General features: G+C 69.0%; 49 protein-coding genes, 2 tRNA genes and 1 pseudogene (1 of these 52 running past the window's edge). 22 read left to right on the top strand and 30 right to left on the bottom strand.

Annotated features, from left to right (window positions below):
• Positions 1 to 98: 98 nt before the first annotated feature.
• Both JCR33_RS07460 and JCR33_RS24865 read left to right on the top strand, forming a co-directional pair.
• Positions 99 to 965 (top strand): MBL fold metallo-hydrolase, encoded by an 867-nt coding sequence (locus JCR33_RS07460; RefSeq protein ID WP_332461135.1) that lies wholly within the window; start codon positions 99 to 101, stop codon positions 963 to 965.
• Positions 966 to 972: 7 nt separating this feature from the next.
• Positions 973 to 1,212, top strand: a complete 240-nt coding sequence (locus JCR33_RS24865) for a DUF1413 domain-containing protein (RefSeq protein WP_198881405.1) — start codon at positions 973 to 975, stop codon at positions 1,210 to 1,212.
• 43 nt (positions 1,213 to 1,255) lie between these two features.
• Here JCR33_RS24865 and JCR33_RS07450 read toward each other — a convergent pair whose 3' ends face one another.
• The 3 genes from JCR33_RS07450 to JCR33_RS07440 form a co-directional block, all read right to left on the bottom strand.
• Positions 1,256 to 2,176 (bottom strand): sensor domain-containing diguanylate cyclase, encoded by a 921-nt coding sequence (locus tag JCR33_RS07450; RefSeq protein WP_198881404.1) that lies wholly within the window; start codon positions 2,174 to 2,176, stop codon positions 1,256 to 1,258.
• A gap of 259 nt (positions 2,177 to 2,435) precedes the next feature.
• Positions 2,436 to 4,004, bottom strand: coding sequence for a GMC family oxidoreductase (locus JCR33_RS07445; RefSeq protein WP_198881403.1), 1,569 nt, complete (start codon positions 4,002 to 4,004; stop codon positions 2,436 to 2,438).
• A gap of 21 nt (positions 4,005 to 4,025) precedes the next feature.
• A complete protein-coding gene (locus JCR33_RS07440; RefSeq protein WP_198881402.1) occupies positions 4,026 to 4,514 on the bottom strand; it encodes a hypothetical protein in 489 nt (162 codons plus the stop codon).
• 274 nt (positions 4,515 to 4,788) lie between these two features.
• Between JCR33_RS07440 and JCR33_RS07435 the strand changes: the two genes are divergently transcribed.
• The 7 genes from JCR33_RS07435 to JCR33_RS07405 all read left to right on the top strand — a co-directional run bounded on the left by JCR33_RS07435 (position 4,789) and on the right by JCR33_RS07405 (position 10,141).
• Complete coding sequence (locus JCR33_RS07435; RefSeq protein WP_198881401.1) at positions 4,789 to 5,523, top strand: sulfotransferase family 2 domain-containing protein; 735 nt, start codon at positions 4,789 to 4,791, stop codon at positions 5,521 to 5,523.
• Positions 5,524 to 5,696: 173 nt separating this feature from the next.
• Positions 5,697 to 6,002 carry a co-chaperone GroES gene (gene groES / locus JCR33_RS07430; protein WP_198881400.1) on the top strand — a complete coding sequence of 102 codons (306 nt, stop codon included), beginning with the start codon at positions 5,697 to 5,699 and terminating at the stop codon, positions 6,000 to 6,002.
• 45 nt (positions 6,003 to 6,047) lie between these two features.
• Positions 6,048 to 7,691 carry a chaperonin GroEL gene (gene groL, locus JCR33_RS07425; RefSeq protein WP_198881399.1) on the top strand — a complete coding sequence of 548 codons (1,644 nt, stop codon included), beginning with the start codon at positions 6,048 to 6,050 and terminating at the stop codon, positions 7,689 to 7,691.
• Positions 7,692 to 7,883: 192 nt separating this feature from the next.
• Positions 7,884 to 8,039 (top strand): DUF5993 family protein, encoded by a 156-nt coding sequence (locus JCR33_RS07420; RefSeq protein ID WP_198881398.1) that lies wholly within the window; start codon positions 7,884 to 7,886, stop codon positions 8,037 to 8,039.
• An 8-nt stretch (positions 8,040 to 8,047) separates the two neighbouring features.
• Positions 8,048 to 8,614 carry a disulfide bond formation protein B gene (locus JCR33_RS07415; RefSeq protein WP_198881397.1) on the top strand — a complete coding sequence of 189 codons (567 nt, stop codon included), beginning with the start codon at positions 8,048 to 8,050 and terminating at the stop codon, positions 8,612 to 8,614.
• A 27-nt stretch (positions 8,615 to 8,641) separates the two neighbouring features.
• Positions 8,642 to 9,133 (top strand): anthrone oxygenase family protein, encoded by a 492-nt coding sequence (locus JCR33_RS07410; RefSeq protein WP_198881396.1) that lies wholly within the window; start codon positions 8,642 to 8,644, stop codon positions 9,131 to 9,133.
• Positions 9,134 to 9,208: 75 nt separating this feature from the next.
• A complete protein-coding gene (locus JCR33_RS07405; RefSeq protein WP_198881395.1) occupies positions 9,209 to 10,141 on the top strand; it encodes a 50S ribosomal protein L11 methyltransferase in 933 nt (310 codons plus the stop codon).
• Between the two features lie 10 nt (positions 10,142 to 10,151).
• On the opposite strand, the gene JCR33_RS07400 is transcribed toward JCR33_RS07405, so the two are convergent.
• The gene (locus JCR33_RS07400; RefSeq protein WP_198881538.1) at positions 10,152 to 10,373 is read right to left on the bottom strand and encodes a hypothetical protein; all 222 of its coding nucleotides are present in this window, start codon (positions 10,371 to 10,373) and stop codon (positions 10,152 to 10,154) included.
• Positions 10,374 to 10,609: 236 nt separating this feature from the next.
• On the opposite strand from JCR33_RS07400, the gene JCR33_RS07395 reads away from it, so the two are divergent.
• Complete coding sequence (locus JCR33_RS07395) at positions 10,610 to 12,403, top strand: aminopeptidase P family protein (protein ID WP_198881394.1); 1,794 nt, start codon at positions 10,610 to 10,612, stop codon at positions 12,401 to 12,403.
• 6 nt (positions 12,404 to 12,409) lie between these two features.
• Complete coding sequence (locus JCR33_RS07390; RefSeq protein WP_198881393.1) at positions 12,410 to 13,642, top strand: cation:proton antiporter; 1,233 nt, start codon at positions 12,410 to 12,412, stop codon at positions 13,640 to 13,642.
• Between the two features lie 4 nt (positions 13,643 to 13,646).
• Here JCR33_RS07390 and JCR33_RS07385 read toward each other — a convergent pair whose 3' ends face one another.
• The 5 genes from JCR33_RS07385 to JCR33_RS07365 form a co-directional block, all read right to left on the bottom strand.
• Positions 13,647 to 15,440 carry a chloride channel protein gene (locus JCR33_RS07385; protein ID WP_232372410.1) on the bottom strand — a complete coding sequence of 598 codons (1,794 nt, stop codon included), beginning with the start codon at positions 15,438 to 15,440 and terminating at the stop codon, positions 13,647 to 13,649.
• Positions 15,440 to 15,946, bottom strand: a complete 507-nt coding sequence (locus JCR33_RS07380) for a thioesterase family protein (RefSeq protein WP_198881392.1) — start codon at positions 15,944 to 15,946, stop codon at positions 15,440 to 15,442. Before JCR33_RS07380 ends, JCR33_RS07385 begins: the two co-directional genes overlap by 1 nt.
• Positions 15,947 to 16,111: 165 nt before the next feature.
• Positions 16,112 to 19,063 (bottom strand): diguanylate cyclase, encoded by a 2,952-nt coding sequence (locus JCR33_RS07375; protein ID WP_198881391.1) that lies wholly within the window; start codon positions 19,061 to 19,063, stop codon positions 16,112 to 16,114.
• A gap of 364 nt (positions 19,064 to 19,427) precedes the next feature.
• Entirely contained in the window at positions 19,428 to 20,447 is a 1,020-nt protein-coding gene (cydB, locus tag JCR33_RS07370) for a cytochrome d ubiquinol oxidase subunit II (protein WP_198881390.1), read from the bottom strand.
• Positions 20,448 to 20,453: 6 nt separating this feature from the next.
• Positions 20,454 to 21,863: a cytochrome ubiquinol oxidase subunit I gene (locus JCR33_RS07365; RefSeq protein WP_198881389.1), complete on the bottom strand. Its 1,410-nt coding sequence runs from the start codon at positions 21,861 to 21,863 to the stop codon at positions 20,454 to 20,456.
• 256 nt (positions 21,864 to 22,119) lie between these two features.
• Between JCR33_RS07365 and JCR33_RS07360 the strand changes: the two genes are divergently transcribed.
• On the top strand, positions 22,120 to 23,286 hold the full coding sequence (locus tag JCR33_RS07360) for a mandelate racemase/muconate lactonizing enzyme family protein (protein WP_198881388.1): 1,167 nt from the start codon (positions 22,120 to 22,122) through the stop codon (positions 23,284 to 23,286).
• Positions 23,287 to 23,288: 2 nt separating this feature from the next.
• Here the strand turns inward: JCR33_RS07360 and JCR33_RS07355 are convergent, their stop codons facing one another.
• The 3 genes from JCR33_RS07355 to JCR33_RS07345 form a co-directional block, all read right to left on the bottom strand.
• Positions 23,289 to 24,803, bottom strand: a complete 1,515-nt coding sequence (locus JCR33_RS07355) for a right-handed parallel beta-helix repeat-containing protein (RefSeq protein WP_211110134.1) — start codon at positions 24,801 to 24,803, stop codon at positions 23,289 to 23,291.
• Positions 24,804 to 24,895: 92 nt separating this feature from the next.
• Positions 24,896 to 26,209 (bottom strand): hypothetical protein, encoded by a 1,314-nt coding sequence (locus JCR33_RS07350; protein ID WP_198881386.1) that lies wholly within the window; start codon positions 26,207 to 26,209, stop codon positions 24,896 to 24,898.
• 222 nt (positions 26,210 to 26,431) lie between these two features.
• Positions 26,432 to 26,516 (bottom strand) — tRNA-Tyr (locus JCR33_RS07345).
• A 68-nt stretch (positions 26,517 to 26,584) separates the two neighbouring features.
• Between JCR33_RS07345 and rlmB the strand changes: the two genes are divergently transcribed.
• Entirely contained in the window at positions 26,585 to 27,310 is a 726-nt protein-coding gene (gene rlmB, locus JCR33_RS07340; protein ID WP_198881385.1) for a 23S rRNA (guanosine(2251)-2'-O)-methyltransferase RlmB, read from the top strand.
• On the opposite strand, the gene JCR33_RS07335 is transcribed toward rlmB, so the two are convergent.
• Positions 27,294 to 27,659, bottom strand: coding sequence for a BA14K family protein (locus tag JCR33_RS07335; RefSeq protein WP_332461143.1), 366 nt, complete (start codon positions 27,657 to 27,659; stop codon positions 27,294 to 27,296). The genes rlmB and JCR33_RS07335 overlap by 17 nt on opposite strands.
• A gap of 114 nt (positions 27,660 to 27,773) precedes the next feature.
• Here JCR33_RS07335 and JCR33_RS07330 point away from each other — a divergent pair.
• Positions 27,774 to 27,849: transfer RNA gene (locus tag JCR33_RS07330), tRNA-Thr, on the top strand.
• Positions 27,850 to 28,172: 323 nt separating this feature from the next.
• On the opposite strand, the gene atzF is transcribed toward JCR33_RS07330, so the two are convergent.
• The 9 genes and pseudogenes from atzF to JCR33_RS07285 form a co-directional block, all read right to left on the bottom strand.
• Positions 28,173 to 29,987, bottom strand: a complete 1,815-nt coding sequence (gene atzF, locus JCR33_RS07325) for an allophanate hydrolase (protein ID WP_198881383.1) — start codon at positions 29,985 to 29,987, stop codon at positions 28,173 to 28,175.
• A complete protein-coding gene (locus JCR33_RS07320) occupies positions 29,980 to 30,315 on the bottom strand; it encodes a cupin domain-containing protein (protein WP_198881382.1) in 336 nt (111 codons plus the stop codon). Before JCR33_RS07320 ends, atzF begins: the two co-directional genes overlap by 8 nt.
• Positions 30,315 to 30,977 (bottom strand): cysteine hydrolase family protein, encoded by a 663-nt coding sequence (locus JCR33_RS07315; protein WP_198881381.1) that lies wholly within the window; start codon positions 30,975 to 30,977, stop codon positions 30,315 to 30,317. Before JCR33_RS07315 ends, JCR33_RS07320 begins: the two co-directional genes overlap by 1 nt.
• Positions 30,978 to 30,991: 14 nt before the next feature.
• A complete protein-coding gene (locus JCR33_RS07310) occupies positions 30,992 to 32,470 on the bottom strand; it encodes an ABC transporter ATP-binding protein (RefSeq protein ID WP_198881525.1) in 1,479 nt (492 codons plus the stop codon).
• A gap of 50 nt (positions 32,471 to 32,520) precedes the next feature.
• Positions 32,521 to 33,198 (bottom strand): biuret amidohydrolase, encoded by a 678-nt coding sequence (gene biuH, locus JCR33_RS07305; protein ID WP_198881380.1) that lies wholly within the window; start codon positions 33,196 to 33,198, stop codon positions 32,521 to 32,523.
• A complete protein-coding gene (locus JCR33_RS07300) occupies positions 33,195 to 34,211 on the bottom strand; it encodes a formamidase (protein WP_198881379.1) in 1,017 nt (338 codons plus the stop codon). Before JCR33_RS07300 ends, biuH begins: the two co-directional genes overlap by 4 nt.
• Positions 34,212 to 34,220: 9 nt before the next feature.
• Positions 34,221 to 35,141 (bottom strand): ABC transporter permease, encoded by a 921-nt coding sequence (locus tag JCR33_RS07295; RefSeq protein WP_198881378.1) that lies wholly within the window; start codon positions 35,139 to 35,141, stop codon positions 34,221 to 34,223.
• Positions 35,138 to 36,239: pseudogene (locus tag JCR33_RS07290) on the bottom strand (ABC transporter permease). Before JCR33_RS07290 ends, JCR33_RS07295 begins: the two are co-directional and overlap by 4 nt.
• A gap of 12 nt (positions 36,240 to 36,251) precedes the next feature.
• Entirely contained in the window at positions 36,252 to 37,367 is a 1,116-nt protein-coding gene (locus JCR33_RS07285; protein WP_198881377.1) for a BMP family ABC transporter substrate-binding protein, read from the bottom strand.
• 133 nt (positions 37,368 to 37,500) lie between these two features.
• Here JCR33_RS07285 and JCR33_RS07280 point away from each other — a divergent pair, with 133 nt between their 5' ends.
• Positions 37,501 to 38,406 carry a LysR family transcriptional regulator gene (locus tag JCR33_RS07280; protein WP_198881376.1) on the top strand — a complete coding sequence of 302 codons (906 nt, stop codon included), beginning with the start codon at positions 37,501 to 37,503 and terminating at the stop codon, positions 38,404 to 38,406.
• A 10-nt stretch (positions 38,407 to 38,416) separates the two neighbouring features.
• Here the strand turns inward: JCR33_RS07280 and JCR33_RS07275 are convergent, their stop codons facing one another.
• From JCR33_RS07275 to JCR33_RS07265, 3 genes are all read right to left on the bottom strand, one after another.
• Positions 38,417 to 40,456, bottom strand: a complete 2,040-nt coding sequence (locus JCR33_RS07275; protein ID WP_198881524.1) for an oxidoreductase — start codon at positions 40,454 to 40,456, stop codon at positions 38,417 to 38,419.
• 69 nt (positions 40,457 to 40,525) lie between these two features.
• Positions 40,526 to 41,584, bottom strand: coding sequence for a hybrid-cluster NAD(P)-dependent oxidoreductase (locus JCR33_RS07270; protein WP_198881375.1), 1,059 nt, complete (start codon positions 41,582 to 41,584; stop codon positions 40,526 to 40,528).
• On the bottom strand, positions 41,584 to 42,870 hold the full coding sequence (locus JCR33_RS07265) for an aromatic ring-hydroxylating oxygenase subunit alpha (protein ID WP_198881374.1): 1,287 nt from the start codon (positions 42,868 to 42,870) through the stop codon (positions 41,584 to 41,586). The genes JCR33_RS07270 and JCR33_RS07265 overlap by 1 nt, the downstream gene beginning before the upstream one ends.
• Positions 42,871 to 43,275: 405 nt before the next feature.
• Between JCR33_RS07265 and JCR33_RS07260 the strand changes: the two genes are divergently transcribed.
• Complete coding sequence (locus JCR33_RS07260; RefSeq protein WP_198881373.1) at positions 43,276 to 44,187, top strand: LysR substrate-binding domain-containing protein; 912 nt, start codon at positions 43,276 to 43,278, stop codon at positions 44,185 to 44,187.
• Between the two features lie 23 nt (positions 44,188 to 44,210).
• Here JCR33_RS07260 and JCR33_RS07255 read toward each other — a convergent pair whose 3' ends face one another.
• Positions 44,211 to 45,305: a GlxA family transcriptional regulator gene (locus JCR33_RS07255; RefSeq protein WP_198881372.1), complete on the bottom strand. Its 1,095-nt coding sequence runs from the start codon at positions 45,303 to 45,305 to the stop codon at positions 44,211 to 44,213.
• A gap of 124 nt (positions 45,306 to 45,429) precedes the next feature.
• Here JCR33_RS07255 and JCR33_RS07250 point away from each other — a divergent pair, with 124 nt between their 5' ends.
• The 5 genes from JCR33_RS07250 (at position 45,430) to JCR33_RS07230 (ending at position 50,902) form a co-directional block, all read left to right on the top strand.
• Positions 45,430 to 46,683, top strand: a complete 1,254-nt coding sequence (locus JCR33_RS07250) for a sarcosine oxidase subunit beta family protein (protein WP_198881371.1) — start codon at positions 45,430 to 45,432, stop codon at positions 46,681 to 46,683.
• A 108-nt stretch (positions 46,684 to 46,791) separates the two neighbouring features.
• Positions 46,792 to 47,094 (top strand): sarcosine oxidase subunit delta, encoded by a 303-nt coding sequence (locus JCR33_RS07245; protein WP_198881370.1) that lies wholly within the window; start codon positions 46,792 to 46,794, stop codon positions 47,092 to 47,094.
• A complete protein-coding gene (locus JCR33_RS07240) occupies positions 47,091 to 50,105 on the top strand; it encodes a sarcosine oxidase subunit alpha family protein (protein WP_198881369.1) in 3,015 nt (1,004 codons plus the stop codon). The genes JCR33_RS07245 and JCR33_RS07240 overlap by 4 nt, the downstream gene beginning before the upstream one ends.
• Complete coding sequence (locus JCR33_RS07235) at positions 50,102 to 50,605, top strand: sarcosine oxidase subunit gamma family protein (protein ID WP_198881368.1); 504 nt, start codon at positions 50,102 to 50,104, stop codon at positions 50,603 to 50,605. Before JCR33_RS07240 ends, JCR33_RS07235 begins: the two co-directional genes overlap by 4 nt.
• 111 nt (positions 50,606 to 50,716) lie before the next feature.
• Positions 50,717 to 50,902, top strand: coding sequence for a transposase (locus JCR33_RS07230; protein ID WP_332461142.1), 186 nt, complete (start codon positions 50,717 to 50,719; stop codon positions 50,900 to 50,902).
• A 286-nt stretch (positions 50,903 to 51,188) separates the two neighbouring features.
• Here JCR33_RS07230 and JCR33_RS07225 read toward each other — a convergent pair whose 3' ends face one another.
• From JCR33_RS07225 to JCR33_RS07215, 3 genes are all read right to left on the bottom strand, one after another.
• Positions 51,189 to 51,374 carry an IS66 family transposase zinc-finger binding domain-containing protein gene (locus JCR33_RS07225; RefSeq protein ID WP_198881366.1) on the bottom strand — a complete coding sequence of 62 codons (186 nt, stop codon included), beginning with the start codon at positions 51,372 to 51,374 and terminating at the stop codon, positions 51,189 to 51,191.
• A 93-nt stretch (positions 51,375 to 51,467) separates the two neighbouring features.
• Positions 51,468 to 52,037 (bottom strand): RNA polymerase sigma factor, encoded by a 570-nt coding sequence (locus JCR33_RS07220; protein WP_198881365.1) that lies wholly within the window; start codon positions 52,035 to 52,037, stop codon positions 51,468 to 51,470.
• A 111-nt stretch (positions 52,038 to 52,148) separates the two neighbouring features.
• Entirely contained in the window at positions 52,149 to 52,763 is a 615-nt protein-coding gene (locus JCR33_RS07215; protein ID WP_198881364.1) for a hypothetical protein, read from the bottom strand.
• 431 nt (positions 52,764 to 53,194) lie between these two features.
• Here JCR33_RS07215 and JCR33_RS25260 point away from each other — a divergent pair, with 431 nt between their 5' ends.
• Complete coding sequence (locus JCR33_RS25260) at positions 53,195 to 54,427, top strand: S8 family serine peptidase (RefSeq protein ID WP_198881363.1); 1,233 nt, start codon at positions 53,195 to 53,197, stop codon at positions 54,425 to 54,427.
• Between the two features lie 93 nt (positions 54,428 to 54,520).
• Here the strand turns inward: JCR33_RS25260 and JCR33_RS07205 are convergent, their stop codons facing one another.
• Positions 54,521 to 57,069: the 3' portion of a calcium-binding protein gene (locus JCR33_RS07205; RefSeq protein WP_198881362.1), read on the bottom strand. Its footprint extends 2,809 nt past the window's final position; 2,549 of the gene's 5,358 nt are visible here — the last part of the coding sequence; its start codon lies off the right edge, out of view; the stop codon is at positions 54,521 to 54,523.

Below are 57,069 nucleotides of genomic sequence, written 5' to 3'. Positions count from 1 at the left end.
TCGGCTGAGACAAAGCGTCCCTCCGCGCTTTGTGAGACGACACGCGAGCCGCCGTTGCTATCCTTGTCGGACGGTGACTGCGATCCAAGGAGGCGCGCGTGACGATCCCCCTTCGCAATTGCATGGGCGGCTGGGCCGCCCGTCTCGGGCGGCGAACCCTCGCCGTCCTCGCCCTCGCGGCCTTCGCCGGCACGCTCGCCTCGCCCGCCGCGGCTCAGATGGTCTCCAACTGCCAGGCGATCGCGCAGCGTCTGTCGCCCGACGCGCGCTTCATCCGCGTCGCCACCGGAAGCGCCGCCGACGCCTACACGGTGGAGATCTCCTACGTCGGCCACTCCACCTTCCGCATCACCGCCCCCGACCGGACGGTGATCGCCACCGACTTCAACGGCATCGCCGGGAACGGCCCGCTGCCCGACGTCGTCACCATGAACCACGCCCATTCGAGCCACTACACGCCCTTCCCCGATCCCGAGATCCGCTACGTGCTGCGGGGCTGGAATCCGGAAGGGGGGCGGGCCGAGCACTTCCTCGAGGTGGGCGAGGTGCTGATCCGCAACGTGCCGACCGACATCCGCAGCTATCGTGGGGTGGAGGAGTCCGGCAACTCCATCTTCATCTTCGAGATCGCCGGCCTCTGCCTCGGCCATCTCGGCCACCTGCATCAGATGCTGAGCGACGCCCAGATCGCCGAGATCGGCCGGCTCGACATCATGTTCGTGCCCATCGACGGCACCTACACCATGAACCAGGCGGCGATGATGACGGTGGTGGAGCGGCTGCGCACCCAGGTCGTCATCCCGATGCACTGGTTCGGCGACTATACGCTCTCCCAGTTCATCGCCGGAATGCGCGAGGACGGCCTCACCATCGCGATGCACCCAGAGCAAGTCTACCGCGTCTCGCTCAACACTCTGCCACGCGAGCGGACGCTTCTCGTCCTCAGCCGCGAGATCGGCTTCTGACAGTCCGGTGAAGCGCCTCGACGATCACGCCGTCGGCCGCCTTGTCCGACGCCTCGCGGAACGCCCGCCCGGCGAGTTCCACTTCCCCGAGATCTACGGCGCGGGCTGGGACGACCTCTATGTGGGCGACAAGGTGCGGCTCGGCCGCGACTTCCTGACGATGGTGCGCGCGGGACGCCTGCCGGGCGTGGAGGACACCGGCCGCAAGCGCGCCGGCGGCCGGATCTATCGCTGGCGCGGCCGCTGAGGCGATGTGACAGCCGAGGGACGGCGGGCCGCGACGGATGGCGTCAGGGCTCGTACCATTTCCAGCGGCCACGCCCCCTGCTCTTGATCTGGTAGAGCGCCTCGTCCGCGCGAAGCAGGAGCTCGCGGAAATCCGCAGCCGCCGCCGGGTAGAGGCACGCGCCGATGCTGGCGCCGACTTGGACGCTGGTGCCATCCTCGATGGTGATCGGCAGGTGCAGCGACGCGATGAGGCGGTCGCACAGCGCATCCACATCGCCGAGTGTCTCGGGCGCCGGCAAGAGGATGCCGAACTCGTCGCCACCCAGCCGGCAGACGAGATCGCTGCCTCTCACCTCGTCCTTCAACCGGCCGCCGATGGTGTTCAGCACCACATCGCCGGCAGCGTGGCCGTAGGTGTCGTTGATCTGCTTGAAGCGGTCCAGATCGACCATGAGGAAGACGATGTCGCGATTGCGCCGGGCGAGTTCCTCCTGCCACCGCTCGTCCAGCCTGCGGCGGTTGGCGAGGCCCGTCAGCGGATCGCGATAGGCCTGCTCGTTGAGGAGGATGTGAAGCCGCTTCTGCTCGGTGATGTCCTCGAAGATGGCGATGCCCACCTTCATGTCGTGCAGGATCACGCCGCGATGGCGCACCACGCGCATCTGACCGTCGGCGCGGCGTATCTCGAACTCGAGATCGGGAATCTCCGTCACGCCCTTGCCCTTCGTCAGGGCGAAGTCCTCCCAGTGCCTGAGCACCAGCGCGCGCTCGGCCTCGTGAACGTAGACGGTCTCGATGAAGTGCTCGCCCGTGGCGAAGAAGCCGTGCGGATAGCCGAAGAGCTTCTCAAACGCCTGGTTCGTGAATTGGATGATCGCGCCCGGCATCAACGCCCAGCTGACGGCCACCGGCAGCGCGGCGAAGATCCCCTGGAGCGTCGCGGACGGCGCCGAGGAGGACTCGTGTAATGGTTCTTCAGCCATATCGAAACCAAAGCCAATCCCTGTAGCGGACCCCGGTTCGTCTATATTCCAGCATCGGCATCTTCGATATCCCCGCCTCGATGTTTGGCGGGGATGAATCGACCGGTCCGTGGAGAACGGGTGCGGCGGCGACCCCCATAGCGCCGCTGGGCCTACCGAGGCTGACGGCGCGCTCCGCTCGGTCGCCCGCCAGGGCCTCCGATGCCCGTTTACGACGCGGGGTGAGGACGCCGCCGGGCAGCTTCAGGCAAGGCGGCCGCTATAGGGCGCCGCCGGCCATCTCCTTGGCGATGAAGTCGGCCTGGCGGATCGCGAGCGCCACGATGGTGAGCGTCGGGTTGCAGGCCCCGCCGGTCGCGAACTGGCTGCCGTCGCACACGAAGAGGTTCGCCACCTCGTGAGCGCGGCCGTGACCGTCGAGAACCCCGTCCTCGGCCCGCGCGCTCATGCGGTTGGAGCCGAGATTGTGGGACGCCGGATAGGCCGGCGCCTCGATCGACCGCTTCGCTCCGGCGGCCTTGTGGATGCCGCTCAGCGTCTTGTAGCCGTGGCTGCGCATCTTCAGGTCGTTGTCGTGCTCGTCGTAGTGGATGTTCGCCACCGGCACGCCGTAGGTGTCGACATCGTCGGTGAGGGTGATGCGGTTGTCGGGCTGCGGCATGTCCTCGCCCGACATGAAGATGCCGGCCATGTTGGCATACTGCTCCATCACCGAGGCGAAGTCGCGTCCCCACCAGCCGGGATCGAGGAAGGCGGCCGTCGTCGGCAGCCCCATCGAATTGAGCTCCACATAGTAGCCGCCGGCGAAGCCCCGCGAGGGGTCGTGGTGGGCGAACTCGTCGAGCATGCCGATCATGATCTCGCCCCGGTGCATGTTCACCGGCTTGTCGAAGATCGACCAGACCGTCTGGATGATGTGGCGCAGATAGTGGCGGCCCACATGGCCCCAGCCGTTGGCGAGGCCGTTGGGGAACAGGGCGCTGGTGGAATAGAGGAGCAGGCGGGAGGATTCCACGCAGTTGCCCGCGAGCACCACCGCCCGCGCCTTCTGCCGCCGCGTCATTCCCCCGGCATCGACGTAGACGACGGCGGAAGCCTTACCGGCCGCGTCGTGCTCGATCTGCACGGCGCAGCATTCGGCGCGCAGCTCCAGCTTGCCCGTCGCGAGCCCGCGCGGGATCTCCACGTTGAGCGTCGACCAGCGCGAGCCGACCTTGTCGCCGGTGATCGTGAAGCCGTCTTCGATGGTGGCGGGGCGCCCGTCATAGGGGACGGAGTTGATGGCGTGGCGGCCCGTCGACACGCTGTCGTAGCCGAGCGCCTTGGCCCCGGCATACATGACCTTGAAGTTGTTGTTGGGCGGCAGTGCCGGCAGGCCGTGGGTGCGGGTGACGCCCATCTTCGCCTCGGCCTTGTCGTAGTAGGGCTCGAGGTCGGCGAGGGTGATCGGCCAGTCGATGAGGCTCGCCCCCGGGACGTCGCCGTAGACGGTGCGGGCACGCATCTCGTCCTCGATCAGCCGGTAGCAGCAGGCCGACCAGTGCACGGTGGTGCCGCCCACCACCTTGCAGCTCCAGCTCGGTGCCGTCGGATGATCCTTGGCCACCCGCCAGTTGCCGCTCGAGGTGCGCTTGTCGAGCCACGACAGCATCTCGTAGCCGCCCCACTCGTCGTTGACGAAGTCGTCGGCGGTGAGGTGCGGGCCGGCCTCGAGAAGAACGACGTCGATGCCCTTCTGCGCGAGCTCGTTGGCGAGCGTGCCGCCCCCCGCGCCAGAGCCGATGATGACGACGACGCCATCGTCGTCCAGCTGGTAGTGTGCCGTCATGATCCGTCCGATGTGAGAGGGTCAGTCGCCACTGGGCGGGTTGGGAAGCCAGTCGAGATCGTCGAAGCCGCGATGAATGTAGCCGCCGAGGTGGACGGAGGCACCCTCGTAACCGAACGCCTCCCACACCTCGACATCGTCATAGAGGAAACGCACGGTCGAGCGCTGCAAGAATATGAAGGCCGGCTCATTCTCCAGCGTCTTCAGGATATTGACGCGATAGCTTTCGGAGAGTTCGGCGAAGGGGAGCGGCATCCGGCTGTCGAGAAGGGCGCAGAAGTCCCGCACCGTGACGCCGAGCGCCTGGGTCTCGGCGGCGATGCGGTCCTGCGCTCTCACCACGCGCCGATAGCAGCGCTCGGGCAGACTGTCGTGGGGGCAGAGGGTGCGGGCGAGCACCGCCAGCGTCTCGCCGACCGAGGCGAAGGGGCCGAGCTCCTCGATCCACTCCGGCCCCTCCGGTATCGGCTCGGGTGGCGGCAGCTTCGGGTCCTTGTGGGCGATCGCCATAGGATCCTCGTCCCTCTATCTCGCAGTTAAGCCGGCTGCGCCCCAGTTCGGCGAGGCGCAGCCGGCCGCTACAGGCCGGGCATTGTCGAGCCTGCGGGAATGCGGGGGAGCTGGCCCACCACCCGGCCGACAGGAGAAGAAATATGATGCCGGCGCGGCGGGCATCAGGAAAATAGGATTACCTTTCCATCGTTATAGGCAGAACTGATGAATCCCGAGTTGTCGGACGGATTGCCTGTAGTCACAATGACTTAGAGGCTCGTTTGGAGATGTCATGGACGAAGTTCTGGTGCATCTGCACGTTCCGAAGTGCGCGGGAACGAGCATCCGGAACGCGCTGCTGCGCACCTTCGGCGACGAGCGGACCGTCCGCGGACACGAGCGCGAGATCGTCGAGCGGCTCGCGGTGATGTCTCCAGCGGAGCGCAGCGAGGTGCGCGTCGTGTCGGGGCACGTCACCGTCAAGATTCTGAGGTTCTTCGCGAACCGCCCCGCCATCTGCGTGGCCGCCGTGCGCGACCCGATCGAGCGGATTTGCAGCTTCTTCAACTTCGTCCACACGCAGCGCCGACACCCGATGCACTCCATCTTCGAAGCGCAGCTGCCGAGCCCCGACGCCCTCACCGACGAGATCATGGAGAGCCGCCCCTTCTTCACGACGGCGTGGAGCAACCCGTTCTGCCGCATCCTCGCGGGCGTCCCGACCACCACCGACGCCGACTATGGCCGCGTTGAGCGCGACGTACGGCAACGCGTGCGCGCGGGCGAATTGCATGTCGGCAACGTCGCCGAAGTGGAAGCCTATCTCCGCCGCGGCGGCTTCGTGGCCGAAACCCTGCCCCGCGCCAACGTGTTCGTCGGTGGCGACGGGCACGAACCGTTTCAAACTGCAACGCCCAGTCGCCTGTCGGCTGCCACCCTTCGCCGCCTCAGGGACTGGAATCGCTATGATCTGCAGCTGTTTCGTGCCATGGGATGGCCCCTGAGCCGTCCGATCGAGCTCACATAGGGCTCGCAGGCCAGCGTTTCGGACGAGGCGCGTCGCCGCCGAGGCAAAAATTTCCGCCCGCGCCGCCCCGCTCTCTGTTGACACTGTTTCGCGTCCCCCTTATCTGCCCGGCAAGCCGTTGGCACTCACTCGGAGAGAGTGCCAACAGCATCCCATGATCCGTGAGGGCAGACATGAAATTCCGTCCGCTGCATGACCGCGTTGTCGTGCGTCGTATCGAGTCCGAGGCCAAGACCGCCGGTGGCATCATCATCCCCGATACCGCCAAGGAAAAGCCGCAGGAAGGCGAAGTCGTCGCGGTGGGTCCGGGCGCGCGCAACGAGCAGGGCGCCGTCACCCCGCTCGACGTCAAGGCTGGTGATCGCGTGCTGTTCGGCAAGTGGTCGGGCACCGAGGTGAAGCTCGATGGTGAGGATCTCCTCATCATGAAGGAGAGCGACATCATGGGTGTGGTCGAGTCCGCGACCGTCTCCGCCTGATCTCGCCCCAGTCCCATAAGAATAGCACGAGTTTAGGAGCCGAACATGGCCGCTAAGGAAGTCAAATTCTCGACCGATGCGCGCGACAAGATGCTGCGCGGCGTCGACATCCTCGCCAATGCCGTGAAGGTGACGCTCGGCCCGAAGGGCCGCAACGTCGTCATCGAGAAGTCCTTCGGCGCCCCGCGCATCACGAAGGACGGCGTGACGGTCGCCAAGGAAATCGAGCTTGAGGACAAGTTCGAGAACATGGGCGCCCAGATGGTCCGCGAGGTCGCCTCGAAGACCAACGATCTCGCCGGCGACGGCACCACCACCGCCACGGTTCTCGCCCAGGCGATCGTACGCGAAGGCGCCAAGGCCGTCGCCGCCGGCATGAACCCGATGGACCTGAAGCGCGGCATCGACATGGCCGTCGCCGAGGCCATCAAGGACCTCACCGCCCGCTCGCGCACCATCAACACCTCCGACGAGGTGGCGCAGGTCGGCACCATCTCTGCCAATGGCGACAAGGAAGTCGGCGACATGATCGCCCACGCCATGCAGAAGGTCGGCAACGAGGGCGTCATCACCGTCGAAGAGGCGAAGTCGCTCGAGACCGAGCTCGAAGTCGTCGAGGGCATGCAGTTCGACCGCGGCTACATCTCGCCGTACTTCGTGACCAACGCCGAGAAGATGACCGTCGAGCTCGACGATCCCTACATCCTCATCTTCGAGAAGAAGCTCTCCAACCTGCAGGCGATGCTGCCGATCCTGGAAGCCGTCGTGCAGTCCGGCCGTCCGCTCCTCATCATCGCCGAGGACGTGGAAGGCGAGGCGCTCGCCACGCTCGTGGTCAACAAGCTCCGTGGCGGCCTGAAGGTCGCGGCCGTGAAGGCGCCGGGCTTCGGCGACCGCCGCAAGGCCATGCTGCAGGACATCGCCATCCTGACCGCCGGCCAGGTCGTGTCCGAAGACCTCGGCATCAAGCTCGAGTCGGTCACCGTCGAGATGCTCGGCCGCGCCAAGAAGGTCACGATCAACAAGGACGAGACCACCATCGTCGACGGCGCCGGTGAGGCCGAGGACATCAAGGGTCGCGTCGCGCAGATCAAGCAGCAGATCGAAGAGACCACCTCCGACTACGACAAGGAAAAGCTCCAGGAGCGCCTGGCGAAGCTCGCGGGCGGCGTCGCGGTGATCCGCGTCGGCGGCGCGACCGAAGTCGAGGTGAAGGAGAAGAAGGACCGCGTCGACGACGCCCTCAACGCGACCCGCGCGGCCGTCGAGGAAGGCATCGTCCCGGGCGGCGGTGTGGCCCTCCTGCGCGCCAAGGCGGCCGTGGAGAAGCTCAACTCCGAGAACCCCGACGTCGCCGCCGGCATCAAGACCGTGCTGCGCGCCCTCGAGGCTCCGGTGCGTCAGATCTCCTCGAACGCCGGTGTCGAAGGCTCGATCGTGGTCGGCAAGATCCTCGAGAACGCCACCCCCGACTTCGGCTTCGACGCGCAGAGCGAAGTCTACGGCAACCTGATCGAGAAGGGCATCATCGACCCGACCAAGGTCGTGCGCCACGCTCTCCAGGACGCCGCCTCGATCGCTTCGCTCCTCGTCACCACCGAGGCGATGGTGGCCGAGCTGCCGAAGAAGGACGCGGCCCCCGCGATGCCCGGCGGTGGCATGGGCGGCATGGGCGGCATGGACTTCTAAGTCCCGCCCGAGCTCCGGACGAACGAAGGGGTCGCGCACCGCGCGGCCCCTTTTTTCGTGCCCGCCTGGCGCCGAGCGAAGCCGGTGTCCGTACCAGCTTGCCAGCCCCGCTGATCTTGCCTAGGTTCGCGCGCCGTCAGCGGACCGTCCGGCCCGCCCATCACCACCCCCGACGGGAGAGCGGTCGCCGCCATGATGAGCATTCCCTTCTTCGGGGTCGCACTCGCCCTCGTGTTCGCCGCCTTCCGCGCGCGCGGTGTGGCGGTCATGCTCGTGCTGTTGTCGCTCGCGGCGACGCTCGTGTTGTTCAACGCCTACGTTACCGCTTCTCTCGGCCTCGATCTCTGAGCGCGCCCGTGACCTCACATCTCGCCCGTCAGCTCAACGCGCTCGGCCTTCTCGCCATCTCGGCTGTTCTCCTCTTCGCCTTCTTCGACCAGTTCGTGGGCGGCGAGCTGCCCTGCCCGCTCTGCATCCTGCAGCGCGCCGGTTTCGTCGTGGCGGGAGCCGGGCTGGCGCTCAACATCCTCGTCGGCGTCCGGCCGGCGCACTACGGGCTGATGATCCTCGGCGCCGTCGGCGGCGGCGCCGTCGCCCTGCGCCAGATCGCGCTGCACGTGGTGCCGGGTACCGGGGCCTACGGCGCTCCCTTCCTCGGCCTCCATTTCTACACCTGGGCGTTCATCGTGTTCGCTGCGATCGTCGCCGGGGGCGGCGTCCTCCTCCTCTTCAACCGCCAGTTCGACAGCGACGACTACGAGCGCCGCGGCACCCTCGGGGTGCTCGCCGTGCTGCTCTTCGCGCTGGCCGCCGCGGGCAACGGCGTCTCGACCCTTGCCGAGTGCAGTCTGGGCCTCTGCCCCGACGACCCGACCAGCTATCAAGGCGTGGAGGCGCTGAAGGCGCTGCTCTCCGGTAGCTGACGCGCCGTCGAACACGGAACACCCGGGATGTCCACAATCCGCTTCAGCCTTCTCATTGTCGACATCGTCCTGACCGGGGCCATTGCCGGCTTCTTCTTCGCCTGGTCGGCCTCGGTCATGCGCGGTCTCGACGTCGCCCCGCCCGCCGCCGCGATCGAGGCGATGAACGCGATCAACGAGGAGATCCGCAACGCTCTCTTCGCCCCCGCCTTCTTCGGCCCGCTCCTCGTCGGCATCGTCGCCGCCCTCACCTTCCTGCCGCAGATCAGCTCGCCCGCGGCCTGGTGCGTCATCGCTGCGGTGCTCGTCTACGCGGTCGGCACCTTCGGGGTGACGATCGTGGTCAATCTCCCCCTCAACGACGGCCTCGCCGACGCCGAGATCCCCACCCGCTCCGCGGCCCAGGCGAGGCTCTGGCACGAATATTCCGAGCCTTGGACGCTGTGGAACCACGTGCGCACCCTGTCGTCCTTCGTGTCGTTCGGCTGCCTCCTCGCCACCCTCCGGCTGATGCCGTAACGGGCTCATCCGGCTTGAGCCGGGCGGCACCCCGCGCATAAGCTTCCGGCCGACGGGCCTCTTGAAAGAATCCGCATGGTCACACGGGCCTACACCACGCTCGGCGTCGGCGACGCCTTCGAGAAGCCGGCGATGGACGCCCTCACCGTGCTCGACGCGCTGGTCGACGAGGGCGAGCCGATCCTGTCCGCCTACCGCCCCGAGCAGGACGGGCCGTGGCTCGTCGACGTGCTGTTTACCGACGATACCGACGAGGCGGGCCGCACCCGCTGGCTGGAGCTTGCCCGCGAGCTCTGCCCCGTTCTTCCCCCCTTCCAGATCGATGCGCTCGCCGAGCGCGACTGGGTGGCTGAGAGCCAGAAGGCGCTGCACCCGGTGCGCGCCGGACGGTTCGTCGTGCACGGCACCCATGACCGGATGCGCCTACCGCCGTCGATGTGGAATCTGGAGATCGATGCCGGGCGCGCCTTCGGCACGGCGCACCATGCGACGACCAAGGGGTGCCTGATCGCGCTGGAGCGGCTGGCGATGCGCGGACCGCTCGGCAGCGTTGCGGATGTCGGGACGGGAACGGGGGTGCTCGCCATTGCCGCCGACCGGCTCGGAGCCAAGAGCGTCGTGGCGAGCGACATCGACGATGTGGCGGTGCGGGTGGCGCGGGCCAATGCGCGGGCGAATCGCTGTCGCCGGCCGATTCGCACGGCAGTCGCCGCGGGGCCGGTGGAGATCGCCGATACGGTGATCGCGAACATTCTCGCCCGGCCGCTGATCGCGATGGCCGGACAACTCGGCGCATCGGCGCGCCGGACTCTCGTTCTGTCGGGTCTCAGGCTGCGCGACGGGCGCCGCGTGCGGGCGGCCTATCTAGCGCGGGGCTTCCGCCTGAAGGAGCACGTGGTGATCGACGACTGGATCACCCTGACGCTTGAGCGTCGTTCGGGCCATGCGGCCTTCGTTGGGCGCCAGGGGAGGACGGGAGCCCTCCCCTCCAATGGCGCAGATCTCTAAGAGGCTTGGCTTAGAGGAAGGGGTAGCCGGCCGGGTTGCGGCGCTCGATCTCGGTGCGATCGTAGCCGAGACGGGTCAGGGTGGCGTCGTCGAGGCTCAGGAGGTACGCAGCGACGGCACGGTCGGCCTGACGCTTGCGGGACGCCATGATGCGGGCGCCGATACGGGACAGAAGACCCTGCTCCTTCGCGGAACCGGTAAGGGCATAATCGTGGGCGGTGACGGTGGCCATTGGGACTCTCCGATTGTGCGTTGCAGCAACCCCAAGTACGGACGTTGCCTGCGCTCTGACACGACAAAACCTAGCTATTCGGCTCCATACCGCAATGCACAAACGTGCATGCCTGCCTCCGCATTTTGCAATGCACCATTTTGAGGCGATTGACGATCCTATAGGCTCGGTGCGGCAAGCCTATTTGGCGTGGAAAAGCGCTTGCCGCCCCTCAACCGACAGGCGAATGTCCGCTCATGGCCTACCAGACTTTCGATCCCCCCACCGTTGAGACAGCCGATATCGCAGCGCGCATCGCACGCCTGCGCGCCCAGTTCGGCGGCCTGAAGATCGACGGTCTCGTCATCCCCCACGAGGATGCCTACCAGAGCGAATATCTGCCCCCCTCGGAGGAGCGCCTCGCCTACGCCACCGGCTTCACCGGATCGGCGGGCCGCGCCATCGTCCTCGAGGACCGCGCCCTCTTCATCACCGACGGACGCTATACGCTGCAGTCGGAGCGGCAGGTGCCGGGCGACATCTTCCACCGCGTCAGCCAGCCCGACGAGGCCGCCGCCTGGATGAAGGCGAACCTCAAGGGCCTCACCCTCGGCGTCGATCCGCGTCTCCACAGCCGCGCCGACCTCGACCGCCTCAAGGGCCGCGCCGAGAACCTCTCCCTCGCCTATCTCGACGCCAACCCCGTCGACCTCGTGTGGAACGACCGCCCGGCCCCGCCGCGCGGCCGCGTCGTCGCCCATCCGCTGGCGGTCGCCGGCCGCAGCGCCGCCGACAAGCTCGCCGACGTGCGCGCCGCGATGACCACCGACGCGCTCCTCGTCGCCTCGAGCGACGCGGTGAGCTGGATCTTCAACTGGCGCGGCGCCGACGTCGTCCACACCCCGCTCGTCCTATCGCGCGTGTTCATCCCCCGCGAAGGCCTCGCCACCATCTTCGTGGACCCCGGCAAGGTGGGCGACGACCTCGTCGCCGCGCTCGACGGGCTCGCCGTCCTCTCCCCGGCGGACACCTTCCTCGCCGCCCTCGCCGAGCTCAGCCAGGGCAAGCGCGTCGCCGCCGATCCCGACCGCACGCCCGAGGCCGCCCTCGCCGCGATCGAGAAGCGCGGCACGCTCGTCACCGTCACCGACCCCACGCTGAAGCTGAAGGCGGTGAAGAACGCCGCCGAGATCGCCGGCATGCGCGCCGCCCACCACCGCGACGGCCTCGCCATGGTGCGCTTCCTCGCCTGGCTCGACCGCAACGCCGTGGGCCTCACCGAGATCGACATCGTGGAGCGTCTCGAGGCCTACCGCCGCGACGTCGGCGCCGTCGACGTGTCGTTCGACACGATCTGCGGCTCCGGCCCCCACGGCGCGATCGTCCACTATCGGGTCGACCGCTCCACCGACCGCACGGTCGGGGCCGACGAGCCGATCCTGATCGATTCCGGCGCCCAGTACCCCGACGGCACCACCGACATCACCCGGACCATCGTCGCCGGCACGCCGTCCGCCGATTTCCGCGTCCAGTTCACCCGCGTCCTCAAGGGTCACATCGCGATCGCGATGCAGCGCTTCCCGGAAGGCACCATGGGGTCCGAGCTCGACCCCCTCGCCCGGGCGGCGCTGTGGCGGGCGGGCTACGACTTCCAGCACGGCACGGGCCACGGGGTGGGCGCCTACCTCGCCGTCCACGAGGGGCCGCAGGCGATCTCCAAGCGCAGCCGCGAGCCGCTGCTTCCCGGCATGATCGTCTCCAACGAGCCCGGCGTCTACCGCACCGGCGCCTACGGCATCCGCATCGAGGCGCTGTGCCTGGTGCGCGAGGCGCGGGTGCCGCCGGGCGGCGAACAGGCGATGCTCTCGTTCGAGACGCTGACGCTCGCGCCGATCGACACGCGCCTCGTCGAGCCGCTCCTCCTGAGCGCCGTGGAGATCGGCTGGCTCGACGCCTACCACGCGCGGGTGCACGGGGCGCTCGCCGGCGACCTCGATGCCGACGAGCGCGCCTGGCTCGAGGAGCGGACCCGGCCCATCGCCTCGCTCTGACGGCCCGTGGAAACCAACATCCCCACCATCGTCATGGTCATCGCCGCGTCGGTGGTGCTGGGCTTCGCCTATTTCGGCCGGTGGCTCGAGGGGTATGGCGTCCTCACCGAGCCGCTGCTGTGCCTCGGCGCGGGCATCCTGCTCGGCCCCGTCGGCCTCGCCACCTTCGACGTGCGCATCGGCGAGCCGGGCGACGCGTTCGTGCATCACGCCGCCGAGGGGGTGGTGGGCCTCGCCATCATGAACGCCGCGCTCCGCCTCGAGCCGGACTATGTGCGACGCCACTGGAGAAGCCTCGCCTTCGTCCTCACCGTGGGCCTGTTCCTGATGTGGGTGGCGGCGGCGCTGGCGCTGATGGTGCTCCCGGTCACGCTCGCGACCGCCCTCCTCATCGCCGCTATCGTGACGCCGACCGATCCGGTGCTCGCCGACAGCATCGTCTCCGGCGACGTCGCCCAGCGCAACGTGCCCCAGCGCCTGCGCGACGCCATCACCGCCGAGAGCGCGGCGAACGACGGGCTCGGCTACCCGTTCGTCGTCATCGCCATCATCCTCCTCACCCAGGAGGCGATCCCGTGGAGCGACTACATCGTCGGCACCATCCTCTGGGAGGTATGCGCGGCGACGGCACTCGGCGGCGCGATCGGCTTCGTCCTCGGCCAGCTCTACGGCGCTGCCCGCGCCCACGGCCTCGTCGAAACCGAGACCTCGGTGCCGATCTTCATCGCCATGACCTTCGTGACGCTCGGGGCCGTGCAGCTGATGGGCGCCGACGGCATCCTCGCCGTGTTCACCGCCGGCCTCGCCTTCCGCGCCTTCCTCGACAAGGAGGACATGGCGGGATCAGTTCACTTCGACGCCCTCGTCGACCGCACGGTGACGCCGCTCTTCTTCGTTCTCCTCGGTGCCACGCTGCCGTTCGACGACTGGGTGGAGCTCGGCTTTCCGCTGCTCCTCGGGGTGGTGCTCGTGCTTCTCGTGCGCCGCCTTCCGGCGTGGCTCCTCATCGGCTTCGCGACGCCCGTCTATCGGGGCTGGCGCGAGCGGGCCTTCGCCGGCTGGTTCGGTCCCGTCGGCGTCGCCGCGGTGTTCTACGTCACCCTCGCGCTGCGCAAGGTGGACGCGCCCGCGCTGTGGCCCATCGTCAGCGCCATCATCGTCGGCTCGATGGTGGTGCACGGGCTCACCGCCACCCCCGTCTCCCGCTGGCTCGGCCGCCACGACAGCGTGGCCGACTGAGCCCTCAGCGGTGCTCCTCCACGCTCGTCTCCACGAGGCGGCGATTGTAGGCGCGCAGCGCCTGGACGTGGCTCACCGAGCCCACCACCTTGCGCCGGTCGCGCGGGTCGATCACCGCGAGCGCGTCCGCGCCCGTCTCGTTGAACACCCGCAGCGCCGTCTCCAGCGTGTCGTTGGCCCGCACCTTCCGCGGGTCGTCGGCGTCGGCAAGGCTCGCCGGACCGTCGAACTCGCTCATGAAGGAGGACACCATCACCGTCTTCAGGAAGTAGCGATGGGGGCCGTCGGCGAGCACGGTGCCGCGCGTCTCGAGCTGGTAGTGGAAGAAGGAGCGGCCGTGCACGGCAAGGTGCAGCCCGGTGGCGATCGACACGGTGAGGAGGAGCGCGATCGACAGCGCGTAACCGCCGGTGAGCTCGAACACGATCACCGTGGTGGAGATTGGCGCGCCGAGGATCGCCGCCGCCACCGCGCCCATCCCGAGGATCGCATAGAGCCCGCGGTCGGAGGCGAGGTGGGGAAACACCTCGGCGGCGATGATGCCGAAGGCGCCGCCGGTCATCGCCCCGAGATAGAGCGCCGGAGTGAAGACGCCGCCGCCGAAGCGCGAGGCGAGCGTGACGGACGTCGCGAGGATCTTCGCCACCACGAGCGCGATCATGGTGAGGAGGGTGAAGCCGCCGTGGAGGGCGATGTCGGTCGCCTCGTAGCCGACGCCCAGGATCTCCGGCAGGAACACGCCGACGATGCCGATCGCCGCCCCGCCGAGCATCGGCCGCCCCCAGGCGGGCATCAGGATCGTGCGCGCCGTCTGGTCGAACACGATGAGGGTGAACTGGAAGGCGATCGCCACCCCCGCCGCGACGAGGCCCAGGAGCGCGAAGGCAGGCACCTCCCAATAGGAGCCGATCGCATAGTGCGGCACCACGAAGGCGGCGACGTCGCCGATGAAGATGCGCCCCGCCAAGGTGCCGCAGACCGAGGCGATGACGATCGGAACGAAGGCGCTGACGGCGTAGTGGCGAAGCACCACCTCGTGGGCGAAGAGAACGCCGGCGATGGGCGCGTTGAAGGACGCCGAGATGCCGCTCGCGACACCGCAGGCGAGGATGATGCGCGAGCCCTGCGGCGGCAGCCGCATCAAAGCGCCGATGGCCGCGGCGAGCGTCGCGCCGAGATGGACGACGGGTCCCTCGCGGCCCGCGCTCGCCCCCGCCCCGAGCGAGATCACCGTGGAGACGGCCGACGAGAGCCCGTGGCGAAAGCCGAGCCCGCCGCCGCCGCGGGCGGAGGCTTCGATCACGTCCGCCACGCTGCCGGGCCGCCGGCCGGGAATGACGAACTGGTTGATGAGGCCGACCACGAGCCCGCCCACCATCGGGGCGGCGACGATCACCCACCAAGGCTGCTTCGCGATGAGGTGGAGGCTGTATTCGCTCGCGTCGCCGAGCCACAGCCACTGCACGGCGCCGATGCCGAGGCGGAACACCACCGCCGCCATCCCGACGCCCGCCCCCACCACCGCCGCGATCAGCCACAGCGCCGGCTGGCGAGCCGCCACGAAGGCGGCGAAGTTGTCCGCGGAGCGGTGGTAGGTGTCGGCGAACCACGCGCGGACCGAGAAGACCTTGGCGATCAGCCGCTGGAGCCGGTGGCGCGGTGGCGAGGCCGGCTCGTCGCCGACGACGAGGCCGGCGAGCTCCTCGTCGCGCATGTCGGCGGCATCGGCCGCCCGACTGTCACGGTCCGGCGGCTCCTCGGCCGACCCGGAGCCGCCGGTGGGTTCGGGCCGGCGCATCAGTCGCCGAGTGGCGCGATCCGGCGACCGACATATTTGGAGGTCCCGACGGCGGCATGGGCCGCCACCATGTCGCGTGCCCGCGTCAGCCCGTCGGCGGGAAAGGGCGCGGCGCGGCGCGCTTCGAGGTCCACGTGGACGAACAGATTCTCCGACGTCGCGGCAAGCTGACCGTCGGCCTCGCGCACCATGGTCTGGAACGCGTGCAGGCGTTTTTCGTCGCAGCCGAGGAGCTGGAAGCTCACCCGCACCTTGTCGTGGGCGTGCACCTCGCTGCGGTAGATCACATGGGTCTCGACGGTGAAGAGGCCCGCCTTGTTCTCCGTCCGGTAGGCGTCGCCGAGGCCGAGCACGTCGAGGGCGAGGTCGACGGTACGGTCGAACATGACGTGGTAGTAGGCCATGTTGAGGTGGCCGTTGCCGTCGAGCCAGCCGAGCTCGATGTCGAACGGGGGGGACCAGACGAGCGCCGCGTCATCGCGTGCGTGCATCGTCGTGTCGGCCATGGATACCTCCTTCGGTTCCGCCCGCGGCGGCGGACGGACTGCGTGTCGCTGTCAGGCGTCAGCTCGCCTGGCGGAACGACAATTCTAATCAGCCCACTCCGACGATAACAGACCCTTCCGCGATCCGCCGGTCGCGGCATGCGCCGGGCTGGCTCGCTCAAAGGCCTATGCCGGCGCGGGACTGCCGTCGCCGGCGAGCCCGGCGGGCGCCGACCGCTCCACCGTCGCGACCACGCGATTGCGGCCGCCCTTCTTCGCGTCGTAGAGGCGCGTGTCGGCGTGGCGCACGAAGTCGCTCACCGTCTGGCCCGGCAACGGCACGGCGGCGTAGCACCCTATGCTGATGGTGAGCGTATAGCGCCCCGCTCCAGTGCCCACGGGGCGCTCCGACAGCTCCCGGCGCAGGCGCTCCAGCCGCATCACGAAGTCGTCGCCCGACCCGCCCAGCGTATAGATCACGAACTCCTCGCCGCCGTAGCGGGCGACGACGTCGCCGCTGCGTTTGGCGTACTCGCGTGCGATGTCGGCGATGTGGCGCAGACAGAGGTCGCCGAAGAGGTGGCCCATCTTGTCGTTGATCGGCTTGAAGCGGTCGACGTCGATCATCGCGACGGCGAAGAGCCAGCCGTTCCGCTGGCAGATCCGAAACTCCGCGGCGGCGCGGTCGTCGAAGTGGCGGCGATTGAAGAGGCCGGTCAGGGCGTCGGTGTTGCTGATCTCCTGCAGCTTCTCGTTGGCGGTGTTGAGCGCCACGTTGAGCCGGTGGAGCTTGCGGTTCCAGTAGAAGAAGGTGCCGAGAAGCAAGACGGCCACCGCAGCGAGCTGCAGCAGCAGGCGATAGTCCACCGTCCGCTCCACGCGCACCAGCATCTCGCGGTTCAGGATCGCCTGAGCCTCGTTGTCCTTCAGCGTCGCGACGAGGCGGGAGAAGACGGCGCCGAGCAGCGGCTCGTCGGCGCGGGTGGCGATCGAGGCGCGCCAGTCCTCGGCGATGCGCCCGGCAACCTTCACGTCGTTCGCCCCGCTCGTGGCGATGAGCTGGCCGAGGCTCGCGAGCGTGCCGAGCATCGCGTCGAGCTCGCCGCCGCGCAGCAGACCGAGGCCGACCTTCTCGCTCTCCACGTCGACGAAGCGCACCTCCGGGTAGCGCCGGATGAGGACGTCGTGGGGGCTGCGCTCCGGCACGATGCCGACGCGCAGATCGGCGAGCTCGCCGACCCCCTCCACGAACGGCTCGTAGAGCCGGTTGGCGACGGCCATCGGCAGGTCGAGATAGGGCGCCGTGAAGGTCCAGTGCTCGTTGGGCGTGGTCCGCTCCATGGCGAACGGCACCACGTCGCACTCGTAGTCGGGCGGCGGCGCGAGGGTGGGACCCCAGACGGGGACCGGCACCACCTGCCAGTCGATGCCGCCGCGCTCGGCGAGGATCGTCATCACCTCGGCCGCGACGCCGGTGAACTCGCCGTCGTCGCTGACCTCGGTATAGGGCGGCGTCACCGGCGAGACGCAGACATTGAGCACGCCCTTGCTGTCGAGGAAGTCCTGTTCCTCGGTCGTCAGCGACACGCGCTGGCGGGCCGCGCCGGAGAAGGTCGGGCCGAGCCAGCGCGTGTCGAGCTCGTTCCAGCGCGACAGCGGGATCGCGCTCATCGCCCGGTCGATGATGCTGCGCACGAACGGATAGCGCGGCGACACGCCGAAGCGCAGGTCCTCCCGCTCCACTCCGTCCATCAGGAACTCGCCGCCGATCTCGATGTTGATGAGGCCGAGATGGCGGATGATGGCGTTGCCGTTGCTGAGCGCGAGAACGGCGGCGTCCACCTCGCCGTCGGCCAGCGCCTTGAGGATGTCCTCCTGCGTCGCGTAGGTCTTGACGTCGTCGAGGCGGGCCTGGAGCACGTCCGAATAGTAGATATCGCGACCGATGCCGACCGACTTGCCGGCGAGCGAGGACAGACCCCGGTAGGGACCGAAGCCGGAGCGGACGAACACCGCGTTCGGGATGCGGTGATACTCCTGCGAATAGAGCGTATATTCAGCTCGGGCGTCGGTATAGGAGATGTTGCTGATGATATCGATGTCGCCGGCGTGGAACGCCTCGAGGAGGTTCGACCAGTTGTCGTAGACCGGCATCAGGACGAGGCCGGTGCGGGCGGAGATCTCGTGGGCGAGGTCCACCGCGTAGCCCTGGCCGCGACCGTCGGCGAGGAAGCTGAAGGGCTCGTAGTCGCTGATGAAGCCGATCTTGAGCGGCGGGGCCGACTCCACGAAGTCCTGCTCCTCCGGCAGCAGGCGCAGGGGTCCGGCCGAGAAGCTGCGGCCGCTGCGGTAGCTGAGCCAGCGCTCGGTGATCGCGGCGAGCTCCTCGGTCGGAAGCGTCGCCACCGCCTTCTCGAGGATCGAGAAGAGCATCGCCCGGTCGCTGTTGCCGTCGGCCTTCAGGACGCCGAGGCGGAAGTCCTCCAGCGTGACCTCGGTGAGCGGCAGCGTGCCGGCGAGCGCCACGTTGGAGAAGCCGTTCTCGCGCGCGAAGAAGTTGCCGGTCATCTCCGCCGCGAGGGCGGCGTCGACCCAGCCGAAGGCGAGCGCGGCCATCAGGTCGCGATAGGTGTCGTACGCCACCGTGACGAGCCCCGCCTCGCGCAGCGCCCCGCCATAGTAGATGTCCTTGATCACGCCGATCCGCTTGTTGCGCAGCGTGTCGAGGTCGAGGCTTTCGAGCGGCCGGTCGACGTTGTGGAACAGCACCGTGCGGCGCAGATGATAGGGGTCGGTGTAGTTGATGAACGGCAGCCGCTCTTCGGTGCGCGAGATGTCGGCGATGACGTCGAGTCCGCCGGCGCGGAAGTTGCCGTAGATCTCCGGCCAGGTGCCCATCCGAATGCTGAAGCTGAGGCCGATCACCGCCTCGAGGCGGTGGAGGACGTCGAGCGTCCACCCCATCATCTGCCCGTTGCGGAAGAAGGAGTAGGGCTCGTTGTCGGCCACCACGCCCACGCTGACGTTGGGATGGGCGGCGATCCACGCGCGCTCCTGGTCCGACAGCGCCGGCCCGGCCGCCCGCGCCGGCGCGTGGAGCGCGACGAAGAGGGCGAGGCTGAGGCCAAGAAGCTGCACGGCAAGCCCCGCATGCCGGCGGAAACAAGGCACTCGATGGGCGGGGGCCATAGCTCCGATCATATCCCAACCATATACCGATGCATGGATGAACGAGCACCGAACCAACCGCAAGTCGTAGATCGGCGGCACAAGTGACGGAGCGGTGGAAAGGACGGCGAGCGCCCGGCCGAGATGGCGGCGGCCCGCCCCCATCGACGGGATCGGCTGGAGTGCGCTCGGACGACGCGGCGAGCGCCGTCGGGCCGAGCCCGGGCGGAGCCGGCCTCAGCCGCCCCGCGCCGGCCGCACCGTGTCGCTCACGACGCTAGCCGGTATCGGCGTCACCCCGCCTGGCGAGGGGTCCGGCGTTCCGGCACCCGTCCTAGTGGTAGCCCTCGCCCGGCTTCAGCGTGCCGCGGAAGGTCCAGTAGATGAAGCCGGTGTAGATGAGGATGATCGGCACCAGCGGGATCGCCCCGAGAAGCACGAAGAGCTGGCTTTCCGGCGCCGCCGCCGCCTGCCACACCGTGATGTGGCGCGGCACGAGGTAGGGGAAGTTCGAGACCGCGAGCCCGACGAAGCAGAGCAGGAACAGGCAGACCGAGGGAACGAAGGTCATCGCCCCCTTCCCCCTCGCGATGCCGCGCCGGGCGAGCCAGGCGAAGAACAGCGTCAACAGCGGCACCGGCGCGAGATAGAGGAACTCCGGCAGCGAGAACCAGCGGTTGGCGATCTCCGAGATCACCAGCGGGGTCCACACCGACACCGCCGCGATGAACGCGACGAGCGCCACGAGGAGCGGCATCGCCCAGCGCTGCGCCTTCTCCCGCAGCGGCCCTTCGGTGCGCATCATCAGCCAGCCGGAGCCGAGCAGCGCATAGCCGACGACGACGCCGAAGCCGCACATGATGGAGAAGGGGTGCAGCCAGTCGAACGGGCCGCCGGCGAACTGGTCGTTCTCCACCGGCAGGCCGTAGACCACCGCGCCGAGCACCACCCCCTGGCAGAAGGCGGCCACGGTGGAGCCCCCTATGAAGGCGATGTCCCACCACCTGTGGTTCGGCTTCGACACGAAGCGGAACTCGAAGGCGACGCCGCGGAAGACGAGCGCTAAGAGCATGACGATCACCGGCAGGTAGACCGCCGGCATGATGACGGCATAGGCCTTCGGAAAGGCGACCCAGAGGCCGCCGCCGCCGAGGATCAACCAGGTCTCGTTGCCGTCCCAGAAGGGGGCGACCGAGTTCATCATCTGGTCGCGCTCCCCCTCCTCCTTGGTGAAGGGGTAGAGGATGCCGAGACCGAGATCGAAGCCGTCGAGCAGGACGTAGAGAAATACCGCGACGCCGATGAGGAGCGCCCAGATGAGCGGCAGGTAGATGTCGAACCAGAGGCTGTCCATTGTCCCTCACTCCCCGGGCTGAAGGGCGTCGCGGCCGGCATCCTTGGCCCCGGAGAGCGGCCGCAGACCCGACACGTCGGCTTCCGGAGTATCGGGCACCACCGGCCCCTTCTTCAGCAAGCGGTTGATGTAGAAGACGCCCGAGGAGAACACGATGCCGTAGACCATCACGAAGAGAATCAACGTGATGAGCACCGATTCCCCGGGCACCGGCGAGATGGCGTCGGCGGTTCTGAGGATCCCCGTCGCCACCCACGGCTGGCGTCCGACCTCGGTGGTGAACCAGCCGGCGAGGATGGCGCAGAAGCCGATCGGCCAGAACTGGCTGACGATGCGCGTGTAGGCGCCGGTGTCGAAGAGACGCCCCCTCCACCACAGGACCACTCCCGCGATCACCGCCAGCATCATGATCCCCCAAAGGGCGACCATGATGCGGAAGCCGAAGAAGGGCACGGCGACGGGCGGCCGCTCGTCGGCGGGGAAGTCCTTCAGCCCCTTGATCGTGCCGTCGAGGGTGCGGGTCAGGATGATGCTGCCGAGATAGGGGATCGAGATCTGAAAGTCGTTGCGCTCCTGCGCCTCGTTGGGCCAGCCGAAGACCACCCAGGGCATCGGCCCCTCGTTGGTCTCCTGCTGTTCCCAGTGGCCCTCCATGGCGGCCACCTTCACCGGCTGATATTTGAGCGTGTTCTCGCCGCTCGCGTCGCCCAGGAAGCCCTGGAGCGGCACCAGCACGACGAGCAGCCCGAGCCCCATGCGCACCATCGTCTTCGCCTGCTCGGTGGCGATGCCGGCGCGCAGCCAGCGCGCGCCCGAGGCGAGCACCACGAACGCGGTGGTGATGTAGGCCGCCACCACCATGTGGCCGAGCCGGGTCGGAAAGGTCGGGCTGAAGATGATCTTCAGCCAGTCGACCGGATAGGCGATGCCGTCGCGCACCTCATGGCCGGCGGGATGCTGCATCCAGCTGTTGGCCGACAGGATCCAGAAGGCGGACAGCGTGGTGCCCACCGCCACCGCCAGACAGGCGAGGAAGTGGAGCCACGGCGGCACGCGGTTCCAACCGAACAGCATTAGCCCGAGGAAGGTCGCCTCCAGGAAGAAGGCCGTCAGCACCTCGTAGCCGATCAGCGGGCCGACGACGTTGCCCACCACCTCCGAATAGCGGCTCCAGTTGGTGCCGAACTGGTAGGAGAGGACGATGCCGGAGACGACGCCCATGCCGAAGGAGACCGCGAACACCTTCGTCCAGAAGCGGGCGAGGAGGTGATAGCGGTCGTTGTTGGTGGCAAGCCACATCCCCTCCAGCGTGGCGATCCACGCCGCGAGCCCGATCGTGAAGGAGGGAAAGATGATGTGGAAGGAAACGGTGAAGGCGAACTGGACGCGGGCAAGGATGACGGGATCGATGTCCATTCGGTACGTCCTCGGCTGAGCTGGCGGCACGTGCGGCAGGACCGCGCCACCTCGCCCGATAGTGCACGGCTTAATTTCCACTGACAATCAAGGATAAAGCCCGGCCCATGACGGCGCATTGACATCACCGGGATCGCGCGTTGCTGCGACGCCACGCCGCTGCGGGGGTCAGCGATTGAGTGCGCGGCCGCCCTCTCGCAGGATGCGCCCGCCGGGGCGAGCCGCCCGCGGCCAACGAAAGAACAGGAAGCGCCCCGTGAAGATCACCGCCGTGAAGAGCCACCTCATCGGCTACGACCTGCCCGAGACCCTCGGCTACTCGCAGCAGATGTACCGCCGCCGCACCGCTCACCTCGTGGAGGTATCGACCGATGCGGGGATCACCGGGTGGGGCGAGTGCTTCGGACCCGGCAACGTGGCGCTCGCCAATCGCGCCATCGTCGAGGCGGTGATCGCCCCGATGATCGTCGGCCGGGACGCGCTCGCCCGCGAAGTGGTGTGGCACCACGTCTACAATCTCTTGCGCGACCACGGCCAGAAGGGAATGCCGCTGCAGGCCCTGTCGGGCATCGACATCGCGCTGTGGGACATCGCCGGCAAGGCGACGGGGCTGTCCATCGCGCGCCTTCTCGGCGGCCCCTTCCGCACCGACGTCCCGGTCTACGGCTACGGCATGATGCTGCGGCCGAGCGCCGACCTTGCCGCCGACTTCACCCGCGAGGCGGCGGCCATCGAGGCGATGGGCTTTCGCGCGGTGAAGATGAAGGTCGGCTGCGGTGTCGCGGAGGACATCCGCCTCGTGGAGGCGACGCGCAAGGGCCTCAGGGACGAGACGCGGCTGATGGTGGACGCCAACCACGCCTACCATACGGCTCAGGCGCTCGCCGTCGGCCGGGCGCTCGAAGGGCTCGGCGTCTACTGGTTCGAGGAGCCCGTCGCACCGGAGGATCGCGACGGCTACCGCACGTTGCGGGCCGCCCTCTCGGTCAACATCGCCGGCGGCGAGGCGGAGTTCACGCGCTGGGGCTGGCGCGATCTCCTCGAGGGGCGCTGCCTCTCCATCGCCCAGCCCGAGGTGTGCGGGCTCGGTGGCATCTCCGAGTTCGTGAAGGTGCTCGCCCTTGCCCACACCCATTTCGTGCCGGTGGTGAACCACGTGTGGGGGTCGGCGGTGTCGGTGGCGACGAACCTCCAGCTCCTCGCCGCCCAGCCGCCGCTCCCCGGCGGGCTCCACCCGGACGAGCCGATGCTCGAATACGACACCACCCACAACGCCTTCCTCACCGAATTACCGCAAGAGGATCTCGACGTTCTCGGCGGCGTGCGCGAGAGCGGGCGCGTCGCCGTGCCCGACCGGCCCGGCCACGGCGTCATCCCGAACCCGGACGTACTCGCCCGCTACCGCATCGACGCCCCCGCCTGAAGTCAGACGGAGACGACCTCCTCGAGCTCGGCGTGCCCATAGTCCTGGATCGCGCCGCGATGGAGCGCGCCGCCTTCGCCCGGCCGGATCCGCAGGCGCCTCCCGTCGGGCGCCTCAAGCTCCATCGGCTCGGCGCGGCCGCGGCCGGGGCTCTCCGCCACGAGGGTGAAGTCCCCCTCCGCCGGCCGCACGAAGAACGGCGCGTCGGCGTGGAGGCCGCCCGCCTCGCCCAGCGACAGGCTGCGCGCCTGGTCGAAATAGTCCCGCCGGTTGGAGAGGTTGTGGTCGAACACCACCCCGTCATTCTGCCGCCGCGAGAAGCTGCGCAGCATGGCGATCCACTCGCACAGATAGATGCCGTGCTCGTCGATGCTGCACCACTCGAAGGCGTTGTTCGCGCAGGTGAGGTTGGCGGTGTAGTCGGGGCCGACGCCGTCGCAGGGCGGCTGCGGCACCTCGTCGGCGGCGCCGCCCACGATGGGGCAGCGCAGCACGAAGCTGTTGTGCACCACGTACCAGGGGTGGTCGGGCACCGCGGCGCCGAGAGCATAGTCCGGATTGTGAGAGGCGTAGCTCAGCTTCAGCACCCGGCCCATCGTGTGGTGGGTGGCGTCCTTCACCCCCTGGCGCGACACGAAGTGGGCGGTGTTGCCGTAGATGTACATGTACCCGCCCCGCACCCCGTCGAGCGAGAACCAGCTGTGCGCGTCGACGATGCGGTTGTGCGCGATGTGCCAGTTGTGGACGTAGTATTCCGGCTCGATCGGGTTGTCGCGCACCCGCACGAAGTCGTTGTCGAAAATATAGACGTCGCGATTGTAGGGCAGGCCGGCGTCGCCCGGCAGCTGCCCCACCTTCATCCGCACGCCGTTGTAGCAGTCGCTGATGACATTGCGGCTGATGTTCACCTCCGAGACGTCCTTGGAGGCGAAGAAGCTGCCGTTGTAGTAGCGCTTGGTCCCCATGCCGCCGTCGCCGCCGTGCGCCTCGATCCAGTCCACCTCGTGCCAGAGCACGTGCTCGGGCGTGTCGTCCTGCTGCCAGCGGTTGCCTTCGAGACCGAAGCCGCGGCCCTGCTTGGCGAACACGGCATTGGTGCCGTGGCGCAGCGTGTTGCCGATGATGGTGATGTGGCTGCTCTTCTGAAAATAGAGGATCACGGGCCAGTAATTCTGCAGCTCGAACCCCGCCACCACGACGTGCTCGCAGTGGCTGAAGCGCAGAAAGGCGAAGTCCGTCGCCGTCGGGTTGCCGGGCCCGCCGTCCTGCGGCCGTCCGTAGCCTTGCTGCGGATCGGGATGGCTGCCGCCGCAGATCACCCCGCCTCCCCCCTCGAACACGACCGGCGCACCGACGCGCCCCTTGAGGCCGACGACGTCGGTCGCCTCGTGATAGGGGCCGGGATGGACGAGGATGCGGCATCCCTCCGCCTCGCCCTCGAGCGTCGCGAGATAGGCCGCCGCCGCAGCGATCGCGGCCCGCAGCTCGGCCGGATCGGACGCTGAAAACGTCTGCATCATCAATCACCTCGAAAAGAACTGTCTGAAAAGCGGCAGATCCTAGTGCGCGAGCGTGGCCGATGCCAAGAGATTGGGCCACCGCCCTCGGCTCAAGGCGTCCGGCTGCGCGCCTCGTCCAGCGGCCGCGGCCGCACGCGGCTCACCGGGTCCTGAAACCGGTAGCGCGGGTTCTGGCAGACGGGAAACGTCGCCGCGTCGAGCTCCTTCAGCAGCGCGGTCGTGGGGCCGTCCACCGAGATCGCGCTGCGCGTGGCCTGCCGGAACCGCACCGCCGCCTGCCGCGACCTCTGCCCCCAGATGCCGTCGACGGGTCCGGGATCGCACCCGAGCCGCGCCAGATGGGCCTGGATCGCCCGCACGCGCCGTTCGAGCCTCGTATCGATGGGTTCGGAGCGGCGGCTCAGCACCTCCTGCTCCTCCACCATGATCCGAAACGTGCCGCTGCCGACATGCCGCAGCCCGAACCGGAACCGGATGCGCCCGGTGGAGCGCACGTTACGCTCCGGCGCCTCCGCGCCGAAATCGGCGATGCCGGAGACGGCGCAGACCGCCCCGTCACAGCGCGCATCTTCGATGGTCACGATGTCGATGCTGCGCCGCGGGTAGCGCATCGCGTAGTGCACGACGCTGGCGACGACCTCGTCGCGCGAGATGGCCTTGCTGCCGTAGTAATCCACCACGTCGTCGTAGGCGGCCTGCGCCGACTGCCCGGCGTCCTGCGCCCCGAGCCTCGTTCCCACCACCATGTGGCGCCGCACGAAATCGACGGCCGCCTGCGGCAGCATCGGCGCTTGCGGCGGTTGGCCGCCACCCTCCTCGCCAGCCGGCGGCAGCACGACCACGTCGATCCCGAGATCGGCGGCGATCTCCGGCGTCAGCGCGAACTCGTCGTCAGGTGGCGCCTCGGTGAGGCGGTACACCGCCATCTCCGATAGGCCCAGATTGGTGAGATAGGCACCGACGAGTGCGTTGCCGACCCCGGTTTCCCGCCGGATCCCGCCTACATCGATGGAGGCGGCATGAAAGCCGATGAACGCCGTTGGACCCATTAGACGGGTCTGCCCACCGAGCCAGGCGAGCGCACAGGCCGACACGCACATGGCGCCATCGATGACGGCCGTCGCGAACCCGCGCAACCGGATGGTCTTGCCGATCTCGAGCCCGGTAATGAGGTTCCCGCCCGGGCTATGCATCGAGACGATCGTCTGGCGCAGTCCGGCGATCGCACTGCGGAAGCGGACCTCGTCGCCGCGATCGAGGGTCCCGATGATGGTGACGAACGTGACCGTATCGCCGTCCCGCCACACGTCGATCTCCGCTGCTCCTGCATCATGAGCGCCGATCACGGCACGGGCGAGCACGACGACGACGAAGAGCCGGAAGGCGAGGCGCACCATCGTCATAGTTTCGCCATGTTCCACAATTCTGGAACCGGCTTCAACTATCCTTATGACGCGAGTTGCATGCGCGCTCTCGGTATTGTCCGATCATATACATGCATGCCGAAAGAACAGGTGCGTCGGCCACCAATCGAACGGTGCGGAACACCGCACCATCGCCGCGATTCGTGCGACGAGGATCGCGGCGCCGTCGAGGGAATGTTCAGAGATTGGAGGATCGCGGAATGGTGGAGGGGGTTGGATTCGAACCAACGTAGGCATAGCCAGCGGATTTACAGTCCGCCCCCTTTAGCCACTCGGGCACCCCTCCGTGCGCCTTGCTGCGGCGTGATAGTGTCCATGTTCGGCGAAGTCAAATCGGAATGGCACGTTTCTCCCATGGACGAGAATGAACCCTACTGGCTGTTCGGCATGCACGCGGTGCGCGCGGCGCTCGACAATCCACGACGCACGGTGCATCGCATGCTCGCGACGACGAACGCCATGCGCCGTCTCGATCCGCTGCCGACGAACATCGCCGCCGAGACCGTCGACGTGCGCGCCCTCGGCCGCCTCCTCGGCGACGTCGTGCATCAGGGCGTCGCCATCGAGGTGTCGCCGCTGCCCACCACGCCGCTCGACGCGCTCGCCGACGCGAGCACCGTGCTTCTCCTCGATCACATCACTGACCCGCACAATGTCGGCGCCATCCTGCGCTCCGCCGCCGCCTTCCGCGCCGACGCGGTGGTGATGACGCGCCGGCACAGCGCGTCCGAGACGGGCGCGCTCGCAAAGGCCGCCTCGGGCGCCCTCGACCTCGTCGACGTGGTGACGGTGACGAACCTGACGCGCGCCGTGGAGGAGCTGCGCGGCTACGGCTTCCGCGTCGCCGCGCTCGACAGCGAGGCGGCGGAACCGCTCGAAAGGCTGGAGCCCGCGCCCAAATGGGCCTTCGTCCTCGGAGCCGAGGGCAAGGGCGTGCGTCAGGGCGTGCGCGCCGCCTGCGACACGGTGGCGGCGATCGAGGTGCCGGGGGCGCTCGCCTCGCTCAACGTGTCGAACGCGGCGGCGATCACCCTCTACGTGGCGAGCCGCAACCTGACGCGCGTCAGAGACACATCCTGACGCCGTCCGGCGTCTTGATGGTGCCGGTGCGCGGGTTGAAGCTCGGCCAGCGGGAGGCGCAGTAGCTGTACCAGGCGGGCGTCCAGGGCGCGGGCTTCTGGTAGCGCCACCGCTGACCGAGCGGCACGAGGAAGTTCACCGCCGGGGTCAAGGGCTCGGTGTAGAACCATTCGCCCTTGCGCGGCGGGCGCTCGTCCATGGTGGCCCACGGCTCGCCCTTGCCGAAATAGCCCGGCACGTGGCGGTAGGCGTAGCTGCCGGACCGGTAGGACAGGTCCGCCCCGAACGCCGTGGATGCGGCCGCCATCATGGCCAGTGCGGCAAGTGCCGATGCGACGGGGGCGATCACCCTCAACATAAGATCCTCCGAGACCGTGTGGCAAAAACTCACCCATTTCGTCACACAAAGCAACGATCGCGGCGTTGACGGGGCACCACCTGCGACCGATAAGCCTCACTCGAAGCCGGCTTAGCTCAGTTGGTAGAGCATCTGATTTGTAATCAGGGGGTCGGGGGTTCGAGTCCCTCAGCCGGCACCATCTTGGTGGCGCTACCGGCCTCCGGCCTACCTGAGCGCGCGACCGACCCGTTTGTGGCGCTACCGGCCTCCGGCCTGCTTGAGCGCACCGGCAACCCATGGGTGGCGCTACCGACCCCCGGCCTACTTGAGCGCACCGGCGACCCATAGGTGGCGCTACCGGCCTCCGCCTTACTTGAGCGCACGGGCGACCCGTGTGGGTGGTGCTGCTGGCCGCCGGCCTACTCGAGCGCGTGGTCGGCCCGTTCGGACGCGGCACCTGCTTTGAGCGCGACGGAGTGGCCGGGGTGCCGTGTTGGGGAGCGCCTCGGCCACGCCCGGGCGTCAGCTGGCCTCGGCCGCGAGGAAGGGGCGCCAACCGCCGTGGGCGGAGATGTCCTGCGCGCCGTCGAGGCCGGCCGATTCGCACAGGAAACCGAGCACGGCCGTGCCATCGGCGAGCTGCAATGTTCCGATCGAGAGCGGCGAGGGAACGCCGGAGATGAAATCGCCCATCGCCGCGCGCGGCAACGCCCACACCTCGAGCGCGATCGTCGCGCCCCCCTCGCCCACCCGCACGAGCCCCGGGCGCATCGGTGGCCCGCCGGCGAGCCGGTAGAAGCGGTAGACGGGCGCGGTCTCGGCGGCGAACAGGAACCGGCCCCCCCGCCCCGAAAGCTCGCGGTTGAGCGGCAGCCCCGACATGTGCGCGCCGACCACCGCAATGGCGAGCTCGTCGGGCCCGGGCGCCGCCGCCGCGGGCTCGGGCGCCGGCGGTACGGGATGGCCCGTCGCCCCGATCTCGGCCGTGGTGAGGCGGTGGAGCGGGCCGGCGAGGCTCGCGAGGAAGCCGTCCTTGCCCGCGGGCGCCACGAAGCAGACGCCGAACGCGTGGCCGTCGCCCCGCTTGCCGGCCGGAACGGCGATGGCGCAGAGATCGAGGAGGTTCACGAAGTTGGTGTAGGTGCCGAACATCGAGTTCGGGCCGATCGGGTCGGCCTCGAGGTCGGCGACCGTCGCGAGCGTCGGGATCGTCGGCACCACCAGGGCGTCGACCGAGGCGATCAACGGATCGGTCAGCCGCTTCAGCGCTTTGAGGTGATAGAGGCCGCGGAAGGCGTCGGCCGCGCTCATCGTCTCGGCGGCGCCGATGACCTTCCGCGTCACCGGATGCAGCACCTCCGGCCGCTCGGCGATCACCTCCGCGATGGCGGCGTAGCGCTCGGCGACCCACGGCCCACCATAGACGAGCTTGGCGGTCTCGAAGAGGGCGGTGAAGTCGAGCGGCACGATCTCCGCGCCGAGGCCCCGCAGCCGGTCGAGGGCGGCCTCGAAGGCGGCCTTCTGGTCGGTGTCGCCGCCGACGTCGAGGGTGGCGGCGTCGGGCACGCCGAGACGCACCTTGGGGGGCCGGGCGCCGAGTGCCGGCATCGGGACGGGCCGGGCGTAGGCGTCGTCGGGATCGAAGACGGCGGCGACCCGCGTCACGGCGTAGGCGTCCTCCACCGTCCCGGCGAAGACGGAGATGGTATCAAGCGTCCGGCAGGCGGGCACCATACCGCCGGCCGAGAGCGAGCCGAGGGTGGGCTTCAGCCCGACGATGTTGTTGAGGAAGGCCGGCACGCGTCCCGAGCCCGCCGTGTCGGTGCCGAGCGCGAAGGTCACGAGGCCGCGCGCCACGGCGACGGCCGAGCCCGAGCTCGACCCGCCCGGCGGCAAGGCCGGATCGAGCGCGTTCTTCGGCACCGGATAGGGCGTGCGCACGCCGACGAGCCCGGTGGCGAACTGGTCGAGATTGGTCTTGCCGATGGGGATCGCACCGGCGACCCGCAGCGCGGCCACCACCACCGCGTCCCGCTCCGCCGTATAGGCGAAGGCGGGACAGGCGGCGGTGGTCGGCGACCCGGCGAGGTCGATATTGTCCTTGATGGCGAAGGGTAGGCCCCAAAGCGGAACGGCCGGATCATAGGCGCCCAGCGCTTCGGCTTCGGCAACGGCGACCTCCTCCGGCACGAGATGGAGGAAGATGCCGGGGTCGCCGGCGGCGGCGATGCGACGGTAGACCTCGCGGATCACGTCGGCGGGGGCGAGACCCCCGGCATAGGCGGTCGCGAGGCTGGCGGCGTCGAAGCTCAAGGTGTCCACGGTCGTCTCACTCATTTTCCAGCATTTCCACCGGCCGCGTCCACTGGATGAGCACGACGCAGCCGTCCTCGGACCATACCCGGTGGATCGAGCCTTCGGGATTGATCACGAGCGCCCCGGTCCCGTAGCGGCCGCTGTCGTCCGACTGGGACCCTTCGAGCACGAGGATCGTCTCCATGCCGGTGTGGCGATGGCGGGGCACGGAGGCGCCGGGAGCGTAGCGCAGCAGCGCGACCGCGGGCTCCCCCGCGACGAGGGTCGCAATCTCCACCCCCTCGCGCATGGGGACGAAGGCGGCGTCGTGCCAGCCGCCTGAAAGGATCGTGAAGGTCGCGGGGTGCATCAGGAAAGAGCCTTGAGGATGTCGTCGGTGGTCGCCGTCCAGCCGACGATGGCGCCCTGGGCGCGGATCATCTCGATGGCGGCGGCCTTGAAGGCGGGGAAGTAGCTTTCGGTGGCGTCGGTCGCGAGGAGGCATTCGTAGCCCCGGTCGTTCGCCTCGCGCATGGTGGTCTGAACGCACACCTCCGTCGTCACCCCCGCGAAGACGAGCTGGGTGAGGCCGAGCCGCTCCAAAGTCTCGCCGAAGGGGGTGGCGTAGAAGGCGCCCTTACCGGGCTTGTCGATCACCGTCTCGCCCGGCGCGGGGGCGAGCTCTGGCACGATCTCCGCGCCGGGCTCGCCGGCGATGAGGACGCGCCCCATGGGTCCCTCGTCGCCGATCCGGAGCGTCGGCGATCCGCGCAGGCGCTTTGCCGGCGGACAGTCACCAAGGTCCGGTGCATGGCACTCGCGGGTGTGGATCACCGGCAAACCGGCGGCGCGGAAGCCTTCGATGAGCCGCGCCACGGTGGGCACGATCGCCTGGAGCAGCGACACGTCGTTGCCGAGCGAGGCACCGAAGCCCCCCGCCTCGATGAAGTCGCGCTGCATGTCGATCACCACGAGGCCGACGGCATGGTGGTGCACATCCAGGGGAAAGGGCTCGGTGGCGATCCTCGTCATGCGCGGCCCGCCCATCACGCGTGACCCGCCATGTGGCGGCCGATCTCGGCAACGTCGGCGGTGGCGGCCGGCGTCTCGAAGGCGATGCGGCCCTCGGACATCACGAGGATGCGGTCCGACAGCTCCATCACCTCGTCGAGGTCTTCGGAGATGAGGAGCACGGCCGCGCCCTTGTTGCGGGCGGCCACGATGCGGGCGCGGATCTCGGCGACAGCGGAAAAATCGAGGCCGAAACAGGGGTTCGCGACGATGAGGAGATCCACCTCCCCCGTCAGCTCGCGCGACAGCACCGCGCGCTGCACGTTGCCGCCCGAGAGCGACGCGATGGGCGCCTCGATGGACGAGGTCTTGACCTTGAAGGCGGCGACGAGGTCGGTGGCGGCCTTCTTCATGCGGCCGGTGTTCAGCCAGAAGCGAGGCTCGCCCTTGCCGTCGAGGTCGAAGGTGCGGAAGCCGATGTTTTCCGCCACCGACATGCGCGGCGCGCAGGCGTTGCGCAGAGGCTCCTCGGGGAGATAGCGCACGCCGTGCTCGCGGGCCTCGGCGCGGGTGGCGTGGTAGGGCGCGCCCTCCACCGTCACCGTGCCTTTTTCGCAAGGGCGCTGGCCGGTGAGGATCTCCATCAGCTCCATCTGGCCGTTGCCCGACACCCCCGCGATGCCGACGATCTCGCCGGCACGCACCTTGAGGTCCTCGATGGCGATGGCGCCGCGGCCGGACCGGTCGCGGGCGCGGATGTGGTCGAGCGACAGCACCACCTCCCCCGCCTCGCCGGTGCGGGCGGAGGGGGTGGCGGCGCTCTCGGTGCCCACCATCATCGCGGCCATGTCGGCATGGGTGAGGTCCGCCACCTTGCCGCCGCCGGCGTAGCGGCCGCGGCGCAGGACGGACACCTCGTCGGCGAAGGCTGTCACCTCGCGGAATTTGTGGGTGATCATCAGGACGGTGATCTCGCCCTTTTCGGTGAGGCGGCGGACGAGGCCCAAGACCTCGTCGGCCTCGCCGGGGGTGAGGACGGAGGTGGGCTCGTCGAGGATCAGGAATTTGCGGCCGAGGTGGAGCTGCTTGAGGATTTCGAGCTTCTGCTTTTCGCCCGCCGCGAGCCGGCCGACGGGCTCGTTCAAGGGCACCTTGAAGGGCATCGTCTCCATGAAGGCGTTCAGCACCTCGCGCTCCTTGCGCCAGTCGATGACGGCGGGCGGATCCTCGCGGCTGATGACGAGGTTTTCCGCCGCCGTCAGCGAGGGAACGAGGGTGAAGTGCTGGTAGACCATGCCGAGCCCGAGGGAATGGGCGGTGCGCGGGTCGGGCACGGTGGCCTCGGTGCCCGCCACCATGAGCTGGCCGGAGGTCGCCTGATAGAACCCCATGATGCACTTCACGAGGGTCGATTTGCCGGCGCCGTTCTCGCCGAGCAGCGCATGAAAAGTGCCCGGCCGCACCGCGATCGACACGTCGTCGAGGGCGGTGAACGCGCCGAAGCGCATCGTCATGCCGACGGTCTCGACGCCGAGGGCACCCTTGTCGGTGCGGCCGGGGACCGTCACGGCAGTGCCGCCACGAGGGAGGCGGAATCGGACACCGCGCCAAAAACGCCGCCCTGCATCTTCACCATGTGCATGGCCGCGTCGTGGTTCGACTTGTCGGTGGCGCCGCAGCAATCCTGCAGGATCACGCACTCGAAGCCGCGGTCGTTGGCCTCGCGCATGGTGGTGTGGACGCACACGTCCGTGGTGATCCCGGTCAGCACGATGTTGTCGATGCCGCGCAGGCGCAGGATCAGTTCGAGATCCGTCGCGCAGAACGAGCCCTTGCCGGGCTTGTCGATGATGGGTTCGCCCTCGAGGGGGGCGAGCTCGGGGATGATGTCCCACCCCGGTTCCCCGCGCACCAGGATCTTGCCGCAGGGGCCGGGATCGCCGATCCCCGCCCCGATGCGCTGGGAGCGCCAGCGCTTGTTGGCGGGAAGGTCCGACAGGTCCGGCCGGTGCCCTTCGCGGGTGTGGATGATGGTGTAGCCCTTCGCGCGCATCGCCTCGAGCACCGTCTTGATGGGCTCGATCGGGGCGCGGGTCAGCGACAGGTCGTAGCCCATCGTGTCCACATAGCCACCCTTGCCGCAGAAATCGGTCTGCATGTCGATGATGATGAGGGCGGTGTTGTCGGGGCGCAAATCCCCGTTCCACGGCCAGGGATAGGGTGTCGACTCGATCGTCGTCATTCGGCCGCCTCCGGCAGCGTTTCGCCATAAAGGCGGGTGGGCGCCTCGAAGCCGCAGGGGGTGCCGTCGGTGACTTTCACCGCGTCTTCCCAGGGCAGGCGATATTGTTCGGCGACCATGTCCCGCATGAAGGTGTAGGGGCAGTCCCGCGCCCCGCCCTTCACCGCCACGTAGCCGCGGTGGCCGAGCTGGTAGATGTTGTTCTCGACGCCCCAGCCGAGCCGTGCCTCGCGCACGAGGTCGGGCCGCACCTCGGCGGTGATGATCTCGTCGGCGCGGCCGGTGGTGCCGTGGGCGATCACCGAGCCGTCGAAATTCACGATCATCCCCTCGCCCATGGAATCGAACGTGCCGTCGGAGCCGCACATGCACACGTTCGCCGTCACCATCAGGTTCTGGAACGAATTGGCCTGGTTGGTGAAGCGCCAGCTCTCGCGGATGGGCGCGGTGTAGCCCGCCGTGCGCAGCATGATCTCGGCACCCTTGTAGGCGCACTCGCGCGCCATCTCGGGGAACATCCCGTCGTGGCAGATGATGAGGGCGAGCTTGGCGCCCTTGGGACCGTCGATCACGGGGATGCCCATGTCGCCCGGCTCCCACGGCTCCACCGGCACCCAGGGGTGGAGCTTGCGGTAGTAGAGCTTCACCTCGCCCTCGTCGTCGATGACGATGCCGGTGTTGTAGGGGTTGCCGCCGGGGTTCTTCTCCATGATCGAGAAGCAGCCCCAAATTTTGTGCTCCACGCAGGCGGCCTTGAAGGCGGCCACCTCGGGCCCGTCCATCGAGACCATCAGCGCGGGGTCGGTGTTCATCGACAGGCCGTGGAGCGAATATTCGGGGAACACGACGAGGTCCATCGTCGCCATGTTGCGACGCGCCTTGCCGACCATCTCGACGATGCGATCCTTTTGCGCGGCGAGCTGCTCGGGCGTGTCGACGACGGGGAGCTTCAGTTGAACGAGGCCGATCACGACGCCGTTCTCGGATTTGTTCAGTCCGCCGAGACCGTTCATGACCGTCTCCTATTTGGTGATCGAGAGCTCGCCGGGGGCGCCGGAGAGGGCCCGGTTCGGCGAGGAGGTGGCGATGAGGAGCGCCAGCGTCAGCACGTAGGGCGCGGCGTAGAAGAGGTAGTAGCCCTCGGTGACGCCGACGGACTGGAGCGCGGGGCCGAGCGCCCCCGCCCCGCCGAAGAGGAGGGCGGCGAAGAAGCAGTTGATCGGGCTCCACCTGGCGAAGATCACGAGGGCGACGGCCATCAGCCCCTGGCCCGACGAGATCCCCTCGTTCCAACTCCCCGGATAATAGAGCGACAGATACGCCCCGCCGACGCCCGCGAGCGCCCCGCCAGCCGCCGTCGACAGAAGCCGCACCCTCCCGGCATGGAGGCCGAGGGCGCGGGCGGCGTCGGTGCTGTCGCCGACGACGCGGATGACGAGGCCGATGCGCGTCGCCTTGAACATCCACGCCATCACGAGGGCGAGGACGGCGCCGAGGATGAAGAGCACGTTGACGCGCAGCGCCGCCTGCACCTGGGGAGAATCCGACCAGGCGCCGAAATTGATCGCCGGCAGGTCCGGCGCGACGGGCTGGATGTAGGGTTTGCCGAAAAAGAAGGCGAGCCCCATGCCGAGCAGCATCAAGGCGATGCCGATGGCGATGTCGTTCACCCTCGGCAAAGAGCACAGCGCCCCGTGCAAAAGCCCGAAGAGGACGCCCGAGACCGCCGCCGCCCCGACGCCCGCCCACGCCGACCCGGTGAGGTAGGCGACGGCGTAGCCCGACATCGCGCCGAACACGAGCGTGCCCTCGAGGCCGAGATTGATGCGGCCCGAGCGCTCCGTCAGGCACTCCCCGAGGCTGACGAGGAGGAAGGGGGTCGAGACGCGGATCGCCCCGCCGACGACGGCGAGCGGCACGCCCCAGAGGCCGAGATCGGTCATGTGCGGCTCCAGCGTTCGGGGGCGAAGATCTTGAAGCGGCCATAGAGCGTCTCGGAGGCGAGGATCGCAACGAGCACGATGCCTTCGAGAACGAGGACGGTGGCGTCGGGGAGCCCCATGCGCCGCTGGATGAGGCCGGAGGAGGCTTCGAAGCCCGCGAGCAGCACCGCGACGGGGATGATGGCGAGCGGATTGTGCCGCGCCACGAAGGCGATGAGGATCCCGGTGTAGCCGTAGCCCGCCACCAGCGAGCCGTTGGCCGAGCCCAGAACCGCCGTCACCTCGAACATGCCCGCAAGCCCCGCGAACGCACCGCCGAGCGCCGTGAACCCCACGATGAGCCGCCCGACCGGCAGCCCCTGCACTTCGGCCGCCCGCACGTTGCCGCCGGCGATGCGGGCGGAGAACCCCCACACCGTCCGGTCGATCAGCACGAAGGCGATCACGCAGGCGACGACCCCCGCCGCAAGCCCCCAGTGGACGGGAAAGAACGGCAGATCCCCGATCCGGAAGGCCGCGTCGAGCGGCGCGGTGGAGGGTTTGTTGAGGCTCGCGGGGTCCCGGAGCGGGCCTTCGACGAGGTGGTTCATCAGGGCGATGGCGATATAGGCCATCAGAAGGCTCGCGATGGTCTCGTTGACGCCGCGGCGATAGCGCAGCCAGCCGACGGCGCCGATCCACACGCCCCCCCGCCACCATCGACGCGACCATCATCGTCGGAATGCCGACGAGCCCCGGCAGGCCGGAGAACCACACCCCGACGGCGCCGGCCGCGACGCCGCCCAGAACGATCGCCCCCTCCCCGCCGATGATGACGAGGCCGAGGCGCGCCGGCAGCGCCACACACAGCGCCGCCAGCAGAAGGGGCGCGGCGCGCGACAGCGTGTTCTGCCATGAGAAGGGCGTGCCGAAGCCCGCCCGGATGACCAGCTGATAGAAGTCCGCCGGCGACTTGCCGATGGCGATCAGGAACAGGCTGAATACCAGAAGCCCGGCGATCAGCGCGCCCACGGGGATCAGCACCGCCTCGGCCCGCCGCGCGAGGGCGGCGAGGAACACGGGCGGCGCCTTTTCGGCGGCGACGGCGGAGGCGGTCATCCTCGGCGGCCTTTAGGAGGTGGAGCCGATGACGCCTTCGACGAGGTAGTTCATGCTTTCGAGCGAGACGTCGGTCTCCTCGAACGCCTGACCCTCGGTGGCGACCACGTTGCCCTTGTTGTCCTTCAAGGGGCCTTTGATCACCGCGAAACCGCCCTTCATGATCTCGGCCTTGGTGGCGTCGAACTGCTTGATCGCGGCCTCGGAGTTGGCGGTGCCGAGCGGGCTCATCTTCACGAAGCCCTCGGCGAGGCCGCCGCGAACGAAGTTGTCGATGGGCTCTTCGGCGAGGGTCTTCTCCACCATGTCGGAGTAGACCTTGGCCCAGTTCCACTCCGCGCCGGTGAGGTATTTGTCGGGCGCCAGCGAGGACTGGTCGGCGTGGTAGCCGCAGATGAAGCAGTCACGGCCGGCGGCGGTCTCCATCACCACCTTGGGGCCGTCGACGTGGCAGGTGATGACGTCGGCACCCTGGTCGGCGAGGGCGTTGACGGCCTCGGCCTCCTTCACCGCCAGCGACCACTCGCCGGTGAAGATCACCTGGCAGGTGATCTCGGGGTCCACGGCGCGGGCGCCGAGGAGGAAGGAGTTCACGTTGAGGAGCACCTGGGGGATGGGCTTGGCCGCCACGAAGCCGATCTTCTTCGACTTGGTGGCGTGCCCCGCGGCGATGCCGTTGAGGTATTGGCCCATGCCGATATAGCCGAAATAGGACCCGACATTGGACGGATGCTTGTCCGCCTGCCACAGGCCGCCGCAATGCTCGAAGCGGACGTCGGGATATTCTCCGGCGACCTTCAGGATGTGCGGGTCGAAATAGCCGAACGAAGTCGGGAACAGGAGCGTCGCCCCGTCGAACTCGATCATCGACTTCATGGAGTTCTGCACGTCCACCGTCTCGGGGACGTTTTCTTCCTCGACCACCGTCACGCCGGGGATTTCCTTGACGGCGGCGGCGCCCTCGGCGTGGGCCTGGTTGTAGCCGAAATCATCCTTCGGGCCGACATAGATGAAGCCGACCGTCAGGCCGGCGGCACGGGCCGGGAACGAGCCCAGCGCAAGGGTCCCGGCGAGGCCGGCGGTCGTTTGCAGGAAGCGGCGGCGGGTGGGGCGCAGGAACGACGACATGGTGGGTCTCTCCGGGCACGCTGAATGGGGTGGAAAGAGTGTTGACCACCTCGGCGCTGCCGTCTTCTGCTAATGTTGCACCGAAGTGCTGCACAGATTGCAGCACGCTCCCCCATCGCACCCCGGAGCCGCCATGCGCCATCTGCAGACGCTGCGCTATGTCGATGCCGTCGCCCGCGCCGGGTCGATCCGCAAGGCCGCCGAAACGCTCGCGATCACCTCCACCGCCCTCAACCGGCGCATCCTGGCGCTGGAGGAGGATCTCGGCGTGCCGATCTTCGAGCGCCTCGCCAACGGCGTGCGCCTCTCCACGGCCGGCGAGATCCTGATCCAGCACGTGCGCGAGCAGCTCACCGACATGGAGCGGGTGAAGTCGCGCATCGCCGACCTTTCGGGCCTCAGGCGCGGTCACGTGTCGATCGCCTGCAGCCAGGCGCTCCTGCCCCACTTCCTGCCCGAGCAGATTGCCCACTACCGGGCGAACCAGCCCGCCGTCACCTTCCAGGTGATGCGTCGCGACCGGGCCGCCGCCGAGGCCGCCCTCGTCGCCCACGACGCCGACATCGCCATCGTGTTCGAGCCGGTGCGCCTGTCGGAGTTCCACACCCTCCTCACGGTGCGCCAGACGGTGCACGCGGTGGTCGCGCGCAACCACCCGCTCGCCGGCGAAGGCCCGGTGCGGTTGCGCGACTGTCTGCGCTTTCCCGTCGCCGTGCCGACCCAGGACTACGGCGTGCGCCACCTTCTGGAGCTCGCCTTGCGGCGCTCCTCGCTGGAGATGAACGTGGCGCTCGAATCGGATTCCTTCGAGTTCCTGCGCGGCTTCGCCCACGCCTCGCCGCTCGTCTCCTTCCAGATCCCGATCGGGCTCGAGGAAAACCCCACCTTCAACGAGGTCAGCCGGCCGCTCGATGAGCGCGACATGCCCTCCGGCCTCCTCTACATGGGCCAGCTGCGCGGCCGCGCCCTGCCGATCGCCCCGGCGAGCTTCGCCGATCAGCTCGCTCGCGCCTTCTCCGAACGCTTCGAGTGCGTCTGAACGGGACGCCTCAGACGTCTTTCACGAGGCGCAGTGCGTCGTAGATCGCGGCGTGGATGTTGCGCGAGGCGATCGCGTCGCCGACGCGCCACAGCACGTAGCCGCCCTCCGGGTTGGTCACGACGTGCTGCGGCCGACCGGCGATCAGCGCCTCGATGTCCACCTCGCCCCGGTTGGTGGAGCCCTCCTTCAGGGCGAAATAGACGTCGTCGAGGGGCTGCGTGCCGGTCTCGTACACCACCTGGTCGACCTCGCGCGTCACGGTACGCCGCCCGTACTCGTCGAAGAACTCGGCGATGAGGCGGTTGCCGGATCGGCGGATCGCCGTGAGGCGCAGGTTGAGCGTGATCTTGACGTCGTGCTCGGAGAACTTCGCGAAGTAGGGCGGGAAGGAGGTGCCGCCCACTTCGGGAGCGAGGATGCGCTCGGGCGTGACGATCTCCACCTTGGAGCCGGCCTCGGCGAGAAATTCCGCCGCCGTCGGCCCCGGATGAGCGCCGTTGTCGTCGAAGAGGATCACCTCGCGCGCCGGCTTCACCGCGCCCGACAGGATGTCCCACGAGGAGGTGGCGAGGGCCTCCCCCTCGGCAAGAAAGGAGGTGTCGGGCATGCCGCCGGTCGCGATCACCACCACGTCGGGCGCTTCGGCGAGGACGTCGTCCGCCTCGGCGTAGGTGTTGAGGCGGATCTCCACCCCGAGCCGCTCGCACTCGGCGATGCGCCAGTCGATGATGCCCATGATCTCGCGCCGCCGCTTGAGCGAGGCGGTGAGGCGGATCTGACCACCCGGCTCGTCCGCCGCCTCGAACACCACCACCTGGTGGCCGCGCTCGGCGGCGACGCGGGCCGCCTCGAGCCCCGCCGGCCCCGCCCCCACGACGACCACGCGCTTCTGCGGCCCCTCGCTGCGGGGGATCACGTGGGGCATCTTCGCCTCACGCCCCGTCGCCGCATTGTGCACGCAGGAGGCTTCGCCGTTGTAGATGGAATCGATGCAGTAGCCCATGCCGACGCAGGGGCGAATGGTCTCCTCCACCCCGGCCGCGATCTTGCGCACGATGTGCGGGTCGGCGATGTGGGCGCGCGTCATCCCGACGAGGTCGAGCTTGCCGCTTTCGACCGCATGGCGCGCCGTCGCGACGTCCTGGATGCGCGCCGCGTGCATCGTGGTGATCTTGATCTGCGAGCGCACCTCGCCGGCGAAATCGAGGTGGGGGGCCGAGCGCGCGCCCATCCCCGGGATGACGCGCGACAGCCCCTCCTCGGTGTCGAGGTGCCCGCGGATCACGTTGACGAAGTCGATGAGGCCCGAGGTCGCGAAGCGGCGGGCGATCTCCACCCCCTCCTCGCGCGAGATGCCCTTCTCCACGTCCTCGTCGCACACGAGGCGGAGGCCGAGGATCATCTCGGGCCCGACGCGCGCGCGCATCGCGTTCAGCACCTCGAAGCCGAAGCGCATGCGGTTCTCCAGCGAGCCGCCATACTCGTCGTCGCGCTTGTTGGTGAGCGGCGACAGGAACTGGTCGAAGAGGTGGCCGTAGGCGGTGATCTCGATGCCGTCGAGGCCGGCGGCCTGGACCTTCTCCGCCCCGTCGGCATAGGCGCGCACCACGCGGGCGATGTCCCAGTCCTCCATCGCCTTCGGGTAGCCGCGGTGGGCGGCCTCGCGCACCGAGCTCGGTGCCACGATGGGCAGCCACTCCGACCGCGACCAGTAGGTGCGGCGGCCGAGGTGGGTGATCTGGATCATCACCGCGGCGCCCTCGTCGTGGCAGTCGTCGGCGAGGCGCTTCAGCCAGTGGACGGACTCGTCGCGGAAGAGCTCGATGTTGCCGAAGGATTGCGGGCTGTCGGGCGCCACCACCGTGGAGCCGCCAATCATCGTGAGGCCGATCCCGCCCTTCGCCTTCTCGAGGTGGTAGAGGCGGTAGCGATCCTTGGGCAGGCCGCCTTCGGTGTAGGCGGGCTCGTGGCCGGTGGAGATCAGCCGGTTGCGCAATGTCAGGTGCTTGAACTGATAGGGTTCGAGCAGCGGGTCGGTGCGGTTGATGAGCGTGGTCGGGCCGGAGCGGACCGGCGCTGGAGCCGCAAGAGTTTGCACGGGTCTCGCCCCCTGTTCTTATCGGTCGATGACGACGTCGGTTTCGGGTCGGCTCGAGCACGGCAGGATGAAGCCGCGGTCGATCTCACGCTGGCGCAGCGCGTCGGTATGGCTCATCGCCACCTTGCCCGACACCTTGAGGCACTTGCAGGTGCCGCAGATGCCGCGGGTGCAGGACGACGGCATGGCGATGCCCGCCGCCTTGGCCGCGGCGAGGATGGTCATGCCCGGCGGACAGTCGAACGACTTGCCGGACTTCGCGAAGGTGACGCGCTTCGCCGGCGCGCTCTCGTCGACGGGCGCGCTCTGCTCGAGCGCCCCGAAGTCGAACGATTCCTCGTGATAGCGCCCCGGCGGCACGCCGAGCTCGGCGGCGGCGGCGCGCATCGCCGCCATGAACCCCTCGGGGCCGCAGGTGAGCACCGTGCGCTCGGCAAGGTCGGGCACGAGCGCGGCGAGCCGGTCGCGATCGAGACGGCCCTTGGCGCCCGCCCACGAGCCGTTCGCCCGGCTCGCCACGGGAACGATGCGCACCTTCGGCACCCGCCGGGCGAGGGCTGCGAGCTCGTGGGCGGCGATCATGTCGTCGGGCTTGCGGGCGGCATGCACGAACACCGCGTCGAGCGCGATGCCGAGATCGGCGGCGGTGCGCACCACCGACAGCATCGGCGTGATGCCGGACCCCGCCGACAGGAGGAGGAACTTGTCGCCATCGGCCCGCGCCGGGCCGAAGCGCCCGGCCGGCCCCATCGCCTCGATGGTGGCGCCCGGCACCAGCGTGTCGTGAAGGTGGCCGGAGACGAGGCCGCCGGGCTTCCGCTTCACCGTGATCGCCACCGCGCGGTCGGCGGCGGCGGACGAGGCGAGCGTGTAGCTGCGCTCCACCACCTCCTCGCCGAGGTCGAGGCGGAACGTCATGAACTGGCCGGGCTCGTAGACGATCCGGGCCCCGTCGGTGGGCGCGAGCAGGAAGGTGCGCACGTCGTGCGTCTCGTCCCAGACAGCGCGGCAGGTCAGCGTGCCCCAGCGGTCGGGCCGCCAGGCGCCGCGCCCGGCGGGGGCGGCGAATGGGTTCATCAGCCGCCGTAGCCGTGATGCGTCATGCGCTCGCAGTACCAGGTGGTCCAATCGTCCACGAGGCGCTCGGTGTGCACCGAGTAGGGGCCGGGGGTGTAGCCGGCCGAGCGCACCCCCTCCTGCGACATCGCCACGAGGTCCGCGTCCTGCTGATTGGTGGCGATCCACACGGAGGTGAGATGGTCGAGGTCGTAGTCGACGCCCTCGACGGCGTCCTTGTGGACGAGCCACTTGGTGCGCACCAGCGTCTCGCCGGGCGACAGGGGGAAGATGTTGATGACCACCGCATGATCGGCCATCACGTGGTTCCACGAGTTGATGCCCCAGAGGTGGATGTTGCCGCAGCCGGAGTTGCCCATGCGGCCGAGCGGCACGCGGCTCGCAGCGCGACTGTCGGGCGTCTGGCTCTCGCCGGTGCCGGCGATCAGCAGCCGCTCGGTGCGAAAGTTCGTGGCCTGGCCCTGCCAGTGCTCCACCGCCGAATGGTCGAGGCCCGCCCCGTCCCACAGCGCCCGGGCGCGCACATAAGCGGCGTCGAGCGCGTCGGCCTCGGCCCGCTCCGTGGGGGAGAGGTCCACCGCGTCGAAGCCGAAATCCGCCGCGAACAGCGACAGGCAGAGCTCGGGATGGTTCGCCGCGCAGTGATAGCACTCGCGGTTGTTCTCGATCACGAGCTTCCAGTTGCCCTTCTCGACGATGTCGGTCTCGAAGGCGACCTTGGCGTCCTTCAATTCGTAAGGCTCGAGGCGCTCGCTCATCAGCGCGGCGAGCGTCTCGATGTCCTGCGGCGGATCCTGCGACAGGCAGACATAGACGAGGCCGCCGATGTTGCGCACCGCCACCGGCTTCAGGTGATGCAGCCCCATGTCGAAGTCGACGCCCATGTGCGGCGCGCTGAACAGCTCGCCGGTGAGGTCGTAGGCCCATTGGTGATAGGGGCACACGAGCTTGCCGACGATCGAATGGCCGGCCGGCACCAGCCGCGCCGCGCGATGGCTGCAGACATTGTGGAAGGCGCGGATGCCCTCGTCCTCGTCGCGCACGATGAGGATGGAGGAACGGCCGATGTCGACGGCGTAGACGTCGCCCGGCTCCGGCACGTCGGCCTCGACGGCGACGGCGATCCAGTGGCGGTGGAAGATCATGTCGAGGTCGGCCTCGAACACGTCCCGCCGGTTGTAGAGGCCGGCGGGCAGCATGTGACCGGGCTTGCGGTCCCTGATGAGGGTGGCGATGACGTCGTGGGACACGTCCTCGCCACGGAAGTCCGGCACGATCTGAAGCATAACGCGGCCGCCCTTGATCACTCGGCCACCACGCCCGGTGCCGACAGCCGCACAATCCGGCAACCACTTTGTCGGCTCAAGGTCACAAATTCTGACGTCTGGGATAACTTGAAATCATCCCAAACTGAAAATGCGACCACGAAAGCGGCAAGTCTCTGACGCGATCTCGGGCAAACGGCTGCTTTGCTGCCCAAAATATAGACGAGGCGGGATCTTCAGATCGAAGTCGTCTCGGACTGAAGACTTCAACGATTCGTCAATCAAAGAGGATGGGCCACAAGCTCCGGGAAAGCGAGACGCGAAACGCGAGCGACATAGTCGATTTCGGCGGGATTTGATCCGACGAAAGTGTCGGGGCTAGTATGATCTCAGATTATGTGATGGTGAGCATCGGAACGTGACGCCGTGGCCAGCCTGAAGCGCATCGTCCCCTCGCTCGGCGCCCTCGCCGTGTTCGAGGCGGCGGCCCGCCTCGGCGGCTTCACGAGAGCCGCCGACGAACTCGGCGTGACCCAGGCCGCGGTCAGCCGCCAGATCCGCGCACTGGAGGACGACTTCAAGGCCCGCCTCTTCGTGCGCGGCCACCGCTCGATCCAGCTCACCGACGCGGGCCGCGTGCTCTACGAGGCCGTCGGCCAGTCCTTCGAGCGCATCGCCGAGGCGGTCGAAACGGTGAAGAACCCGACGCGGCCGGAGGTGCTCACCGTCGCGACCACCCTCGCCTTCTCCCACTTCTGGCTGCTGCCGCACCTCACCGCCTTCCGGGCCGAGCGGCCGGACCTCGAGTTGAAGGTGATCTCCAAGGATACCCCCACCGACCTGCGCGACGGCGAAGTGGACGTCGTCCTGCGGTTCGGCAAGCCCCCCTTTCGCGACGGCACCGTGCTCGTGTCCCAGCCCGAGATGGCCTACCCGGTGGCGAGCCCCGACTTCGCGGCGAGCCTTCCCGCCGACTTCGACCTCTACCATCTCGCCGACTATCCGCTGATCGACATCGATCCCGCCGTGCCCACGTGGATGACCTGGCGCGAGTGGTTCCGCCTCGCCGGGATCCGCCCGCCGGCGCGACGCAGCGGGCTGCGCTTCAACCACTATAGCGACGCCGTCTACGCCGCGATCAACGGCGAGGGGGTGACCCTCGGCTGGCATCGCCTCCTGGAGCGCCCGCTCGCCGACGGGCGCCTGGTGCGGCTCGGCGAGAAGGCGGTGGAGCCCGGCGACGGCCACCACCTCGTCGTCTCCGAGCGCGAGGCGCAGCGGCCGGCGGTGATCGCCTTCGTCGACTGGATCGAACGCTCGTTCGCCACCAGCCTCTGAGGGCGCCTCGGCGAGAGCAGGCCTCAGGCGGCCGAGCGCTCGGCCGGCGCGCCAGCATCATTGCCGCGCCCGGTCGGCGCGTCATCGTCGTTGCCGCGCGCGGTCGGCGCGCCATCATCGTTGCCGCGCGCGGTCGGCGCGCGGGTATCGTTGCCGCGGCGCCAGGCGTCGGGGGTCATCCCCTCTGCCGCCCGAAAGGCGCGCACGAGGTGGGAGACGTCGCAAAAGCCCGTCTCCGCGGCGATCTCCGTCACGCTGCGGTCCGACGTCGCCAGGCGCTGCTTGACGCGGGCGAGACGGATCAGCCGTGCCGCCTTCTGCGGCGAAAGCCCCAGCGCCTCGGCAAAGTGCCGCTCGAGCTTGCGCCGCCCGACGCCGAGCCGCGCCGCGAGCCGCGCCACCGTCGGCGGCGTCTCGAGGCTCTCGTGGATCATCCCGAGCGCCCGCCGCACCAAGGGATCGCGCGTCGACAGCTCCAGCGGCAGCCCCGGTTGCGGCCGCTCCCCCGCCATCGCCTCCTCGATGATCATGATGTTGAGGCTCTTCTTCGCCGCCGCCCGGTCCACGTGGCGGGCGACGAGGTGGGCGGCGAGATGGGCCGAGCTCACCCCGCCGGAGCACGTCAGGCGGTCGCGATCGACGACGAAGATCTCGTCCGACACCGGCTCCAGCCCCTCGAAGGCGTCGAGGAAATCGTCCCGGTGAAACCACGAGACGCAGCAGCGGTAGCCCTGCATCAGCCCCGCCCGGTGGAGCACGAAGGCGCCCGTGCACACCCCGACGAGCGCCACCCCCGCCGCCGCGGCGCGACGCAGGAAGGCGACGCTCTCGCGATCGAGCCCCTCGTCCTCGCCGATCAGCCCGCCCACCACGACGACGTAGTCGTACGCGGCGGGGTCGCCGAGGCGGGCGTCCGGCTGCACCGCCACGCCGCAGGAGGAGCGCACCGGCGCCATCGTCGCCGAGAGGACGCGCCAGCGGCAGCGGATCGGGCGCGACCGGTCCCCCTCGTCGGCGGCGAGACGCAGGACGTCCACGAAGTTCGCGAAGGCGCACAGCGTGAAGCGCTCCGTCAGGAGGAAGGCGATCGACAGGCGCGGCGATATGGGCGGGAGCATCGCAGAAATCTGCCACGCCACCGACGGTGTCGCAATCGTCATGCAGGGGTGACGGAAAAGTTCAGGCGCCAACCGGCCGCCGGCGCGATATTCTCCCCTGATCGCGTTCCGATGGGAGGCCGTTGTGACGCACTTTTCCGCATTCTCGCTCCTGAAGAACGCGCTCAGCGCCAACGAGAACTGGCGCCCCCAGTGGCCGGCGGCCGAGCCGAAGGCCGAATATGACGTGGTGATCGTCGGCGCCGGCGGGCACGGCCTCGGCTGCGCCTACTATCTCGCCAAGGAGCACGGCATCACCAAGGTGGCCGTGATCGACAAGGGATGGCTCGGCGGCGGCAACACCGGGCGCAACACCACCATCATCCGCTCCAACTACCTCTACGACGAGAGCGCCCGCCTCTACGACCACGCCGTCGACCTCTGGGAGGGGCTGGCGCAGGAGCTCAACTACAACATCATGTACTCGCGCCGCGGCGTCTTGATGCTCGCCCACACGGTGCACGACGTGCAGAGCTTCCAGCGCCACATCCACGCCAACCGCCTCAACGGCGTCGACAATCGCTGGCTGACGGCCGCCGAGGCGAAGGCCTACTGCCCGCCGCTCAACATCTCCCCCACCGCGCGCTACCCGGTGATGGGCGCGGCGCTGCAGGAGCGCGCCGGCACCGCCCGCCACGACGCCGTCGCCTGGGGCTATGCCCGCGCCGCGTCCGCCCGCGGCGTCGACATCATCCAGAACTGCCCGGTGACGGCGATCCGCCGCGGCCCCGACGGCGCCGTCGTCGGCGTCGATACGGCGAAGGGCTTCATCAAGGCGAAGAAAGTCGCCGTGTCCGCCGCCGGCAACACGTCGGTGGTGATGGGGACGGCCGACGTGCGGCTGCCGCTCGAGAGCTATCCCCTTCAGGCGCTGGTGTCGGAGCCGGTGAAGCCCTGCTTCCCGTGCGTGGTGATGTCCAACACCGTCCACGCCTACATCAGCCAGTCCAACAAGGGCGAGCTCGTGATCGGCTCTGGCACGGACCAGTATACGAGCTACTCCCAGCGCGGCGGCCTCGCCCTCATCGAGCACACCGTCGCGGCCATCGTGGAGATGTTCCCGGTCTTCAGCCGCATGCGGATGCTGCGCATGTGGGGCGGCATCGTCGACGTGACGCCCGACCGCTCGGCGATCCTTGGCAAGACGCCCGTCAAGGGGCTCTACGTCAACTGCGGCTGGGGCACCGGCGGCTTCAAGGCGACGCCGGGCGCCGCCCACGTTCTCGCCCACACCGTGGCGCGCGACGAGCCGCACCCGATCAACGCCCCCTTCACCCTCGAGCGCTTCACCACCGGCCGCCTGATCGACGAGGCCGCCGCCGCCGCCGTCGCCCACTGAGGCCGCCGCCGTGACCCGACGCTCATCGAGCCGGCTTCCGATCGCTGTATGCCCGCCCGTTCCGGCGAGCCGCCCGTCCTTCGCCCGACTGCGCTCCAGGAGGCCACGATGCTTCTGATCCATTGCCCCTATTGCGACAAGACGTTGCCGGAGGCCGAGTTCACCTACGCCGGCGAAGCCCATATCGCGCGTCCCGCCGATCCCTCCGCCGTCGGCGACGAGGCGTGGCGCGACTTCCTGTTCGTCCGCACCAACGCCCGGGGCCCACACTATGAGCGCTGGCGCCACAGCCACGGCTGCGGCCGCTTCTTCAACGCCGTGCGCGACACGGTGAGCGACCGCATCCTCCTCACCTACAAGGCCGGCGAGCCGCGGCCCGATCTCGCGAGCCTCGCGGGAGAGAAGGCATGAGCGCCCCGGCGCGCGCCGAGGCCGACGCCCCCCTCGCCCGCGCCGCGGCCGGCGCCTTCCGCCTCGCCGGCCGCGGCCGGGTGGATCACGCGAGCCGCGTGCACGTCACCTTCGACGGCCGCTCCGTCACCGGCCTTTCCGGCGACACCCTCGCCTCCGCCCTCCTCGCCCACGGCATCCACCTGATGGGGCGCTCGTTCAAATATCACCGGCCGCGCGGGCTGGTGTCGGCCGGCTCGGAGGAGCCCAACGCCCTCGTCATGACGCGCCGCGGTCCGGGCCGCGCCGAGCCCAACACGCGCGCCTCCATGCAGGAGATCTACGAAGGCCTCGCCGCCGAGAGCCAGAACCGCTGGCCCTCCCTCGGCTTCGACGCGGGCGCCGTCAACGATCACCTGTCGCCGCTGATCGCCGCCGGCTTCTACTACAAGACCTTCATGTGGCCGCGCGCCTTCTGGCGGCGGATCTACGAGCCCGCGATCCGCACCGCCGCCGGCCTCGGCCGGGCGCCGACCGAGCTCGACGCCGACCACTATGGCGCCCGCTACCACCACTGCGACCTCCTGGTGGTGGGGGGCGGCCCGGCCGGGCTCGCCGCCGCCCTGACGGCCGCCCGGGCCGGCGCCAGCGTGATGATCGCCGACGAGCATGCCGAGATGGGCGGCGCCCTCCTCTCCACCCCGGCGGCCGAGATCGACGGTGTGCCGGCGTGGGACTTCCTCGCCGCGACCCTCGCCGAGCTGAAGCGCCTCGGCGCCGTCGTCCTCCCGCGCACCACGGCCATCGGCTATTTCCACCAGAACATGGTGGGCCTCGCGGAGCGGGTGACCGACCACCTCGCCACCCCGCCCGAAGGCGCGCCCCGCGAGCGGCTCTGGCGCGTGCGGGCGCGGCGCGTGGTGCTCGCCCAGGGCGCCATCGAGCGCCCGCTGGTGTTTCCCGGGAACGACCGGCCGGGGGTGATGCTCGCCGGCGCCGCCGCCACCATGCTGCATCGCTTCGGCGTGCTCGTCGGGCGCCGGGTGGCGGTGCTCGCCGCCCACGACAGCGCCTGGCACACCGCCTTCGACCTCGCCGACGCCGGCGCCGAGGTGAGCCTGATCGACGTCCGTCCCACGGTCGGCGCGGCGCTCGAGAGCGCGGCGGTCACGCGCTCGATCGCGGTGCGGCTCGCCCACACGATCACCGCCACACACGGGCGGTTGCGCCTTTGCGCCGTCGACGTCGCACCGCTTTCCGGCGGCGCCGGCGAGCGGCTGCCGGCCGACTGCCTGCTGATGTCGGGCGGCTGGACGCCCTCCCTGCACCTCTTCTCCCACACCCGCGGCAGTCTCGTGTGGGACGCGGGGCGCGAGACCTTCCTTCCGGGCACGACGCCGGAAGCCTGCACCGTCGCCGGGGCGGCGGCGGGGGCCTGGGGCCTCGGCCCGGCCCTCACGGAGGGCACCGCAGCCGGCGCCGCTGCCGCCGACGCGATCGGCCTCAGCGCCACCGCCTCGGAGCATTTCGTGGATCACGACACGCCCGGCACCGGCGTTCCGACGCCCAAGCTCCCCAAGGGCCGCGGCAAGGCGTTCGTCGACTATCAGAACGACGTCACCGACAAGGACATCCGCCTCGCCGTGCGCGAGGGAATGCGCTCCATCGAGCACGTCAAGCGCTACACCACCAACGGGATGGCGACCGACCAGGGCAAGCTCTCCAACATCAACGCCCTGTCGATCGCCGCCGACGCCCTCGCGACACCCGCACCGGCGGTGGGCCTCACCACCTTCCGCCCGCCCTTCACCCCCACCACCTTCGGCGCCCTCGCCGGCCACCACGCCGGCGCCACCTTCGAAGTCACCCGCAAGACCCCGATCGATCCGTGGGCCGAGACGGCGGGCGCCGTGTTCGAGCCGGTCTCCCTGTGGCGCCGCGCCCGCTACTTCCCGCAGGGCGGCGAGACCATGGACGAGGCCGTCGCCCGCGAGTGCCGCGCCACGCGCGAGGCGGTCGGCCTCTTCGACGCCTCGACCCTCGGCAAGATCGAGGTGGTGGGACCCGACTCCGCTCAGTTCCTCCACCTGATGTACACCAACCCCTTCATGAAGCTCGCCGTGGGGCGCTGCCGCTACGGCGTGCTCCTCGGCGAGGACGGCTTCATCCGCGACGACGGGGTGATCGCCCGCATCGACGACACGCGCTACCACGTGACGACCACCACCGGCGGCGCGCCGCGCGTGCTCGCCATGATGGAGGACTACCTCCAGACCGAGTGGCCCCACCTCAAGGTCTGGCTCACCTCCACCACCGAGGCGTGGGCGACCATCGCCCTCAACGGCCCCAAGGCGGCCGAGGTGCTCGCACCGCTCGTGGAAGGGATCGACCTCGCCGCCTTCCCGCACATGTCCGCCGCCACCTGCCGCGTCGCCGGCATCGCGGCGCGGCTGATGCGCATGAGCTTCACCGGCGAGCGCGGCTACGAGGTGAACGTCGACCCGCGCCGGGCGGCGGAGCTCTGGGACACGCTCCTCGCCGCCGGCGCGCCGCACGGCATCACCCCCTACGGCACGGAGACGATGCACGTCCTGCGCGCCGAAAAGGGCTTCATCATCGTCGGCCAGGACACCGACGGCACCGTGACGCCGGACGATGCCGGTCTCGGCTGGGCGATCGGCAAGCAGAAGACCGACTTCGTCGGCCGCCGCTCGCTGTCGCGGCCCGACATGGTCACCCCCTGGCGGCGCCAACTCGTGGGCCTCCTCACCGAGGATCCCGATCTCCTGCTCGAGGAGGGGGCGCAGATCGTCGCCGACCCGAGCCAGCCGGTGCCGATGCGCATGATCGGCCACGTCACCTCGAGCTACCGCAGCGCCACGCTCGGGCGGACCATCGCTCTGGCACTGGTGGAAGGGGGCCGCGGCCGGCAGGGCGACACGCTCCACGCCTCGCTCGCGGAAGGGACGGCCCCGGTGCGCGTGTGCAGCCCCCTCTTCTACGACCCGGACGGCACGAGGATGACCCAATGAGCACCGCCGAGATCACCGTCCCCGCGCCGCTCGCCCGCTTCAGCCTGCGCGTCGATCCGGCCGACGCCAACGTGGTGGCGGCGGCTCTCGCGGTGCCCCTTCCCCTCGTCATCGGCACCCGCACCGAGGCCGGCGGGCGCGCCCTCCTCGCCCTCGGCCCCGACGAGTGGCTCCTCACCGCTCCCGAAGCGGACGCCGAGGCGATCGGCGCGGCCGCCGCCGGCCTCGCCGTGCCGCACAGCCTCGTCGGCATCTGCGGGCGCGACATGGTGCTGCACCTCGCCGGCCCCGGCGCCGCGACGCTGCTCGCGATGGCAATGCCGCGCAACCTCGCCACCATCCCCGTCGGGGAAGGCGCTCGCACGGTGTTCGACGGCGTCAGCGTGGTGATCACGCGCGAGGCCGAGGACGCGTTCACCCTGTCGGCCTGGCGCTCCTATATGCCGCATCTCAGCGCCGTTCTCGCCGCCGGCCAGCGCGAGCTCGCCGCCGGCATCTAGGTTGGGGACTCATGGTCACAGATTTCCGCACCGGGATAAACGTGATCCAAACTCCCGCCTGGTGGGAGGCTTGCCGAGGCCCGTTGCGATCTGAGCGAGGTGGAGTGATCCATCATCGAGCCGCTGTTGCCGCCTGCGCCGCCAGGCCGGCAGCGCGTCGACGACCGGCGCGTTCTGAACGGGATCTTCTGGATCCTGCGCACGGGCTCGCCCTGGCGCGATCTGCCTCCGCGCTACGGCCCGTCGACGGCGGTCCACAATCGCGACAACAGATGGGCGAAGCGCGGGGGTGGCTGACGATTTTCGAGGCCCTCGCGGTTCGGGAACCGGCCGCGTTGCAGCTGATCGATAGCTCTATCGTGAAGGCTCACCAGCCCGCCTCAGGCGGAAAAAAGGGGGCCCGGATCACGCCATCGGCCCTTCTCGTGGAGGATTGACGACGAAGCGCCACGCAGTCGTCAACGAGAATGGGCCGTGTGCGAAGTTCGCAGACATCGTTTCACCGCTTGAGCGTGCCGAAGTCGGCGCATTTGGAGACGGCGATGTGGGGCGAGCACCGCCTCGGTCGGCGGCCCCGCCTCGATCAGGCGGGCCGCCGCAGCGATCTGGACGATGCCGTCCCGCCACGCTTGCAGGCGTCCTTCGGCCGGCAGGTGACGATCACCTGGAACTTCACCGGCAACACGTCGAGCCGTTCCGAAACGTCCTTGCCGATCCTGACGTGATCATGCGAGCCGCAGGCGCAAGGCGCGTCGTCAGGCTCGACCACCACCTCACCGCCCAGGTGATCCCGGCGCCCGCACCTTTCGCCGAATGTCCCGGTGCCGGAGGCATCGCCATCCGCACCGGAACGGCGACGGGATCATACGCCGCCCCCGCGCCGGCTTGGCTTCTTGGAGAGGCAGTGCAGGAGGAGGCGTTTGGCGTGGTGGATGCGGGTCTTCACCGTGCCGATGGAGCAGTTCTCGATCTGCGCAATCTCACCGTAGGGAAGATCGCGGAAGTAGGCGAGCTGGATTGCCGCGCGGTGGACGGTCTTCAATGATCCGATGCACTCTCGTAGCCGGTCTCCGTCCTGCAGGGCCGCCATGGCGGCCTCGGGGTCCGGCGCGGCGTCGGCGATCTCCTCGTCAGGCGCAGGCCCCGTGGGGGCACTCCTGCGCACACGGTCGATCGCCTTGTTGCGCGCGATCGAGAACACCCAGGTGCGCACCGCCGAACGACGCTCGAAGGCGTGCGCCTGGCGCCAGACCTCCAGCATGGTCTCCTGCAGGACGTCGGCCGCCTCATGCGGATCGTTCAGCCGCGTCTGGATGAAGCGGTGAAGGTCGGGGCCGACCGCTTCGTAGAATGCGCGCATCGCCGTCCTGTCACGCACCGCGATGCGCGCCAGAAGTGCGTCGAGATCGGCAGCTCCACCCCTTTGTCCCATGGCGGTGCGCCCGGTGACGGACGGGGCAGGCCGGTCGTCTTCCGAGGATCGTGCCGGAGTGCGTCGCTCTTCAGTCATTGCAGCATCGGATTCTGGCTCTCCGGCGGCAGGCTATTGTGCCTCGACGAAGTCGATCACGGTGGGGTTGCCGACGAGGCGGTCCAGCGCGGCCTTGCGTGCTTCCTCGTCCTCGAAGGCGAGCGTGTAGAGGCCAACCGCCGTCGGACCGTCCACGATGGTTGCGCCGCTCTCGCGCAGGAGCGTACGGATCGCGGCTTCACTCGCCTCCGGCACGAAGGCGACGCGCAAGGCTGGGCCGTGCGGGGCAGGTCCGGTCTCGCCGGTCGCGGTGACGTAGCCCGGCGCCACGCCGCGCCCCGCAAGATACGGCGCCACGGCAAGCTGCCAGCCCGCGACGGCGAGGAGGAGACAAGCAGCCGCCTGCCACACACTCACGCTGCGCTGCCACACGTTCACGCCGCTGCGCTGCGGTGTCTCGCGCGCCAAGGCCTGTTGCAGCCGCGCCCAGCCGAGCTCGCCCGGGAAGGCGCTGTGCGCACCGTCGGTCTCCCCGAGCGCAGCGACCAGCCGGTACTCGGCTTCAAGGCGGGGGTCGGACTCGATCGCGCGAGTGAGGCGCTCGGCCTCGTCCTGCGTGAGGCGTCCGCGGTGGAGGTCTTGGAGCGGGTCCCTGCCGTTCGTCTCGGCGTCGTTCGTCTGCGCCATGATCGGTCCTCTTCCGCGGGTCCGGAATGGGTCGCATGCGTGACCCGGCGGTTCAATTCTTTTCACGGCGCGGCCGTCCCGTCCGTCGATTGCGCATGGGTCCTGCCACGCTGCGCGGTGTCGCCGCGTGTCGCACGGCAGGGTCTCCGGAGGGGTGGCGTGATGGGGAAGGGCGGCTTGGACGACGCCCGCGGCGTCAGCGACATCGCGCGGCGGCGCGCCGATCCCCGGCTTGCCGCGCGCTGCCGGGTTGTTTGTCTGCGCCATGCTCGGTCCTTTCCACGGGTCCTGCATGGGTCGTGTGCGAGCCCCGGGTGGTTCAATTCTCCCCTTTGCGTCAGGCTCCTTAGCGTCAAGAAGCAGATGCCTGACGCGTTGCGCACCGGTGCTGTCCGTCGCAAGATGGCTGCCTCGACGGCAGGAGAGCTGTGATGATGCGACAAGGAACGCTGACGCTCTTCGCGATTTCCGCAACATGCGTCGGCGCGGCGGTGCCCGCGGCGGGTGCGGACCTGCCTCCCTCGCTCGCCAAGGTGTACCTCGCGCCCGATCGGTACGATCTCAGGCCCGTTCCGCGCGAATGGATCGTGGCGGACGCCGGCACCGTGGTCGATGCCAGCGAGCTCGTCGTCCTCATCCCGGATGCGGCCTCCGCAGATGCGCTGGTCGCGGCCGCACGCCCCCTTGGCTACGAGGTTTCGCGACGGGACGCGCTGGAAGCACTCGGCCAGACCATGCTGGTCCTGCGCATTCCGGAGGGGCGAACGGGACCGGATGCGATCGCCGAAATCGAAGCGCTGGACGATACGGCGACCGCGGGCGTCAACCACGGCTATTCGGTGCCCAAGCCGCCGGCGCGGGCGCTGGAGCGGTTCAGATACGCCGGCGAAATGATCGGCTGGCCGGCTTCCGGCTGCAGAGCCTATGCGACCATCGGCCTCGTCGATACGGCGATCGACCCTGCCGCGGTGGGCGGGATCGCTGCGCAGATCGAGACCGCCGATTTTCGCCGCGACCCGGACGCACAGACGGGAACGGACCACGGCACAGCGCTCGCCTTGCTGCTGGCCGGTGAGGGCCGGCTGATCGACCCCGTCATCCTGAACGCCGTGGTGGCGGGCGACGCGCCGACCATGGCGGGGGCGGCCGGGGTTGATGATCTTTTGCGCGCGTTCGAGTGGCTGGCCGCCAGCGGGGCGCGCGTCGTCAACGTCAGCCTCGCGGGGCCCTACAACAAGATCCTCGACCTCGGGGTGCAGAGCGCGGTGGCGCGCGGGCTCGTCATCGTTGCAGCTGCGGGCAACGACGGCCCCGCCGCCAACCCCCGCTTTCCCGCCGCCTTCGACGAGGTCATCGCGGTGACGGCGGTCGACGCGGATGCCGATATCTACGACCTTGCCGTGACCGGGCCCCACATCGATTTCGCAGCGCCCGGTGTCGACGTGGTGGTGCCGCGCGGGGATCGGCCGAGCTTTGCGAGCGGCACGTCTGTCGCGGCCCCGTTCGTGACGGCGCTGCTCGCGGCCGACCAGAGGATCAACAGTTCGCTCGATGCCGAAGAGATCGTGGCGGACTATGGCCGTGCCGCGAGGGACCTTGGTAAGGCGGGGCGCGACGAGGTGTACGGCTTCGGCATCCCGCTCGCCGGCGCCGTCTGCCACTGAGGGGCGCGGCGCCGGGCGAGCGATCCCGCAGCGTGAAGGCGCGGCGCCGCCCGGACCGGGGCATGCGCCGCACCTCGGCCGCGGGGCCCATCGTCAGACCAGGAACAGCCCGTCGTCCTGGTGGAAGTTGATGAACGCGACGTCGTCGTAGGGGTGGTTCGTCCCGCTGTCGTGGGACTTCTCTTCCTGGACGAAGATCTCGCGGTCCTCCAGGTCCTGGCGGACGTTGGCGGTGTCCGAGCCGCCCATGCCGTTGATCTGGGCAAAGTCGATCGGGGCATCGAGCTCCTCCCGGTCCTCGTCGAGGCGCAGCCCACCGGTCACGAAGTCGCCGAAATCGCCGTCCTGGAAGGCGATGTAGCCGATCGTCTCGACCTTGTGGCCGTCGGTGTTGGCCTCCTGCTCGGCCATTGCGATCTCGAAACCCTCCGCCGTCACGTTGGTCATGCGCGTGGTGACGAAGTCGTTGCCGTTCTGGCTGTTGACTGACGCGAAGACCCGCGTGTCTGCACCGGACAGATCGCCGTCGAATTCGACGCTTGCGAACTCGCCCTTCTGGCGGGTGTGGTAATGGGCGTCGGTGTCGATGGTGCCGGCCTCGATGACCGAGCCGTTGGAAAGCACGTGCCGCCCGGCCTCGAGCACCATGTAGCTCACCGTCTCCACGTCATGCTCGCCGTCGTAGTCGTCGGGCTCCTGAAGCGCGATGTCGAACGAGTCGGCGGTCACGTTGGAAACGCGCGCCTCGACCATGGACTTGTCGTTCATGGTCTTCACGAACGCGACCACGACCGGGTTCTCGTACGTCTTGAGGAGGTTGACGGTGCTCAAGGTGGTGCTCAGCTCCAACGTGCCACGCTCGCCGACGGTGTTGCCGGCATGGGCGAAGCTCGCGTCGTCGAGGTCCGCCGCATCCACCCCCTTCAGCGTGATGGTGTTGGTCCGCTCGGCCTCCCCGCTCTCCTCGCCCTCGGCGACGGCCGTCGTCGCGTTACCGACCGTGAGCACCGTGTCGGCGCCGACCTGCTCGATCCCGAGGTCGTCGATCGAGGAGATGCCGTCGACCTGGAGAAGGTCGATGAGGTCGGTACCGGCCTCGAAGTCGATGATGACGTCGTTGCCGAAGTCGAAGCTCGTATCCTCGGCAATGGCGAAGATGTCCGCGCCGGCCCCGCCGGTCATCACGTCGTCGCCCGCACCGCCGTCGAGGACGTCGTCGCCAGCGCCGCCATTCAGCGTGTCCGCGCCGGCGCCGCCGTCGATGTAGTCCTCGCCCTCGCCACCGAAGAGGGCGTCGTCGCCGGCCGAGCCGAATAGGCCGTCGTCGCCGGCGCCACCCTCGGCAACATCGTCGCCGACGCTGCCCCGGAAGACATCGCTTTCGGCGGTGCCGTCGAAGTCGAGCTCGAAGGTCAGAACGGTGTTCACCACCTCGCCGCCCGTCTTGACGAAGGAGATCGAGACGCGGCCGTCCTCCAGCGTCGTCGCCGAAGTGTGGGCACTTTGCGCGTCGGCGACGACGAAATCGGCGCCGATCTTCCGGCCGTCGGCGCCGATCCGGATGCCGCGGATCTGGTCGGTCCCCTCGTCCTTGTTGTAGATGAGCACGAAGGAGCCGTCGCCGAGCGCGGCGAGTGCCGGCTCGCTGTGCGCGTTCGTGTCGCCGACGTTGATTGCCGGCAGGAATCCGGCCTTCGTCTCATGGCCGTTCTCGTCGAAGATGTGCAGCCGGATGTCGTTGTCCTTGCTGTCCTCTTCGTTGTAGGCGACCGCGAAGCCGCCCCCGACGAGGCCGACCACGGCCGACTGGAAGTTCCTGTCGCTGCTGTCGCCGATCTTCTCCCGCTCGATCTTGTCGCCGTCGGCGTCGCGCAGCGTGACGGTGACGGTGCCCGTGCTGCCAACCTCGTAGTCGCCACGCGTGACCTCGACATAATTGCCGTTGTCGAGCACGGCTCGCGCGCCTTCGTCGTAGAAGTTGGTGCCCTTCTTCGGATCCGCCTGGTTGTAGACCTCGCCGCTGACGGTGATCACGAACGCCTTCTCGCTCATCTCGTCGCGGTCGGTGAGGATCGAAAACTCGTTGTTGCCGAGCGCTACGGCGTCCCACTTGAGGAGATCGACGTCCTCGGTGACGAACACCTTCTCCTCGCCGATCTTCTGGCCCATCGCGTCCAGCATCTGCCCGTTGATGGTTTTTGCGCCGTCGTGACCCTCTGCGCCATAAAGGACGAGGCTGTTGCCGTTCGTGAGCGCCAGCGTCTTGGTGAGCTCAGCCTCGAGGATATCGATGGTGTTGACCGCGGCGAGCGCCACGTCGCCGCGGTCCTCCAGGGCGATGGTGCTCGCCGAGCCGCCGCCATCGCCCGGCCCGGCCGGATCGGAGTGCTCGTCGACGTGCTCTTTCTCTTCGTCAGATAACTCAGCCCCGGATTCATCGACGTCAGGCTGGTCGGGCAGGACGACCTCGGCAATGTCCTCGGCCGCATCGGCGACGTCGTGCGCGAAGTCCACGAACCGGCCGGCGAGATCGTCGAAGACATCGCGCAGCGCCTCGGTCTTCTCCGACACGAAGTCGCCCAGAAGGGTGCCGTCCGCAACGCGGGTGTCGGCAGAGCCCGCGGTGATGAAGGGCGCGAGCG

Origin of the sequence: Acuticoccus mangrovi, from assembly GCF_016411865.1 — a bacterium.
Lineage (GTDB): Bacteria > Pseudomonadota > Alphaproteobacteria > Rhizobiales > Amorphaceae > Acuticoccus > Acuticoccus mangrovi.
This window is presented reverse-complemented; position numbering and strand designations above follow the sequence as displayed.

Bases quoted from the DNA above. Each gene is read 5' to 3' on its own strand.
- JCR33_RS07295 (WP_198881378.1), bottom strand. From the start codon at position 35,141: ATGACCGATCTCGGCCTCTGGGGCGTGCCGCTCGCCGTCGTCGGCGGG.
- JCR33_RS07215 (WP_198881364.1), bottom strand. From the start codon at position 52,763: ATGGCGCAGACGAACGACGCCGAGACGAACGGCAGGGACCCGCTCCAA.
- JCR33_RS07350 (WP_198881386.1), bottom strand. From the start codon at position 26,209: ATGACGATGGTGCGCCTCGCCTTCCGGCTCTTCGTCGTCGTCGTGCTC.
- JCR33_RS25260 (WP_198881363.1), top strand. From the start codon at position 53,195: ATGATGCGACAAGGAACGCTGACGCTCTTCGCGATTTCCGCAACATGC.
- JCR33_RS07320 (WP_198881382.1), bottom strand. From the start codon at position 30,315: ATGCACCCCGCGACCTTCACGATCCTTTCAGGCGGCTGGCACGACGCC.
- JCR33_RS07380 (WP_198881392.1), bottom strand. From the start codon at position 15,946: ATGGCCGACACGACGATGCACGCACGCGATGACGCGGCGCTCGTCTGG.
- JCR33_RS07310 (WP_198881525.1), bottom strand. From the start codon at position 32,470: ATGACGATGCGCTTCGGCGCGTTCACCGCCCTCGACGACGTGTCGATC.
- JCR33_RS07300 (WP_198881379.1), bottom strand. From the start codon at position 34,211: ATGAACGGTCTCGGCGGACTGAACAAATCCGAGAACGGCGTCGTGATC.
- JCR33_RS07395 (WP_198881394.1), top strand. From the start codon at position 10,610: ATGGCCTACCAGACTTTCGATCCCCCCACCGTTGAGACAGCCGATATC.
- JCR33_RS07265 (WP_198881374.1), bottom strand. From the start codon at position 42,870: ATGCTTCAGATCGTGCCGGACTTCCGTGGCGAGGACGTGTCCCACGAC.
- groL (WP_198881399.1), top strand. From the start codon at position 6,048: ATGGCCGCTAAGGAAGTCAAATTCTCGACCGATGCGCGCGACAAGATG.
- biuH (WP_198881380.1), bottom strand. From the start codon at position 33,198: ATGACGACGATCGAGTCGACACCCTATCCCTGGCCGTGGAACGGGGAT.
- JCR33_RS07450 (WP_198881404.1), bottom strand. From the start codon at position 2,176: ATGGCTGAAGAACCATTACACGAGTCCTCCTCGGCGCCGTCCGCGACG.
- JCR33_RS07220 (WP_198881365.1), bottom strand. From the start codon at position 52,037: ATGGGACAAAGGGGTGGAGCTGCCGATCTCGACGCACTTCTGGCGCGC.
- JCR33_RS07255 (WP_198881372.1), bottom strand. From the start codon at position 45,305: ATGCTCCCGCCCATATCGCCGCGCCTGTCGATCGCCTTCCTCCTGACG.
- rlmB (WP_198881385.1), top strand. From the start codon at position 26,585: ATGGACGAGAATGAACCCTACTGGCTGTTCGGCATGCACGCGGTGCGC.
- atzF (WP_198881383.1), bottom strand. From the start codon at position 29,987: ATGAGTGAGACGACCGTGGACACCTTGAGCTTCGACGCCGCCAGCCTC.
- JCR33_RS07435 (WP_198881401.1), top strand. From the start codon at position 4,789: ATGGACGAAGTTCTGGTGCATCTGCACGTTCCGAAGTGCGCGGGAACG.
- JCR33_RS07400 (WP_198881538.1), bottom strand. From the start codon at position 10,373: ATGGCCACCGTCACCGCCCACGATTATGCCCTTACCGGTTCCGCGAAG.
- JCR33_RS07410 (WP_198881396.1), top strand. From the start codon at position 8,642: ATGTCCACAATCCGCTTCAGCCTTCTCATTGTCGACATCGTCCTGACC.
- JCR33_RS07440 (WP_198881402.1), bottom strand. From the start codon at position 4,514: ATGGCGATCGCCCACAAGGACCCGAAGCTGCCGCCACCCGAGCCGATA.
- JCR33_RS07280 (WP_198881376.1), top strand. From the start codon at position 37,501: ATGCGCCATCTGCAGACGCTGCGCTATGTCGATGCCGTCGCCCGCGCC.
- JCR33_RS07355 (WP_211110134.1), bottom strand. From the start codon at position 24,803: ATGCAGACGTTTTCAGCGTCCGATCCGGCCGAGCTGCGGGCCGCGATC.
- JCR33_RS07270 (WP_198881375.1), bottom strand. From the start codon at position 41,584: ATGAACCCATTCGCCGCCCCCGCCGGGCGCGGCGCCTGGCGGCCCGAC.
- JCR33_RS07405 (WP_198881395.1), top strand. From the start codon at position 9,209: ATGGTCACACGGGCCTACACCACGCTCGGCGTCGGCGACGCCTTCGAG.
- groES (WP_198881400.1), top strand. From the start codon at position 5,697: ATGAAATTCCGTCCGCTGCATGACCGCGTTGTCGTGCGTCGTATCGAG.
- JCR33_RS07240 (WP_198881369.1), top strand. From the start codon at position 47,091: ATGAGCGCCCCGGCGCGCGCCGAGGCCGACGCCCCCCTCGCCCGCGCC.
- JCR33_RS07365 (WP_198881389.1), bottom strand. From the start codon at position 21,863: ATGGACATCGATCCCGTCATCCTTGCCCGCGTCCAGTTCGCCTTCACC.
- JCR33_RS07385 (WP_232372410.1), bottom strand. From the start codon at position 15,440: ATGCGCCGGCCCGAACCCACCGGCGGCTCCGGGTCGGCCGAGGAGCCG.
- JCR33_RS07285 (WP_198881377.1), bottom strand. From the start codon at position 37,367: ATGTCGTCGTTCCTGCGCCCCACCCGCCGCCGCTTCCTGCAAACGACC.
- JCR33_RS07235 (WP_198881368.1), top strand. From the start codon at position 50,102: ATGAGCACCGCCGAGATCACCGTCCCCGCGCCGCTCGCCCGCTTCAGC.
- JCR33_RS07315 (WP_198881381.1), bottom strand. From the start codon at position 30,977: ATGACGAGGATCGCCACCGAGCCCTTTCCCCTGGATGTGCACCACCAT.
- cydB (WP_198881390.1), bottom strand. From the start codon at position 20,447: ATGGACAGCCTCTGGTTCGACATCTACCTGCCGCTCATCTGGGCGCTC.
- JCR33_RS07420 (WP_198881398.1), top strand. From the start codon at position 7,884: ATGATGAGCATTCCCTTCTTCGGGGTCGCACTCGCCCTCGTGTTCGCC.
- JCR33_RS07445 (WP_198881403.1), bottom strand. From the start codon at position 4,004: ATGACGGCACACTACCAGCTGGACGACGATGGCGTCGTCGTCATCATC.
- JCR33_RS07245 (WP_198881370.1), top strand. From the start codon at position 46,792: ATGCTTCTGATCCATTGCCCCTATTGCGACAAGACGTTGCCGGAGGCC.